Raw genomic sequence first — 56,153 nt, 5'->3', positions numbered from 1 at the left:
CCGCATCACCAAACCGGTGACAGAAACTGTCGTAATCTTCGGCATGGGTGATGTTGAGACCGGATTTTCCGGCCATCAGCAATTTGCGCGCCACGGTCGGCATCGCCTCGAACACCGTCACGGCATGGCCTGCCGCCGAGAGCATCTCCGCCGCCATCAGCCCCGCCGGTCCGCCGCCGATAATCGCGACCTGCCTCGCCTCGCCCAAAACCCTCTCCATTGCCATCTTCACCGTTGAAAGCCTTATAGCGATTTCCGCAGGCGAATATATGCGATATTGAAGCGCCCATGTTCACGCTCGACCGCCCCGTCACCTTTTCGCAGGATATAAAGAAAAGCCGCTTCATCGCCTTTGCCGCGCCGGTGACGGGTGAAGAGGATGCGAAAACATTCCTCGCGGCACATTCCGATCCCGATGCAAACCATAATTGCTGGGCCTGGCGAAGCGGTCAGAACTATCGTTTCAGCGATGACGGCGAACCCTCGGGAACGGCCGGTAAACCGATCCTTCAGGCTATCGACGGTCAGTCACTCGACAATGTCGCGGTTCTCGTCATCCGCTGGTTTGGCGGCATTCTGCTCGGCAGCGGCGGGCTGATGCGCGCTTACGGCGGCACGGCGGCCGCCTGTCTTCGCCTCGGCGAGACGTCACCGGTCATCGCTTATGTCAGCGCCACGCTGAGTTGCCCTTTCTCAGACCTGGCACTGGTGAAATCACGCCTTTCCGCCACGCTGAACCTGCGGCTTGAGAGGGAGGACTTTACCGGCACCGGCGCGGATATGCTGCTCTCGGTTCCGGCCGTGGAAGCCGAACGACTGACCCGGCTGCTTAGCGACCTGACCAGCGGACGCGTCAATCTCCATATTCCCGACTAGAGTTTTCGCTTTTCTTCGAATCGCGGAAACACTCTAACTCTTTATTTTGGCGCATTTCCGGTCGGAAAACCGGGGCCACCTTTCCTGGAAATGCTCTAGCGCCTGTCCGAATGCGCAATTCGTGCTAAGGAAGCGACATGTCATCCGAGCTTTCCAACCCTATCTATAATCCGCCACTCGACCCTTGGCTCACCATCGTGCACCGCGATGACGATCTGCTGGTGCTTGATAAGCCGAGCGGGCTGTTATCGGTGCCGGGGCGCGATCCGGCGCTTTCCGACAGCCTCATGACGCGTGTGCAGAAGCAGTTCCCGAAAGCGCTGATGATCAACCGGCTGGACAAGGACACCTCGGGCATCGTGCTGATGTCGCTGAACCGCAAGGCGCACGCCGCAATTGCGTCGCAGTTTGAAAACCGCCAGACGCGCAAATCCTATGTTGCCATTGTCTGGGGAGAGGTTGAGGGAGAGGCCGGAGAAGTGGACCTGCCGCTCGCCATCGATCCCGAGAACAAGCCCCGCCACCGGGTCGACCACGAAAATGGCAAGTCCGCGCAGAGCCTGTGGCAGGTGCTGCAACGACTGCCGCTTCCAGCGACGCGGCTGGCGCTCACTCCCCTCACCGGGCGCACCCATCAATTGCGGGTACATATGAAGGCGCTTGGCCATCCCATTCTCGGCGATGAATTTTATGCCGAAGGTGAGGCGCTCTCCGCCGCGCCCCGCCTGATGCTGCATGCGCAGGAAGTGGCATTCCGTCATCCGGACGGCCGGGATGTCATCTATACCGTGCCCTCTCCGTTCTGAGGTCGATATGAAGGAACAAAACGAAAGTTTCGTGGTGGATTTCGTCGGCGGCGCGGTTGGGCACCGTTTTCGTTCCGGCGAAGGGCGCGGACAGGCACTGCCCAAGGCCGCAGGTTTCACCAAGGGCCGCACGCCAAAAATCGTCGATGCCACGGCTGGCCTGGGGCGGGACGCCTTCCTGCTCGCATCGCTCGGGGCTGACGTCACCCTCATCGAGCGCTCGCCGGAGATGCACGCACACCTCGCTGACGGCATTCGTCGTGCACTGGAAGCCGGCGGCGCTTATGCCGACGCGGCAGCGCGCATGACTCTGCTCCACGGCGACTCCCGGCATTTGCTGAAAGAGCTGTCACCGGAGGTGGTGATTGTCGACCCCATGCATCCGCCGCGCCACAACACGGCGTTGGTAAAAAAAGAGATGCGGGTGCTGAGAGAACTGGTCGGCGCCGACCCGGACCAGGTTGAGCTGATGGAGGCTGCGCTGGAGAATGCGACGAAGCGGGTGGTTCTGAAGTGGCCGCTCCGCGCCGACCCGATGCCGGGTATTCGCAAGCCATCACATCAGATACTGGGTAAGAACACCCGCTATGATGTCTTCATGATCTTCGGAAAATCCCACGACGAGGATGAATGATCAGCGGAAGTTCGGCTTTCGCTGCGCGTTCATCAGAAGCTCATGCCGCGAGGCGAACTCACCGAACAGCTTTCTGAGCCTAACTTCCTCAGCCTTGTCGAGCCGATAACGGCGGCAGAACTCCGCCACGTTGAGGATCGGCTTGGTTCTGTTCGCGTCTATGGTCTTGTTGTCGATGATTTGCATGGCGCCCTCCGTATAACAGAGGCCAAACGCAGCGCACGGCTCACGGTTCCCTATGAATTCGCATGGATGAGAAAAGAGCGTGACGCCTGCACACGCAATGATCAAGTTTTCTTGAAACTGTCGAAGGAAACGAAATCCTCCCCAAATGGTTTCCTGCGTAACCTAAACGACGGAAGGGAGACCCATGTTCCACAACAACCGATTTCTGAATTCGACGATCCTGTGCGCGATGCTTGCCGTTCCTTTGGCCGGCGCAGCCAACGCACAGACCGCCCCGGCTGCCGAAACGAAACGGCCGAATGCGCCGGATCAGAAACCGGCTTTTGAGGGCCAGACGCGCGCGCCGCAGGCTGCTGCCCAGCCGAGCATCGAAAAAACCGTCGTCGCCGATGGTCTGCCGCATCTGTGGTCCATGGAATTCCTGCCCGATGGTCGCATGATCGTCGCTGCCAAGGAGGGCGCCATGCATATCGTCGCTGACGGCAAGGCCGGGCCGGCGATAGAAGGCGTGCCGGAGGTGGCTTCCGATGGACAGGGCGGGCTTCTCGACATAGCGCTGGCGCCCGATTTCGAAACCTCCCGTAAAATCTTCTTCTCCTTTTCCGAGCCGCGTGAGGGCGGTAACGGCACCTCCGTCGCATCGGCCAAACTGACAGAAGACGGTGGAGCGGCGAAACTGGAAGACGTCTCGGTGATCTTCCGCCAGATGCCGACCTATGATGGCGACAAGCATTTCGGATCACGGCTGGTTTTCGGACCGGACAACGAACTTTACGTCACCGTCGGGGAGCGTTCGGATGCCACGCCGCGCGTGCAGGCGCAGGATCTGTCGAGCGGTCTCGGAAAAGTCTTCCGGATTGATGCCGATGGCAAGGCCTTCGAGGGAAATCCCTTCGCCGGACAGCAGAATGCTCTTCCGGAAATCTGGAGCTACGGCCACCGCAATCTTCAAGCCGCGGCTTTGGATGGTCAGGGCCGGCTCTGGACGGTCGAGCATGGGCCGAAGGGCGGCGACGAGCTGAACCTGCCGAAAGCGGGCCTCAACTATGGCTGGCCGGTGATTACCTACGGGGTGGAATATAGCGGCCGGGCGGTTGGCGAGGGTGTAACAGCCAAGGAAGGCATGGAACAGCCGGTTTATTATTGGGACCCCGTCATCGGCCCGTCCGGCATGGCCTTTTACGACGGCGACCAGATTCCCGAGTGGAAAGGGGCCTTCATCGTCGGCGGTCTGGTGAGCCAGGGCCTCGTCATCCTGCACATTGACGGCGACAGGGTTGCGACGGAAAGCCGATTGCCGCTGGAAGCGCGCATTCGTGATGTGAAAGTGGGTCCGGATGGCGCTGTCTATGCCGTGACTGAAGAACGCGGCGGCGGCAACTCGCAAATTTTACGGATCGCCAAGGCCACCTGAGAAAGCGATGACAGGAACAACAGGCCGCCGGAACGAAGGCGGCCTGTTTTTCGTTTGCCGCAGCGTGAAACCTGCCGGGAAAAACAATGCCACAGCCGCCAACCCGCCTTCTTGCCAAAATCGGACTTGCCTATGTCAGTGATCAGGAACCGGGTATTTCCCGCGAAAAACGCGGACGCGGTTTCTGTTACCGGCTGCCGGGCGGCGAACTCCTCTGCGATAGTGATGAGCTGAAGCGCATCAAATCGCTCGGTGTACCGCCCGCGTATAAGGATGTCTGGATCTGCATCGACCCGTCGGGGCATCTGCAGGCCACCGGGTTTGATGCCCGCGGCCGAAAGCAATATCGTTATCATCCCGACTGGCATACGCTCAGGGGAGAAACGAAGTTCTTCCAGCTCAAAAGCTTCGGAAGGGCGCTCCCTGCCATCCGCCGTCGCGCCATGGCCGACGTCGGTAAACAGGACCATGGGCAGGAAATGACGCTTGCAGCCCTCACCCTGTTGCTTGATGCCGCCTATTTGCGCGTCGGAAATCGCTCCTATCTTGAGAGTAACGGCACCTATGGCGCAACGACATTGCTCAAGCGGCACGTTTCGTTCGGTGAAACCATCGAATTGCGCTTCGCCGCCAAAGGCGGGCAAAAGGTGAAACGGCAATTACGCCACCCCCGCCTCCAGAAAATTCTTGAAGAGATCGCCGATCTGCCCGGCAAGGAACTCTTCGTCTGGCAGGATAGTGAAAACCGGGTTCACTCCGTCGATTCCAGCGATCTCAACGCATATCTCTCACGCATCGGCGGCCAGGGCATTTCCGCCAAGACCTTCCGCACCTGGGGCGGAACGCTCGCGGCCTTCTGCAACGCCATGGAGCATGTGGCAGCCGGTGAAAAACCGAGCATAAAAGGCATGTGCCAGGCTGCGGCGACCGAGCTTTCCAATACGCCTGCCATCTGCCGCAAGAGCTATGTGCACCCCGCTGTTCTCGATATCGCCACGGAGGAAAAGGCCCAGAAAAAGCTCAGCCGCATCTTGAAGGTCGGGGCAAAACCCGTCTCCGGCCTCAGGGCGGACGAAAGACGCCTGCTGGCCTTTTTACCCTGACAGGTCAGCGGCCTCCCACCCATTCCGCCAGTTCGCGCTCGGCCTTTTCCAGCGCGCTGTAATTCAAAAGCTTGCGCAGGAAAGCGACGGTAACGGCGCGGGTTCTAAGATTATACCGGCCTTCCGCCTCGTCATCGCCGGCCGCCTGATGCACGTTCAGCTTCTCGTAGAGACTTTGCAAGCGGTTCTGCACGCTGCGCAGCGACAGGTTCCGCCGGCGCGCAATCGCCTTATCGGTAAGTCCAAGCGCGACATCGACAAGAATTTCATATTCGGAATCGGTAAAACCATGCGCCTTGCCGAGGCTCTTCTCCTGCAGGCCGCGCACTTCCCGGTCGATCACGCATTGCGCCTCGATGAAGATGCTGCGAAGGGCCAGCCGCAGTCGGTCATCGGAGGCGGATTTCAGCACATATCCATAGGCGGCACCCTCAGGCACGATGCGGGAAACGCCACGTACATAGGCCTCGTCGGAATAATTGGACCAGAACAGGATGCGGGTATCCGGCCTTTCCTTCCAGATGGTGCGGGCCGCCTCGATGCCGTTGCGCTCGTTCATCTGCAAGTCCATGACGATATGGGCGGCGCGATTTTCCCGCGCCAGCTTTTCGCCGGTTCTGCCGTTTGCCGCCTCCAGCACCTTGTCGCATTCCGGCAGGGCGGCTCTTACCGCCTCGTTCAGATAGGCCCGATGCAGGGCATCATCCTCAACGATGAGCACGTCCATGTCACATCTCCTCCCGGAAATTGAAAGCGCCCGCAGGCAGGGTGACGGTGATGCATGTACCCGCCCCATCACGGTTGCCGCCTCTGTCGAACCGGGCAGAGATCAGCCGCGCCCGCGTCTTCATGTTGCCCATGCCGAGACCGCCGGGGGCACCACTGTCACCGCCGCCATTGCCGTCATCGCTCACCGTCACCCGCAACCCGCCGTCGATTGCGGCGAGTCTCACGGCAATCGTTTCGGGCTGGGCATGGCGAATGGCATTGTTCACGGCCTCCTGCACGATGCGGAAGAGCGATATGGCCACCGTCTTGTCCAGCCTTTCAACCAGCCCCTCCGTCTCGTCCTTCACTGACCAGTCGATAGCGCATCCGCTGTCGCGCACGGAGCGGTCCACATAGGTCTCGATGGCTTCAACGACGCCGAACAATTGCAGGATCGAGGGTTTCGCCTCCTCGATAATCTCGCGCAGATCCTGCATGCAATGCTGCAGGCTGCGCACCACCGGCTCCAGCATCTCGCCGGAAATATCGGGAGTGTGGCTCATGCGCTCGATACGCCGCGCAAGCCGCGTCAGGTCGGCCAGAGTCTGGTCATGCAGGTCCATGCCGATGCGCTGCCGCTCGGCCTCCAGCGCTTCCGTCAATTGCAGCGCGCCGAGGCGCAGGCCTTCTTCGCGGGCATTGGCGCGCGCCTCCTCGATGGCCGAGCGCTTGGCCTGTTCAGCGGCACGAATGGCGTAGAAATAGGGCGCCAGCAAATCCGCAACGGCGCGGGCGTTAGTGACATCTTCCATCGTATAGGCGTTCGACTGGTGCGAGGAGCAACTGAGCGCACCGATGATGTCGCCATGCACCTTCATGGGGACATGCAGGCGGCTGTGCAGGCCAAGTTCGATGATGGGGCTGGAAAACGACCCTTCGAAATGAAAGCGCGGATCGGAACAGGCGTCGCCGCTTAAAAGATATTCGACCGAGCCCGACAACAGCGACCGGATCGGGCTTCCGGTGAGAAGTGCGGGCGGCTGTCGGCTCCAGGCGCTGACCAGACCGCTCTCATAGGCAATGTGATACTTGTCATCCAGCTGCTTGATGCAGACATCCATGTGATCATGCGGGATGATATGGCTGATCTCGGTTGCGACCGCCTGAATGATGGCATTAAACTCCAGCTGCCCGGCGAGCAGCCTCGAAATGCCCATATAGTGATGAAAAAGAGCGCTTTTCGGCGTATCCAGCATGTGCGGACGCCCTCCCAAGCGTCTGCCTCCAATCCCTGCGGCGAAGATTTAACCCATCGGGTCCGCATTCTTCATTCTGCGCCCGACAGTGACCTTTCGTCCTGCGGGTTCCCGCAAGCTTTCTGCGGAAACCCGCAGGAAGATTGCCGCGATCCGCCTATACAAGCCAAATCTTCTTGGTCATTCTCGCTTCTACTGGGGAAAGGAGCTCCAGTGCAAAGGAATTCCGCCTGCCGCCGAGGAGATTTGCGGCGTGCGAGAATTCCGGGCTCGAAAAGGGCAAGCCACGAGGGAGGAAATCAAATGGCTTTCAGGAAGATGCTTCTGGCATCGGCCGCTGTCGCATGTGCAGCGCTGCCGATCACCGCTCATGCCGATACGTCGGCAAAAAAGATTGCGCTTTCAAACAATTACGCAGGCAATTCCTGGCGTCAGGCGATGCTGACCAGCTGGGACAAGATCACCAAGCAGGCGGTTGCCGACAAGCAGGTGGCCGCAGCTGACGCCTTCACGACAGCCGAAAACCAGGCGACCGAACAGGCGGCGCAGATCCAGAACCTGATCCTGCAGGGTTATGACGCCATCGTCATCAACGCCGCTTCGCCGACTGCACTCAACGGCGCGGTGAAGGAAGCCTGCGATGCCGGCATCACCGTCGTATCCTTCGACGGCATCGTCACCGAGCCCTGCGCATGGCGCATCGCCGTCGACTTCAAGGCCATGGGCGCAAGCCAGATCGACTACCTTGCCAAAGCGATGCCGAAGGGCGGCAACCTGCTCGAAATTCGCGGCCTGGCCGGTGTTTCCGTGGATGACGAAATCCATGCTGGTATTGTCGACGCCGTCGCCAAGAACCCGCAGTTCAAGATCGTTGGTTCGGTCAATGGCGACTGGGCGCAGGATGTCGCCCAGCGCGCCGTTGCCGGCATTTTGCCAAGCCTTCCCGAGATCGCGGCTGTCGTAACGCAAGGTGGTGACGGTTACGGTGCGGCCCAGGCTTTTGCCGCCGCCAAGCGCCCGACGCCGACCATCGTCATGGGCAACCGCGAAGACGAGCTGCAATGGTGGAAACAGCAGAAGGATGCGAGCGGCTATGAGACCATGTCCGTCTCCATCGCACCCGGTGTTTCGACGCTGGCTTTCTGGGTGGCGCAGCAAATTCTCGACGGCAAGGATGTGAAGAAGGACCTGACGGTGCCCTTCCTGCGCATCGACCAGGCCAATCTCGAGGACAACCTCAAGAACACCCAGAAGGGTGGCGTGGCGAATGTGGAATATTCGCTTGAGGATGCCCAGAAGGTGATTTCCGCGGCGAAGTAACCCGCGGTTCCTACCTGATCCTGCGGCGCTTTCGAAGGAAGCGCCGCAGTGATCCCACATTCAATTTCAGATCACTGGCGTAATTGCTCATGAATGACATCATCGAGGCGGAAGAAGTCGTCGCCGCGCGCGGCGTGAAGGTCGTGTTCGGCGCGGTCAGGGCGCTGGATGGGGCCAATCTCGTCATCCGCGCCGGGGAATGCCTCGGGCTCGTTGGCCACAACGGCGCAGGCAAATCCACCATCGTCAATGTCATCAATGGCGGGCTCACACCGCATGAAGGCTCCATTTCCTATCGTGGGAACCAGAACCGCCACGGCATAGCCGCTGCGCGTGCGAGCGGCGTGCGCTGCGTCTTTCAGGAACTCTCGCTCTGCCCCAACCTGACAATCAGCGAAAACGTCCGCATCATGCATGCCGCCATGAACGGGCGGAACTGGCGCGGGCGCGCTCTTTCCATGATCCGCCAGACGCTCGACGAGATTTTTCCCGGCCACGGCATCGATTGCGAACTGACGATTGCCGAGCTTTCGATTGCAGAGAGGCAGATGGTGGAAATCGCCATCAATTTCTGCCGCACGCCTGAAGCCCCGAGGCTGGTCATTCTCGACGAGCCGACATCCTCGTTAGACGCGGGCCTTGCCGAACAGTTGATGGATTATGTCCGGCGTTTTGTGCGCACCGGCGGCTCTGTTCTGTTGATCTCGCATATTCTCGGTGAAATTCTTTCAACCGCCACCCGCATCGTTGTCATGAAGGATGGCCGCGTGGTGGCCAACCGGCCCGCCGCCGAATTCACCACGCGGACGCTGGTGGAGGCCATGGGCAGCGTCGTCAAGCCGCAGGACAGGCAAAAGGGTGAGAGCCGCAAGGCGGGCGAAAAGGTGCTTTCCATGCCGGCGCGCCGGGGCGAAGGCCTTGCCTTCGAGGCTTTCCGCGGAGAGATCATCGGCCTTGCCGGCCTCGGCGGACATGGCCAGACCGAAGCGCTTCTCGACCTCTATCTTGCCCGCAACAGCAGCTGGCTGCCGGTGCGCAAGACCGATATCGCTTTCGTCGCGGGCGACCGCAGCCTCAACGGCACCTTCCCGCTGTGGAGCATCCTGAAGAACCTCTCCATCGCGTCGCTGCGGGATATTTCATCCGCGGGCATTGTGGACAGGAGCAAGGAGAGCGAACTGGGCGCGCAGTGGAAAAAGCGCATCGAAATTCGCACGCCCGACATGGGCAACAGGATCCTGTCTCTCTCCGGCGGCAACCAGCAGAAAGTCCTTTTTGCCCGTGCGCTCGCCACCACCGCCAGCACCGTTTTGATGGACGATCCGATGCGCGGCGTCGATATCGGCACCAAACAGGAGGTCTACGATATCTTGAGAACTGAAGCCTCTCACGGCCGCACCTTCATCTGGTACTCGACCGAGATGGATGAAATCCGTCTCTGTGACCGGGTTTATGTCTTCCGCGACGGCGCCATCCAGGCGGAACTCGTCGGCGACGACGTTACCGAGCAGAATGTGCTGGCCGCTTCCTTTGCCGGAGAAGACCACGCATGAAACTTTCGGCAAACGCGCTCCGCCTCATCATTCCCGCCGCCTCGCTCGCCTTCCTGCTCGCCGCAGTCTTCTACATGCAGCCGCGTGCCATGAGCTACACCGGCTTGAACCTACTGTTCAATCTGGCAGTGCCGATTGCACTCGCCACCATTGCGCAGATGCTCATCATGTCGGTCAACGATCTCGACCTGTCGATGGGCACCTTCGTCAGTTTCTGCGCCTGCGTCACCGCGACCTTCCTGCAAACGACGCCATTGCTTGGTATTGCGATCTTTGCCGGGGCGATCGCGGTTTATGCACTGCTCGGCGCCATCATCCATATCCGCGCCCTGCCCTCCATCGTCGTCACACTGGGCATGAGTTTCGTCTGGGGCGGCCTCGCCGTGCTCATTCTCCCCTCGCCCGGCGGCCAGGCGCCTGCCTTCATCCGCACGTTGATGACGGCAAAACCGCCTTTCGTGCCGATCGCGATCGTCGCCAGTATCCTGATTGCGGTCATCGCCCATTATATCGTCATGCGCTCCTCGTTCGGCGTGTTGATGCGCGGCGTCGGCGGAAATTTCCGCTCTGTCGAGCGTTCCGGCTGGTCAGTCATCGGCATCCGCGCCGCCACCTTTGCGCTGGCCGGTTTCTTCGCGGTGCTGTCCGGTATCGCCCTCGTGGGCCTGACGACATCGGCCGACGCCAATATCGCGCTGCGCTACACGCTGCTGTCGATTGCCGGCGTCATCCTCGGCGGCGGCGAATTCGTCGGCGGAAGAGTATCGCCCATCGGTGCCGTCATCGGCGCGCTGACGCTGACGCTTGCAGGCTCCTTCCTCTCCTTCATGCGCATCTCGCCGGACTGGCAGATTGGCGCGCAAGGGGCAATCCTCATCATCGTGCTGGCATTGCGCATCCTGCTCAACCGTCTCGAAAAGCGGGAGAAAAACCAATGAACGGGCTCTCTTCCCTCACCAGAAAACCGTGGATCTGGTCCTTTGCCGCAACCATTGCGGTGTGGATCATCACCGTGCTCTTCACTGGCGGCGCAAGCTCATTCGGCCTGTCGCACGCAGCACTCACCTTCGCGGCCTTTTCTGTCATCGTCGGCATCGGCCAGATGTTCGTCATCACGCTCGGGCCCGGAAATATCGACCTCTGCGTTCCCGCGACGATGACGCTGTCGGGGACGCTTGCCTTGAAGTTCATGGATGTATCGGACAGCCTCATTCTGCCGGGATTGCTGATCGCCATCCTCATCGGTATCGCCATCGGCATCGGCAATTATGCCCTGATCAAGCTCCTGCGCATCCCGCCGATCATCGCGACGCTCTCCATGAGCTTCATCGTGCAGTCCATCGCCATCTGGTCGAACCGCGGCCTGCGCATCAAGCCGCCGGAAACATTGGCCACATTCGCCACATCGAGTTTTCTCGGCATTCCCAACGTCGCCCTGGTCGCCCTGCTGCTTTCCGTTATTGCATGGCTGCTGCTGGACCGCTCCTTCTACGGACGCTGGATTGCCGCCATCGGCCAGAGCACCTTCGCTGCCCGCATGACCGGCATTCCCGTGGATGGCGCACGCTTCGTCACCTACGTCCTCTGTGCGGTGCTGGCGGCAATTGCCGGTTATCTGCTCGCCAGCTTCTCCGGCGGTGCGGCGCTCAACATGGGCTCGGAATATCTGCTGATGTCCATCGCCGTCGTTGTCATCGGCGGCACAGCGGTGGCGGGAGGGGATTCCAACGTGCCCGGCATATGGGGCGCATCGCTCTTCATGTTCCTGGTGGTCTCGATGCTGAATACCTATGGTTTCGGCGCGGGCATCCGCCTCATCCTCACCGGTCTCATCATCGTCTCCGTCATTCTTCTGGCGAGTGGCCCGAAGGCCACGCGCTGACCCCGAACGACAAGCCAAAGCGGACCACGCTCATGACCACAGACAAGACTTCACCTTACGAAATTCACGACGACCGTTTCCGCCACCTGATCGTCGGCAATGCCGAGCTGGAAGAGCTTTATTCGGGCTGCCGCTGGGCAGAAGGACCGGTGTGGTTCGCCGACCTGAACTGCCTGCTTTTCAGCGATATCCCCAATGAGCGCATGCTTCGCTGGGTGCCGGATGGCGGAATCTCGGTTTATCGCCAGCCCTCCAACTTCACCAACGGCAACACCCGCGACCGGCAGGGACGTCTTGTGTCCTGCGAACATGGAGGCCGCCGCGTCACCCGCACCGAGGTCGACGGCTCGATCACCGTCCTTGCCGATAGCTACTACGGCAAGCGGCTGAACTCACCCAATGACGTGGTGGTGAAATCAGATGGCAGCGTCTGGTTCACCGACCCGACCTACGGCATTCTGTCCGATTACGAGGGCTACAAGGCCGAGCCGGAGCAGAAGACCCGCAATGTCTACCGGCTCGATCCCGCTACCGGAAAGATCGACATCGCCATCGACGACTTCGTGCAGCCGAACGGCCTCGCATTTTCGCCTGACGAAACGAAGCTCTACATTGCCGACAGTTCCTACAGCCACGATGTCACCCGACCCCGCCATATCCGCGTCTTCGACGTCGTGGATGGCGTAAAACTCGCCAACGGCCGGGAATTCTGCAATATCGACAATGGCCTGCCGGATGGCTTTCGCCTCGACACGGCCGGCAATCTGTGGACGAGCGCCGGTGACGGCGTGCACTGCTTTGCGCCTGACGGCACGCTCATCGGCAAGATCAAGGTGCCGCAGACAGTGGCGAACCTCACCTTCGGAGGGCCGAAAAAGAACCGCCTGTTCATCACCGCGACAAAATCGCTCTATTCGGTCTATGTCGCCGCAACCGGTGCACAGACACCCTGAAATCCGAAAACGCTGGTCTGGCAGGAAGTGGCAAGATCGCTTCAGAGCGCTATAATTGGCCGATGAGTGACGATTCCAACCTTTTCCTGACTGACGATATGGAGTTCGACGGCAAAGCCCCGGCCGTTGAACCAACCAGCCGCATGCTCTCCTGGGCACGCAATTCCGCTCTATACCGGCTGGAACAGCGCATGATGACGGAAAAGCAGCTGCGCGACGCCATCATGCGCAAGGCACGGAAAAAATTCGAGGATATCGGCGCCGCGCAGATAAAGGCGCTTGGCGATTTCGCGGTGCGTTTCGCTTATGAGATCAAGGCGCTTGACGATACAGCCTTTGCGGAAATCACCGTGCGAAGCGGGCAGCGCAGCGGCAAATCGAAACGGGGGCTGGCGCAAAAGCTTCAGCTTAAGGGGATAGACCGGGAGACCGCAGCCGTCGCCCTTCAGGAAACCGACGATCTGGTCGCAGCCATCAATTTTGCGCGAAAACGCGCTTTTGGCCCTTACCGTCGGGTCGAGCTTGATGAGAAGCGCAAGGCAAAGGAGTTTTCGGCATTTGCCCGCAATGGTTTTGGTTTCGAAATCGGGTCGAAGGTTATGTCGATGACGACGGAAGAAGCGGAAGATATTTTATCGGAAGCACCGCTCTGACGTTATTGTGGCAGCGGACGGGTTTTCAGATAAGCGATGAGATCGGCGATATCACTCTCGCTCCAGAGGCCGAAAAAGCGCATTGCATTTCCCGGGAGCGCCTTCTTCGGACTGGACAGAAATTTCTGCAACTCCTCCTCCGACCAAACCCTGCCTGCCGCTCCAGCATCCTTCAGCGCCTGTGAATAGTGGCTGTAGTCAGCGATAGATGCGATGGGTCTTCCGACCACGCCCATCAGATGCGGCCCCATGCGGGTGCGCGGCGCGTCGATGCTGTGGCAGGTGGAGCAGCGGCTGAAAACCTTCTCGCCATGCGCAGCATCGCCTTCGGAGAAAGCGCTCGACGCCGGGAGGAGGATGAATGCGACCGCGGCCGCGACTTTTTTGATCGGGGACATCATACCCCTGATAATACAACGCCCTCTGCGTCTGACAACGAAGAGGGCGTGTTTTGTCATGCGACCTAATGCCCGGCTCTAGCCTCCGGGCATCAGCCGGATCAGTTCATGGCCGTCAGCGTCACCGAGGTGCCGGTGGCGGCGAGGTTAAGGCCAACCTGGCCGGTCACGCTCACTGTCTGCAGCTGGATCGAGCCGGAAGTACCGCCGACGAGAACGTTCGTGCCAACGCCGAGACCGACGGTGACTTCAGCCGTTGCGCCCTGATAGAGGCCGCCGAGCGAACCCCGGTGGTAACCGGCGGTCGGGGCGAAAACGGCCCAGACCAGACGGCCCTGCGTGGTGAAACCGAGGTCAACGCCCATCTTGCGGATAGCGCCGCTATAGTGGTCGGTACGACGTGCGCCGATCGTGGACTGGAAGGTGCAATCCAGTTCCTTGGCCGAGCCGAGAACGTAACCGACGCCGCCGCCGATATCGCAGGTGAGGTAACCGATCTTGACGCCGTTGCGATCGTCCTGCTCCTGCGGAGCCGGCTCGTATCGTGCAAGGTCGGCAGCGAGTGCGGATGCGGTTCCGCCAAGGCCCATCGTCAATGCGGCAAAAGTTACGGCAACAGCCTTTTTCATCTGATTATCTCCTGTTTTATTCCTACCCGCAGCAGCCCTTCTTGCCCTCTCCGGATATTGAATTCCGCACTGTTAACGTTTGTTCCCTGAAATCGATCCAAAACAACTTAATTGGAGGCGATGAAAGCCGAACGGTTAACAATGTCTGATGGCGGTAGGATGCCATTAAGACATTGTTAGGGCGGGAAATGCGTGCGGAATCACCATCAACAGCAAGCGTTGGCGGGCGTGGTTCTGCAGCAACAACATCAGAGCGGCAGGGCCACGGGAAGGCCGGTGGCTGCGTGGGTCATCACGTCCATTCGCACGCCATAGATGCGCTCCAGCGTCTCCGGCGTCATGATCTCTTCCGGCGTTCCCCGGGCAATCAACCGGCCGGAATGCAGCGCGACGATCTCGTCGCAGAAGCGTGCCGCCATGTTGACGTCGTGCAGCACGACGATGACGCCAAGGCCTTTTTCACGCGACAGTCTCTGCACCAGCGAAAGCACCTCGATCTGGTGCGCCAGGTCAAGTGCGGAGATGGGTTCATCGAGAAGCAGGCTTTCGGCATTCTGGGCCACCAGCATGGCAAGCCAGACGCGCTGACGCTCGCCACCCGAAAGCGTATCCACCAGCCGGTCGCGGAAGGCAACGGTATCGGTAAGCTCGATCGCCTCGTCCACTTTTTCCTGATCCGCCTTCGTAAACTGGCCCAGCGCGCCGTGCCAGGGATAACGGCCAAGTGCAACCAGTTCTTTGGCCAGCATGCCGGAAGCGGCCGGCGTATATTGCGGCAGATAGGCGAGCTTTCGCGCAAATTCCCGATTGCCCCAGGCGGCAAGCGCCTTCCCTTCGAAGGACACCCGGCCCGCCGTCGGCTCCTGTATCCGTGCGAGAATCTTCAGCAGCGTGGATTTTCCCGAACCGTTATGGCCGATCAGGCCGATGGTCTTGCCGGTTGCAAAACTGGCCGTCAGCGGCTGCAGCAATGTCCTGCCCGGCAATTCCATGGTGACGCGATCCAGAGAAAAAAGCGGCATATCATCGTAACCGACTGCGGGCGCTGCCTGACCCATGCTTCTCATCTCCATACATCTTTCAAAAAATTCATCATCGCCTGCCTGAAAGCCAGATCAGATAGGGCGCGCCGGCAAGCGCCGCAAAAAATCCGAGCGGCAGTTCATAGGGAAAGGTCACCGTCCGCGCGCCAAGATCGGAAAGCGCCATCAGCACCGCGCCGAACAGGAAGGAGGCGAAGAGATGGTCACGTGGCGTTGTGAAACCGGAGCGCAGCGCAATATGGGGCGCCATCAACCCGACGAAACTCAAGGGACCAACCAGCAGCGAGGCGGCACCGGTGGCAATGCCGGCCACGGCGATGACGGCGGTTCGCGCAGCGCCGAGCGGCAGGCCGAGGGAGAGCGGCACATCCCGCCCAAGCGGCAGGATCGTCAGCCAGCGCGTGACCGATAACGCTCCCGCCAGAAGCACGATGGAAAGAACGGCGAGAAAGATCGCCGAAGCCGGCGTTGCCGTCGAACCCGAGCCGCTGAGCCAGGCGAGAATCTGCCATGCCCGCTGGTCGCCAATGGCAAGCAGCGCCGAAAGCACCGCCGAGCAGAGCGAACTGACGGCAATGCCCGCGAGCAGTATCTTTTCCGGCGGGAGGTGCCTGCGCACGGCGAAGAAGAGCACAAGGATCATGACGACCGCCGAGCCGATGCCGGCGCCGCAAAACAGTTCCAGCAGGCCTGCTGCCGGAAAAATGGTGATGGCGACGGCAAAACCGAGGCCCGCACCGCCGCTGACGCCGATCACCTCCGGGCTCGCCATCGGGTTGCCTGTCAGTCGCTGCAAAAGAGCACCCGCCATCGCGAGAAGACCGCCAGCGGCCATGGCGGCCAGTAGCCGGGGCCAGCGGAACGGCAACAGGCTTTGCAGATCGTCCGCCTTCAGCATTTCCCAGCCATCCGGTCCCTTGCCAACGGCGAGTGCGGCAAACACCAGCACCGCCATGATGGCCAGTGCAGGCAGCAGGGACGTGAGCCGGCGTCTTGTCGCAAGCTCGACGCCTTCACCGCGCTGCACGTCTGTCGGCCGGATTTTCGGCAGGAGCCACAGAAGCAGCGGACCGCCGATCAGGGCCGTCACCGCTCCCGTTGGAAAAACTTCCGCCGTCGTGCTTGCCAGAAGCTGGACCAGACTATCGCAGAACCATAGAAGCAGACCGCCGAGCAGCGGCGAAGCGAACAGAACGGAAGACGAGCGCCGCCCGCCCAGCGCCCGGGTGAGTGCCGGTGCGGCAAGACCGATAAAGCTAACGAGACCGACCGCAGAAGCAACGAAGGCGGCCAGCATGACCGCGACGGCCGCAACCGCGAGCCTGATCGAAAACAGCGATACGCCGAGCGATCGAGCACCAGAATCGCCGAGACCGAGAATCGTCAAAGGCCTTATCAGCAGGCCGGTCAGAACGAGCCCTGCCAGAAGCTGGCAGGTGAGAGACAGGGCGTTCGACCAGTCCTGCTGGCTAAGCGAGCCGCCGTTCCAGACCACCAGAGACATCAGATATTCGCCCTGCGCGAGCGTCAGCGCCGCGGAAACGGAAGCGGCGGTGATGCCGACCAGCAATCCTGACACCACCATGGTCACCGGCTCGAAGGAGCGCCGCCAGCCAAGCAGGAAGACAATACCCGCGGCCGCAGCGGCCCCGGCAAGCGCCACCAGGGCGCGGTTACCGTCCAGAACAGACGGAAAAAACAGGGTGGCGATGACGATGGCCAGTTGCGCGCCGGCCGAGATGCCGAGCGTCGAAGGATCGGCAATCGGATTGCGCAGCAATTGCTGGAAAAGCGCCCCGGACAGACCGAGCATCGCGCCCGCCAGAACGGAAACCGCCACGCGGGGCATCAGGCTGAAGGCGAAAATCACCTGATCCATCGACAGGTCGGCAGCATCGAACGGTGGACTGGGCCATGCGCTGAACGGCAGCCGGAGCAGCCCTGCATGCAGGGAGAGCCCGCAGGCGAGAGCGAACAGCAGCCCCAGGACAATCTGGAGAGGGCGCGCCGTCACAGGGCTTCCCCCCGCACCGAAAGCGCTTCGGTCAGAAGCCGCGCAAAACGCATGCCGGCGGTGATGCCGCCATAGGGGGCGACATTGGCAAGCGTCACAACGCGGTTTTCCCGAACGGCAGGCAGTGCCCGCCAGATTGCGCTGTTGCGCAACGTTTCCCGTGCCTCGACCGGAATATCGGAGACGACGACGATGCGGGCATCCGGCGAGGCCGCGAGGTTTTCAATCGGGACCGGAGCCGCGAAAGTGAATTGCGAACGATCCACCCAGGCATTGGCGAGCCCCAGCCGGCCAAGAACATCCCCGAACATGCTGTCCGCGCCGAAAGCGCGAAAATGTCGCGCGTCGCCGATATTGATCACATAGGTCGGCCGCGCCGCAAATCCGGCGAGGCGGGTCCGCATGGCGTGCAGCGCCGCTTCCGTTTCACCCAGAACCCTGCGCGCCTCTTCGGCCCGCCCGAGCTTTTCACCAAGCGCCGTGACTGCCGCCAGCGCCTTTGCGAAAGGCGGCTCGCCCTTTACGTAAAAGGGCAACGAGAAGACCGGCGCGATAGCTTCAAGCCTGCCGGTGTAGCGGGTGTAGAAGGGCGAGATCAGAATGAGATCGGGTCGGGTCAGTTGCAGGAGCTCGAAATTCGGAGCGCCGCGCAGGCCGAGATTGGCGACGGTTTCCGGGATTTCGGGCTCCAGCGCACCCGCCCGGAACTGGATAAGCTCGGTCGCCGCCACCGGCATGACGCCAAGGGCCACGGCTGTTTCGAGCATCGCCCAGTCAATGGCGGCAATGCGCGGGGTCGACTGTGCCCGCGTCGCGCCAGCAAAGGCCGCAGCAGCGAGCAGGGCCAAAAACTCCCGCCGTCCCCAAACGGGAGACATCCATCGATCCTTGCGCGTCATGCCCCTGCTGCTTCACTTAGATGTGGCGTTACCAACGATAGGTCAGCTTGCCCATGACCGTTCTTCCGTCACCGTAATAGCATCCGAAAGTGGAGCAACTAGAAATATATTCTTTATCAGTCAAGTTTTGCACCATAAGCGAGGCGCGGTAGCCGTTCTTCTCGTAATGCACGCCGAGATCGAGCAGGGCGAGCCCCTTCATCTCAAAGGTATTGGCGGCATCGCCATAACGTTTTCCAACGTAACGAACACCGCCGCCGATGCCGAAACCTTCGAGCGCGGTATCTTCCGGGAAGGTGTAATCGAGCCAAAGGCTGGCGGCGTGCCGGGGGGTGCTATCAAGCTCGTTCCCATTATTCACACGGCCGGAGACCTCGCTGTCCATGTAGGTATAGGCCGCGCGCAGGTCGAGCCCGTCGACAAGGCTTGCAACGCCTTCAAGCTCTAGGCCTTTCACGTGCGCCTCATCCATCTGCTGCGTCACGCCACCCACCGTCGTTGTGACGTTCTTCTGTTTCAGATCGTAGATCGCCGCCGAAAAGAAACCGTCGAAACCTTCCGGCTGGTATTTGACACCCGCTTCCCATTGTTCACCGGTGGTCGGTTTTGGCGCATCACCGACAGCCGGCTGCGGCACCGGCTCGAAGGAGGTTGCATAGCTGACATAGGGCGCGATCCCGCCATCAAACAGATAGCTGACGCCGACACGGCCGGTCAGCTTGTGGTCATCCTTGTCGAGCGTGCGATAGGTGGTGCCATTGAAGGTCGTGCCGCTGGTGCTTGCCCAGTCCTGCCGCAGGCCGGCAGTGATGCGCCAGTTCTCGATCGCCATCTCGTCCTGCGCATAAAGGCCGATCTGGGAAATATCGGTCTTCACATCGGCATAAAGCGTGCGCGAGGTAAGGCTGATCGGCCCGCCATAAACAGGATTGACGGGATTGAGCGGCGTTGCGGCCCAGAACTCGGTTTTGACGTTATTGTCGAAATAGCGGTAATCCAGCCCGACAAGCAGGGTATGATCGATCGGCCCCGTGGAAAAATCCGCCTGGAGGCTGTTGTCGATGTTGAAGGTGTTCAGCAGCTCGTCCTGGAACGTCGCATTGCGACGGATGAGATTGCCTATCATGCCACCGCTGGTCGAAGACATGCCGAGCGCGCGGTAGGACCAGTCGAAATTGGAATAACGCGCATTCTGACGGAAGGTGAAGGTCTCATCGAAGCGGTGTTCGAATTCATAACCGATATTGGTGAACTTGCGGTTTGATGTATCGAAGGACGGATCACCGACATAAAAGCTGCGGTCCAGCATATTGCCGGGTCTGAAATAGGTCAGCGCCGGCGGCAAACCGGAGGGCGAACTCGGATTGTCGTGCTGATAGGAGGCAAGAACAGTCAGCTTCGTATCCTCGTCCGGCTGCCATGTGAGAGCCGGCGCGATGAAATAACGGTCGTTCTGCAAATTGTCCGTTTGGGCATGGGCGTTGCGCGCAAGGCCGGTCAGGCGATAGGCGAAACTGTCGCTATCCGCCACCGGGCCGCCAATATCGAACATCGACTGATAATAATCGAAGCTGCCGATCTGCGCACCGACTTCACCGAACCGTTCGAAGGTCGGCCGTTTGCTGCTGAGATTGATAAGGCCGCCGGGATTGCCCTGCCCGTAGAGCACGGAAGCGGGCCCGCGAATGACCTCCACGCGCTCCAGACCGTAGACCTCAAAAGAAGGCGCACCGGCCGTCCGCATCAACCGCAGACCATTGAGGAACTGCAGCTGATTCCCCTGAAAGCCGCGAATGCGCGGCGCATCGAAACGCGGATCGGCGCCGAACGGCTGCGCAACCACCCCCGGGACGTAATTCAGCGCCTCGCCGAGATTGCGGACATCCTGCGCATCCATCTGATCTCTGGTGATGACGGATACCGATTGCGGCGTCTCGATCAGGGATCGCCCTGTCTTGGTGGCGCTGGCGCTGGTTTTTGCCACATAACCCTTCACGGGCGCCTTGGGGTCCTGATTTTTCGCGCCGTCGACGGTGATGGTCTGCAGCACCGTGGTTCCGGCGTCCTGTGCAAGGGCAGAAGCCGGGGCCAGGAACGCCACATAAGCAATGGCGGCGCAGCCACCAGCCAGAATGGAAATGTGTTTGGTTTTTCCCTGCACGCCAAAATCCCTCGTCACCCGCACCAGCCATAGGCAGTCATTTACTGGAGAATTAAAGTCATCTTATTACGCAAGGTGTGGATTTCGATCCAATAAGTGAAACTGGATTTTTTCATAATTTTTGATTATGAAATCTCTCTCCATAATAGTTTGGAATTATTCAAAACCTGCCAAAAAAGGCGCTGACAATGGGCAGAAAACCGGCGAACCGGGCTGACGCGTTCGAGCTGCGGCATCTGCGCTATTTCACCACGCTGGTGGACGAGCGCAACTTCGAGCGCGCCGCTGCCCGCCTCGGCATTGCCCAGCCGGGTTTGAGCCAGCAGATCATGGCGCTTGAACAGATCGTCGGCATGCCGTTGCTTGATCGCACAAGGCGGTCGGTGAAGCTCACCATGCCCGGCCAGCTTCTTTACGAGGATGCCCGGAAAATCCTTTCGAATGCCGAGGCGACGCTTGCAACGCTGAAGCGTGTCGGCCGCGGCGAAACCGGGCGCATCTCCATCGGTTATGTCGCCTCCGCCGCCTATTCCGGGTTGATGATACAGTCGATCGCCAGTTTCCGCGCCTCCCATCCCGATGTGGAGCTGCAATTGATCGAGATGGAAATGCGGCTGCAACTGGCCAGGATTGCCGACGGCAATCTGGATTTCGCCTTTATCCGCCCGCCCGCCCCTGTTCCGGAAGGTGTGACAACCCACGTGGTGTTGCGGGAGCCCTTGATGGCAGCGCTGCCGGAAAACCATCCTTTGGCTTTTGCCCCGCAGGTCGATCTGAAAAATCTTTCCGGTGAAACCTTCATCACGCCGCGACAGCCGCCGGATGTCGGCTTTCATTACAACACCATCGAGGCCTGCAACGAAGCCGGGTTCCAGCCGGCAATCAGCCCGGAAGGCAGGGACTACACGACCATTGTCAGCATGGTGGCCATTGGCCTTGGCGTTGCGCTGGTGCCGCGCTCGCTTGATTGCCTGCGGTTGCCCGGCGTGCGCTATGTGCCGCTTGCGGCAAGCGCCACGACGTCGGACCTCGCCATCGCCCACCGGAAAACCGAAGCCTCCCCCGCCGTCAGGGCCTTCATTCTCCACGCCCGCAATTGAGCCGCGTGGAGGGAAATATCCGTGTCGCACCTTGTTCGCCGGGGACGAAAAATCGGCCGCCCTCCGTCGCGCGGCATTGATCGAGCGACGACGGTGCGCCGCAACGCCCGGAATTGCCGGGCAGATGGCTGCCTGCCGGACGTCGTTCCGGCGACCGGGGTAAAAATCTCCTTCCCCGCATCTCCCCGCCGCCCCGGCCCACTGCATAATCGCGACAGATTTCGATTTATGGGAGACAGCAATGGCTGAGATTTACGACCACTACGCCGCCGGCCTCGAATCACCGGCTTCCCACGCTTTTGACGTCGTTCCGGACGATGCAAAGCCGCTTCCTTGCGCCACACGCGCGATCTATGTGGGCAATGGCGGACATCTTTGCCTGACTGTCCTTTCCGGGGCAACCGTGACCTTCCAGAACCTGCCCGCCGGCAGCCTGCTGCCGGTCCGCGCAACGCGGATATTTTCGACGCGCACCACCGCAACCGGCATTGTCGGGCTCAACTGATGGTCTTTCCGCGGCAACAGCGCCACACACACTATGGAGGCAATGCCATGCAACATGACACTTTCATGACAAGCTTTCAGGTTGATGTCAGCAAAATCCTGCATGCGCCATTGACCGGCCCATGCGGCAAACCGGAAAGGGGGCGTTTGCGCTCGCTTGTCATTGCCGCCGGCCTATCGAAAATTTGGTGGATCTGGCAGTGGCTCTTTTTACCGCGAAAGCGACGGGAACAACAACTTATCGTCCGGAAATCGGCAGCGTGGCGCTGAGCCTGCTGACGGCGGCTTATCTCCTGTTTTTCACGAACCGGACATTCTGGTCGAAGGTTTATACCTATCTTTCCGCCTATCCGGTCGCCATCGTCGCGCTCTATGTTGCCATGATCGCCTTTTTCGGCGCGCTCATCACGATTTTCTCCGCCAAATATCTCCTCAGGCCGTTTCTGATCGTCCTGATCTTCGCGGCGGCGGCGGCGTCCTGGTTCATGGATCGCTACGGTATCGTCATCGACAGCGACATGATCCGCAACGCCATGGAGACGACGCAGGCGGAAGCGGGCAATCTGATCACGCCCGGCTTTCTCTGGCATATGGCGATTTACGGGCTGGTGCCGTCTCTCGTCGTCGTCGCCGTCCGCATCCGGCACCGGCCGATCCTCGACAAGCTTCTGTGGAACACGATCAGCATCCTGGTCTGCCTTGCCATAACCGGCATCATCAGCTTCGCCAACTCCAAGACCTTCACCACCGCCATTCGCCAGCACAAGGATATCGTCAAGAGCGTCAATCCGTTGTCACCGATCATGTCGACGGTGCATTATTTCACGCAGGCCGGCAAGGAAGTCGATATTCAGGTCAGCCCAATCGGCAAGGACGCCAAAGTCCTGCCCGCATTGGGTAACGTGCATAAGCCACGCATTACCGTCATCGTTGCGGGCGAAACTGCCCGCGCGGCGAATTTTTCGCTGAATGGCTACGGGCGGGAAACCAATCCGGAGCTCAAGAAGCGCGATGTGGTCTATTTCCCCAGCACAACGAGCTGTGGCACCGCGACGGCGATTTCCATTCCCTGCATGTTCTCGCAATTCACACGCTCGCAATATAGCCACAAGAAGGCGCTTGCGAATGAAAATGTCATGGATGTCCTCGTCCATGCAGGGGTCAGCGCGACCTGGCTGGACAATAATACCGGTAGCAAGGACGTCGCCGACCGTATCCCCTATTTCGACCTGCCTTCCACCAATGACAGCCGCTTCTGCACCGGCGGGGAATGCCGCGACGACATCTTTTTCGACAAGCTCGACGCCTGGCTCGATAACGTCAAGAAGGATAGTGTCATCGTGCTGCACCAGATGGGCAGCCATGGTCCGACCTACTACCTGCGTTACACCGACGAGTTCCGCAAGTTCACGCCGGACTGCCGCACCGCCGAGCTTGGCAATTGCAGCGACGCCGAAATCGTCAACTCCTACGACAACACGCTTCTTTATACCGACCACTTCCTCTCGACCGTGATCGACAAGCTGAAGGCGCGTTCCGACAAGCTGGCAACAGGCATGATCTACGCCTCGGACCACGGCGAGTCGCTTGGCGAAAACGGCGTCTACCTGCATGGCGCGCCCTATCTCCTCGCGCCCGACCAGCAGACCCATGTGCCGTTTCTCGTGTGGTTCGATGACGATTTTGCCAAATCCATGGGACTGGACAAGGCCTGCCTTGCGAAAAGCGCGGCAGAGGGCGGGCGCTCGCACGACAATTATTTCCACAGCATCCTTGGAATGATGAACGTCTCCACCTCGGTCTACGATCCCTCGCTCGATGTCTTCAGCGGCTGTACCCAACGCCGGACGAGCTGAACAGACAGTGCTTGACGCTTATCCGGAGAACAAGATACGCAAGACGACGCGATAGAGGGAGCTGTCTTGCGGGTTCTGCTTGTTGAAGACGATCATGTGCTGGGGGAGGCGCTGCGGGACCATGTGGCCGCGGCGGGTCACGCTGTCGACTGGTTCAAGACGCTGGGCGACGCCATGGCGGCGACGCTGACGATGGGTTACGGCCTGATCCTGCTCGACATGCGACTGCCTGACGGCGAGGGCATCACCCTTCTGCAAAGCCTGCGCAAGCGCGACGACGCCACGCCGGTCATCATTCTGACGGCGCATGACCAGGTCTCCGACCGGATTGCCGGGCTCAATGCCGGCGCGGACGATTATCTGGTCAAGCCTTTCGATCTCAACGAACTTTCAGCACGCATGCTGGCGGTCTCGCGTCGTTACGAGGGGCGTTCCGCCCCCGTCATCCGCCTGCCCGGCATCGAGATCAACCAGGTAGCGCGCAACATCACGGTCGATGGCACGGCGCAGACGCTCAGCGCCCGCGAATGGGCCGTGCTGGAGAAACTGGTCGAGCATCCCGGCGCAGTCGTCTCGAAAGCGCAGCTGCACGATACCCTGTACGAATTCGGCGCGGAAATAGAGAGCAACACGGTCGAAGTCTATATCAGCCGGCTGCGCAAGAAAATCGGCCATGACCGCGTCGAGACGGTGCGTGGCGTTGGCTACACGATCAAATAGACGAACCCCAGGCAGATACAGATGGCCAGACCGACCAGCATGACCCGCAAACTCGTGATGGCGCTGACCAGCGTTGTCGCCATATCATGGCTTCTCGCCTGCGGTTTGGGCGTCATGGTGATGCAGGACGAGTTCGCTGAGATTTTCGATGCCGGTCTCGAGGAAACCGCGGAAAGACTGCTGCCGCTTCTGCTCGACGACCTGCGTGAGAACAATACCGCGCCGGCCTCGCAGAAGCTCAACCAGTCGGCGGAGGGAGCGGAATATCTGACCTATCAGGTTCGCGACCGAGAAGGCCAGGTCGTGCTGCATTCGCATGACAGTTCGACGGAGCCTTTCGAAGTCTCTCTCGACCCCGGTTTTTCAGAAACATCGTCGCAGCGCATCTTCACGGTCGCCTCACCCGACGGCAACTATTTCCTGCAGGTCGCCGATGCATTCGCAAATCGCCGCGAGGCAATCGTGGAGGCAGGCACCGCGCTGGTGTTGCCCGTGCTCATTCTCATTCCTGCCAGCATTTTTGCGGTCATCCTCGTCGTGCGGCGAACGCTTCAGCCGGTGCAAACCTTACGCGACGAAATCGGCAAGAAGGACGGCGGCAATCTCGCTCCGCTTGCAACTCAACCCTTCCCGCCCGAACTGCACCCCATTGCGCGATCGGTCAACCTGCTGCTTGGGCGGCTGCGCTCGACAATCGAGGCGGAGCGGGAATTCACCGCCAATAGCGCCCATGAATTGCGAACCCCGATTGCCGGTGCGCTGGCGCAGGCGCAGCGGCTGCACGCCGATATCCCCCCGGAGCTTGCGCCACGCGTTGAAAACATCGAAAAATCCCTGCAGCACCTCGCCCACCTCGCTGAGAAACTGCTTCAGATGTCCCGGGCTGAAGCCAGGATCGGGCTCACGGATAAGACAAGCGATCTCATCCCCGTGCTCGAACTCGTTATCGACGATATGAGCAGGACGGCGATAGGGGCGTCTCGCATCCGCTTCACCAATCGCTGTGAAGGCGCCCTGTCCGGCAGGATCGGTCCGGATGCCTTCGGTATCATCATCCGCAACCTTCTCGAAAATGCGTTGATTCACAGCCCGCCGAAAAGCCCCGTGCAGGTGATTGCGGAAACAGATGGCGCGATCCGCGTCGTAAATGCCGGGCCGACCGTCGATCCGGTGTTGTTGCCCAAGCTGACGACACGTTTCACCAGAGGCCATTCTACGGCTGACGGCACCGGGCTCGGTCTGGCTATCGTCAAAAGCCTGGTGGAACAGACCGGCGGAAAACTGGTGCTTTCCTCTCCCGCAGAAGGTCAGCAGGACGGTTTTGAAGCCCGCGTGATCATTCCCAGCGAAGCCGCCTGAACGCAAAAAAGAAAAAGCCCCGCCGGGAGGACGGGGCTTTGCTGGTTTTTGGTGTAAGCCGATCAGTCTTCGTGGATATGGCTGTGGTCGCGCGTGTCGCGCATCTTCACGTAAACCACCAGCGACAACGCGATCATGATCGTCACATACCAGAAGAACCAGTTCTCGTGGCCGATCTGCTTGAACTTCAAGGCTACGAATTCAGCCGTTCCGCCGAATATGGTGTTTGCCAGCGCATAAGGTAACGCCACGCCGAGCGCGCGAATATGGGCCGGGAACATTTCCGCCTTCACCACCGCATTGATCGAGGTATAGCCGGTGACGATCAGCAGGCCGATCAGCACGAGGCCGAAAGCCATGATCGGATCGGTTGTGGTCGAAAGCGTGCTGAAAATGACATAGGTGAACAGCGTTCCCAGGATGCCGAAGCCCACCATCAGCGGTTTACGGCCGATCTTGTCCGACAGCGCACCGGCAAGCGGCTGACACAGCATGAAGACAAAAAGCGCCGCCGTGGTAATTTCCGTGGCGCTTTCCTTGCTGAAGCCCGAGGTGTTGACGAGGAACTTCTGCAGATAGGTGGTGTAGGCGTAAAAGGCGAGCGTGCCGCCTGATGTGAGCGCCATGACCATCAGCGCTTCCCTTGGATAGTGCTTGAACAGCGCCCATCCGCTGGACTTCGGTTTGTCGGCAGCGCCGGTCTTGGCATTTTCGAAGGACTGCGTCTCGACAAGGCCGCGGCGGATATAAAACACCGCAATCGCCAGAAGGCCGCCAATGAAGAAGGGAATGCGCCAGCCCCAGGAGCCGAGCTGTTCCGGCGTCAGGACCCGCTGCAGCACCAGAAGCACCGCCAGCGCCAGAAGCTGGCCGGAAATCAGCGTCACATACTGGAAGCTGGAGAAGAAACCACGGCGGTTCTTGCCGGCCATTTCGCTGAGGTAAGTCGCGCTTGCGCCATATTCGCCGCCGACGCTGATGCCCTGCAGCAGCCTTGCAAATACCAGAATGGCGGGGGCGGCAATGCCAATCGTTTCGTGGCCGGGCGTAATCGCGATCAGCAGCGAACCGAGACACATCAAGGTGACGGACAGGGTCAGACCCGCCTTGCGGCCCTTGCGGTCTGCATAGGTGCCCATGAACCAGGCCCCGATGGGCCGCATCAGAAATCCGACGGCAAAAACGGCAGCGGCACTCAAGAGTTCAGCCGTCTGATTGCCCGAGGGGAAGAACACCGGCGCGAAATAAAGAGTGAAAGCCGAATAGACATACCAGTCGTACCATTCGACGAGATTACCCGCCGATCCGCCGATAATGGATTTCAAACGGGTTTTCTGGTCCGGCGCGGCGGCGGGACCATTTGCCATAATATTCACGGGTTGACTCCAATTCATCTTCGTCTGGAGATGGAAGGGCGAACGGAAGGTGTGATAATTTGTCGCTCCTGTCGAGGGTATATACCCGCCATGCTGCGATGCGCAAGTTTATACCGCGTTGCAATATTGCTGAAAAAGCAGCCGTGGCGTCTGAAAGACTTCCTCCTCCCCGGCATTTTCGCCACCCGTTTTTATCACGATTGCTGGGCAGAAACCATCGAAGGAAAACTGGACGACCTTGAACCGCCTTGTAAGCCGCGCCAGCTCAAACTAAAATATATCAATGATTTACGACATATCCGACATCCAGCTCGAAAAGCTCCTCATCGCCGCCGCCCGCGCGGGCGAAGCGCTGGCGCGGCTGGACGAGCGGATAAGCAGATCGCCGATGAAACAGGGCTTCATCGAAAGGCAGGATTTCACCGACGCCATCTCCTCCATGTGGGTGGACGGCGAACTCGTGCACATGGAAGACCTCGTGTTGCATGACGCCCATATGGATGTGCGTGCGCCAAGCCATGAAATGACGGCGGCACACCGAATCCTCCGCTCGCGGCGGCTGATCTTTGCCAATGCGGCCGGCTGGGCTTTCACTGCACCGGGTCTTTCCCGGCTGCGCGGCAGGGCGTCGCCCGCCGCCGAAGAGATGCTGCCCGCACGGCAGACCGCCGATCAGCCTGCGGGTGAGGAGGCACATGAGGCTGAGACATCGCTGGACGGCGCTTTTTCCGAACTCGACGCCCTTCTGGCGCGAAGCGCAGCCACGCTCGATGCGATCACCACGGGAAACGCGCTTCCGTCGATACACAGGGAGGAAAGCCATGCGCTCATCAACGAGCCTGACTGGGACGAAGACGAACGGCTGAAAGAATGGTGGGACGTGCAGTCGCGGACGGAGGAACTGCCGGCAATTCTGCGCACCGCCATCCTGCTTGATTCCTGGAACATGATAGAGGTGCTCCAGCGCAGCCCCTGGCTTGGGCGGCTTCTGGCCTCGGCTTTTCTGCGCGATGGCGCCATCACGCCCGATCACCTGCCGGCCCTGAGCGCCGGTCTTCGTGCCATCCCGAGGGAGCGGCGGCACGCCAGGAACCAGACACAGCGCATCCTCGCACTTCTCGACAGTTTTTATGAGGCGGCGCTGGCCAGCATGAAGGAACACGACCGGCTGAGCCATGCGCGGGAGCGGATGATGCGCAAGTTGGCCGGCCGCCGTTCCTCTTCGCGATTGCCCGAACTCGTCGAGCTGGTCGTCTCCCGCCCCGTGGTCTCGGCAGCCATGATCGTGAAGGAACTCGGCACCACGCCACAGGGCGCAATCGGCCTCGCCAACCAGCTGGAATTGCGGGAGGTTACCGGTCGTGGCCGTTTCCGCGCCTGGGGCATGCTGTAGCGGCCCCTTGCAGACGATCCGGAAGGTAAAAAGGACCGTTTCGCAGCCGCTTTCGCATGGAAACGTGCCTCGTCAATTCGGCGATCACGAATCTTAACAAAATTTAACTATTGCGTAGGTCAACGAAGCGGCTATGTTCCTCGCTGCGTTGCAACACCGATTTCTTCTCCGGCAACGCGGTCGCATTCGGCCCGGCAACTTTTCTCTGCCGCCCGCATTTAAGTGTCCATCATCAGGGAGATGCAATAATGACAATTTCAGTTTCACAACCCGATTCCGATCACGAAACCGATGCTCCTTTCGCCAAAAAGGTCCTGGCAGCGCGTAATCTTGCCGGCTATACGATCGAGCAGCTAGCCGTGACCTGTGGCCTCACCACGAGCGAAATACGTGCCCTGGAAGACGGCACGGACAGCGACCCCCTGCGCATCCGGCGTGTTGCCGCCGCGCTGCATATTCCGGTCGAAACCGTTATCTGATCTTTCCTATCGATCACGAAAAATCTCAGCGCCGCCGGGAAGATGTTCCCGGGAACATCGAGGCGGCGCACGCAGCCCGGAGGCTGCCGATTCTTTCGGAACATTTTCCGCATCCGCTCCCTTAACATTTTCGTTATCCGGCACCACATGCAATTCGCGAGCGGGGACGTTCAGCGACATTCGACATGTATCCCGCCCGCCGAGAGCAGCAACAACCTCCGGAATCCTGCCATGACATTTACGCTCGACACCGAAGAACGGGTTTCTTCAGCATTGGCTGAATTGTGGCCGGCGGAGAAAACCGAGACTCTCGACTGGCTGGTCACCGGCACCAAGGACGAACGCTTCATCGACGAAATCTTCGTGGAGCTTTGCAACCGCTTGCGGGCAAGCGGAATTTCGGTGGCGCGCGGCGTTCTGGCTTTCCGTATCCGCCATCCGCAATGGCTGGGCGCGCGGATTTTATGGAAAGCCGGCATGTCCGAAGCCGAGATCGTCACTTATGGCTACGGCTCGGAAAACACCCCCGAATATCTCAACAGCCCGATCAGGGACATTCACCAGGGCGCCAGCGAAATCCGGCATCGCCTGAACGTCGACGCCATCGACGAAACAGGTTACACGATCTATGAGGAGCTGCGGTCGGAAGGGCTGACGGATTATTGCGCCTGGCCTATTGAGCACACGTTTGGCAAACGCCACGTCGCATCATTTTCCAGCGATCGCCCCGGCGGCTTTTCCGACGAAGAGATCGTCGCGCTGAAAAACCTCCTGCCCGCGCTCGCGCTGGTGAGCGAGATACGCCTGAAGAACAGGATGACACGCACCCTTCTGGAAACCTATGTGGGACCACATGCGGGCGAAAAGATCCTGAACGGCGCCACGACACGCGGCAGCGGCATGACGGTGGGAGCAGCAATCCTGATCTGCGACCTGCGCAATTTTACCCATATTTCCGATCTATGGCCGCGTGACGATGTGATCGAGCTTCTGAACGGTTATTTCGACGCCATGTGTGATCCGATCGAGGAATTTGGCGGGGAAATCCTGAAATTCATGGGCGACGGGCTGCTGGCGATCTTCCCGCTCAGCAACCCGGATGCTTGCGGAAACCTCCTGAAGGCCATTGCCAGGGCGCAACGGAGCCTGATCGCACTCAATGAGATCAACCGGCAAAAAGGCCATGACCCCTTGGGTTATGGCATCGGCGTTCACGTCGGCGATGTCATGTACGGCAATATCGGCTCGAAAACCCGGCTCGATTTCACCGTCATCGGACCCGCCGTCAACATCGCATCGCGGCTTGAGACGCTGACCAAGGAAACAGGGCGCAACGTTCTCTTCTCCGAAGAATTCGTGCGCATGGCTGGCAACGAGACCGGGTTCGAAAGTCTGGGCCCTTGGCTGTTGCGCGGCCTCGAAACCCCGGTCGAAGTTTACGCTCTTCCGCAAAATCCCGCATCGGCGCCCGTCGCCGCCTGATGGGCTGCGCCTGCTGCCCAGCTTGTAACGGCCCATTTTAAGCCGAACGGCATCTCCCCGACACCCTCCGGAACCGTGATTTCGGCTACCCTGCGCGACGTCAAATCGCTTGACACGCCATGCCTGTCGATCTAGCAAAATGGAACATATATTCTATATCGAAACATTGTTTGCATTCATATTCTGCCTGTCCGGGAGTGACGGGCGGACGCGTGAAGGAACCGGAGGAAAAATGGTTACGAAATTGGCCCTGCTTGGCGCCGGACGGATCGGCAAGGTCCATGCAAAGGCGATCACCACCGACAGCCGCGCGCAGCTGGTGGCTGTCGTGGACGCCATGGCCGGCGCTGCGGAAGCAATCGCGCGGGAGGCCCACTGCATGGTCAGCACGATCGAGGAGGTTCTGGCCGACGAAACGATCGACGCGGTCATCATCTGCACGCCGACCAACACCCATGCGGATCTGATCGAGCGTTTCGCCCGCGCCGGCAAGGCGATCTTCTGCGAAAAGCCCGTTGATCTCGATGTTGCCCGCGCGGAAGCCTGCGCCAAGGTGGTGGAAGAGACCGGTGCGAAGGTCATGCTCGGTTTCAACCGGCGTTTCGACCCGCATTTTCAGGCTGTTCACAAGGCGATCGACGACGGCCGCATCGGCAAGGTCGAAATGGTGACAATCACCAGTCGCGATCCCGGCCCGCCCCCGGCCGAATATATCAAGGTTTCCGGCGGCATTTTCCGCGACATGACCATTCATGATTTCGACATGGCCCGTTTCCTGCTCGGTGAGGAAGTGGAAAGCGTGTTCGCCACCGGTTCCGTTCTGGTCAATCCGGAGATCGGCGCACTCGGTGATTTCGACAGCGCCAGCATCGTTCTGACGACGAAAAGCGGCAGGCAGGCGATTATTTCAAACTCTCGCCGCGCGACCTATGGTTACGACCAGCGCATCGAGGTACACGGTTCGCTCGGTTCGGCAGCGGCCGAAAACCAGCGCCCGGTTTCCATCGAAATCGCCAATGCGGATGGCTACACCCGGCCACCGCTGCATGATTTCTTCATGACGCGTTACACGGCAGCCTATGCTGCGGAAATCACTGCTTTCATTGACAGCATTGAAAATAACACCGCGCCCTCTCCATCCATCAAGGACGGTTTGATCGCGCTGAAGCTCGCCGATGCGGCGCTGAAATCCGCAACGTCGAAAACGGTCGTGACGATCGCCTGAGGTAGCGGCCGTAGCGCCGCGCGTCCTGCCGAACTCTCTGTCCGCCGCGCAATTGTCGACGGCGGACAGCCGTGCCTTTCCCAAGGCCTCGCCAGCGGGCATATCGGGCACATCGTCCAGATCCACATTGATCCGCGGCGCTCAAATCCACAACAGGCTGCTTCCGGGCTTGCATGGCTGCTATTCGGAAAATAAGGTTGTCTGACAAGGTGCGGCCATAACATATGGCCATATCCATCTCATTCACGCCGAATCCTTTTTTTGCCGGCAAACTCCGGACAGCGGTTTTTCCATGCCATCAGCCAAGACCGGTTTTCTTTATGCGCTTGTCGCCTTCACGATCTTTGCGGCGCAGGATGGCATATCGAAACATCTGGGCAGCGCCTACCCACCGGTCTTCGTCGCCATGTTGCGCTATTGGGCCTTTGCCGTTTTCGTTCTGCTGATGGCGGCAAAGTCTTCAGGCGGCATTCGCGGTGCCGCCATCGCCAATCGCCCCTGGCTGCAGATCAGCCGTGGTGTCCTCCTTGCCATACAGATCGTCTTTTCGATTTTCTCCTTCGCAATCGTCGGCCTTGCCCACAGCCATTCCATCATCGCTTCCGCCCCGCTCATCGTCGCGGCGCTTTCCGTGCCGCTGCTGGGAGAAAAAGTGGGCTGGCGGCGCTGGTGCGCTATTTTTGTCGGTTTCATCGGCGTTCTCGTTATTCTCAAACCCGATGGCGAAGGTTTCGACAAGAGCCTGCTGATCACCTTCGTCGCCGCATTCATGCTGGCGCTTTATGGTGTGCTGACGCGGCTCGGCAGCCGGAGCGATACGGCCATGACAAGCTTCTTTTATACCGGCGTGGCGGGCGCGGCCGCCCTGACGCTGGTTGGCCCGTTTTATTGGGTCAGTCTGGCGCCCCATGACTGGGGATGGATGCTGGCCCTGTGCATTACCGGCATGAGCGGCCATTACTGCCTGATTAAAGCCTTCGAACTGGCGGATGCGGCTTCCGTGCAGCCTTTTTCCTATTACCAGCTCGTGCTCGTCTCCATCATCGGCGTCACCATCTATGGCGAGGTCGTGACTTCCAATATGGTGATCGGCGCGGCCATCGTCATAGCAGCCGGTCTTTTCACCATCTGGCGGGAACACATGACCGCACGGAAGGGTCGCCGGCAAGGCTGATATGCTTGCCGGCCGGAGCCGGCCTAGACGAGAGCCGCCTCGCAGCGCAGCAGCATGCCGAAAAGATCCCGCGGCTCATCCGGATCCGCCAGCAGGTCCAACTCCGTATAGAGCCCGGTGGACGGCAGTTTTGAGCGTACATAACGCAGCGCCGAAAAATCTTCAGTCGCGAAACCCACGCTGTCGAACAGTGTGATCTGCCTGTCGTTTGCCCGGCCTTGCTGTTCACCCGTTATGACCCGCCACAGCTCGGTAACGGGGTAATCCGGAGGCAATTGCTGAATTTCGCCCTCAATACGCGTCTGCGGCGGATATTCGACAAAAATGTCGGATCGCAACAGAATATCCCGGTGCAATTCCGTCTTGCCGGGACAATCCCCGCCAACAGCGTTGATGTGGATGCCGGGGCCGACCATGTTGTCAGTCAGGATCGTCGCATATTGCTTGTCGGCAGTGACCGTCGTGACGATATCCGCGCCTTCCACCACTTCTTCCGCACTGTCGCAGATCTTGATGGCAAAGCCCTGCCCGGCGAGATTGCGGGCGCATTTCTCGCTGGCGGAGCGGTCGATGTCAAACAGCCGCAACGTATCGATGCCGAGAATGGCCTTGAACGCCCGCGCCTGGAATTCGCTCTGTGCGCCATTGCCGATAATGGCCATGGAACGGGCGTTTTGGCGGGCGAGATATTTCGCCGCGACGGCGGAGGTGGCGGCAGTGCGCAGCGCGGTCAGGATCGTCATTTCGGTCAGAAGCAGCGGATAACCATTGCCGACATCGGAAAGCACGCCGAAGGCCGTCACGGTCTGGCGGCCTTCCTTCATGTTCTTCGGGTGGCCGTTGACATATTTGAAGCCGTAAAGCGTGCCATCGCTGGTCGGCATCAGCTCGATGACACCCTCCGTCGAATGGGAGGCGATGCGCGGGGTCTTGTCGAAGCTTTGCCAGCGACGGAAATCCTCCTCCACCACATCGGCGAGCTCACGCAGGAACGTGTCGATGCCCACCTTGAGCACCAGCTTCATCATGTGATCGACGCTGACGAAAGGCACGATATTGAGGTTTGGTATCACGGTCATCACATCACCCCTTTCAGCCGGCCCGCGTCGGACGGTCCATGACCCGCTTGCCCATCAGGCTGGTGGCAAGATCCACCATCAGCGTCGCGGTCCTGCCGCGCTCATCGAGAAACGGATTGAGTTCCACGAGATCGAGGCTGCAGACCAGCCCGCTGTCATGCAGCATCTCCATGACAAGATGGGCTTCGCGGAATGTCGCGCCGCCCGGCACCGTGGTGCCGACAGCCGGTGCGATGGACGGCTCCAGAAAATCGACATCGAGGCTGACATGCAAAAGCCCGTTTGCCGCCTGAACCCGCGCTAGGAATTCACGCAGCAGCACGGCAACGCCATGCTCGTCAATCGAACGCATGTCGTGAACGGTGATGCCGCTTTTTTCCAGAGCGGCCCTCTCGGCAGGGTCGACGCTGCGGATGCCGATCATGCCGATATTCTCTTCCGGAACAGCATGGGAAAGCGGCGGGAAATAACCGGAAAAACCGTCACGCCCGCTGAAATAGGCGACCGGCGTGCCATGCAGATTGCCGCTGCGTGTGGTTTCAAGGGTGTGATAATCTGTATGAGCATCGAGCCAGAGGACGAAGAATGGCCGACCCGTCTCAGCCACGCGGCGCGCCATGCCGGCAACCGTCCCCGCCGAAATCGCATGGTCGCCGCCGAGGAAGATCGGCACGGCGTCCGCGCTTCCGCGATAGGCCGCTTCCGTCAGCGCCTCTGTCCAGGCCACTGTCTCGGAAAGATGGTGTACGGCAGGATTCGGATGGCAAAATTCCCGAAGCGGCGCGGGCATCACATTGCCCGTATCCACCACCCGATGCCCCAGCTCTTCGAGGGCATGGGCAAGCCCCGCGACGCGATAGGCGCTCGGCCCCATTTCGCATCCCAATTGCCCGGCCCCGATCTGCAACGGCGCACCAACAAGCCTGATATCCATTCCCGTCCTCATTTTCCCGACCGATAACTCCACTAGACCACGGAAACATGGCAGAACGAACATCAAAGATTGGCAATATTATCGAAATAAGCTACCGTTTTGGTAAAATCATTTTATCGAAATGGCAGGTATGGACAAACTCGACGAACGCCTCATCACCCTTCTTCGGCATAATGGCCGGCGCAGCATCTCCGACCTGGCCGTGGAGACTGAAACCTCGCGCGCGACGGTTCGCTCGCGCGTCGAAAGAATGGAAAATGACGGTACGATCATCGGTTATACCGTTATCCTGCGCGCCGACGCCGTTGAAGCCGCAATCCGCGGCATCATGATGATCGAGATCGAAGGCCATGTGACGGACCGCGTCATCCGCACGCTCGGCGGCTTTCCGGAAATCTCCGAAATCCACACCACCAACGGCCGCTGGGATCTGATCGTGGAACTGAATGCCGCGACACTTAGCGATTTCGACGCCGTGCTCCGCCGCATCCGCCTCGTGCCCGGGATTACCGGCAGCGAGACCAGCCTGCTGCTCTCCACCCCGCGTTCCACCCGCGCAAGGCTCTGACACAGAGACGAAGCAGGATAAAACGCATTTTTCGATTTTTTCGACTTGCGCCCCGGAATAAATCATCTATATGACGACCCACCAAAGCGAACGCGACAACGCGTTTCAGGCTTTTGGGGAATAGTTCAATGGTAGAACAGCGGACTCTGACTCCGTCGATCTTGGTTCGAATCCAGGTTCCCCAGCCAACACCTTAACTCCCTTTACATCCTCGATTTTTGTCTCGTAGCAGATATCATTCCGACGCTACTCACCCGCGGCCGATATCGCGGCGGCGAGCGCCCTGATGGCTGAGGCGTGGGCCGGTGTACGCGCGCGGGAAAGAAGCACGATGTCAGAGATTGGCAACGGTGGCAGGCCCAGCTCGGGACCGCGATCCGGCAAGCCTCGCGCGCTGATCTCGCCGAGGGCTGCGATGCCTGCGCCGGCAAGCACTCCTTCCAGAAGCGCAGAACAGCTTCCAGCGGTGAATGCATCGCGCCAGGCGACGCCAGCCTTTCCGAGCTCGGCTATCGCAATATCCCGGACACCACACCCCGCCCCAAGAGAGACAAGCGGAACGGCGCTGTTGGTGCGCGGTCGCCAGTCCGGGGCCACACGCCATCCCAGCCTGTCAGTGCGCAGCACTTCGCCATCGGACCCGCCGCCATTGCGACGGATGATTGCGGCATCGGCCAGTCCGGAAGCGAAGTTTTCCTTCACCTGCCGGGAAAAACCCAAGGTCACATCAATCACAGCATTAGCCGGCAGCGACGCGCGCATTGCTCTTATCGCCGCCGAAAGGCGGGTCCCGATCGCGTGATCGCTGGCCGCCAGTGCAAAGTGCAACGGTGGCTCGTCACTGAAGTTCAGCGCATCCTCATGTTTGGCCAGCAGCTCGCGGGCCTTCGGCAGAAACACCTGCCCATCCTCCGTCAGCCGAAGGTGGCGTGGCGAGCGGTCGATCAACCGTCTGCCGAGACGCTGCTCCAGCATCTTCAGCTTCTGGCTGACGACGGGCTGCACGGTTCCCGCAGCCTCGGCCGCCCTAGTCAGGCTGCCCAGTTCAACGGCGAAAATGAAGAGGCGGACGCTTTCAAGGTCAATCATATAAAATCGCTATGAATAGAATATTATTCATTATCTTCTCATTATGATGAAATTTACGCAAGGTGGTTTTCGGCAACAAGGAGAAACACCATGCCCATGATCAAAACCCGCTACACCAAACCTCAAGACGCTGACGATCCGAAGCTGGAAATCGCCGCTCTCCTGTCCCGGTTGACTGCGGACATCCTGCACAAAGACCCGGCGGTTACCGCCGTTCTCGTCGAAAGTGCCGATCCCGCCGACTGGATCATCGCCGGATCGAGCGTCGCCGAACAGAAGGTCGGCACATTTTATGTCGAGGTTTCGATTACCGATCACACAAACATCAAGGACGAGACGACCGAATGGGTACGCCGTGTTTATGAAGAGATGAACAGGCTGCTTGGCCCCGTGCACGAAGCAAGCTATGTGCTGGTTCACGCCGTGGATGGCGACACCTATGGTTATGGCGGGCAAACGCAGAACCTGCGGTGGGCGCGCAAGCACGCATGATGGGGGCGGGTTAATAAGAAAAGCCCGCGGAGCAGTGGAACGAGATGGTACTCTATGAACTGGCCGCCGTGGGCGCTGCAACCTGCTGGGCGATAACGGGACTGCTCGCCGCCCGCCCGGCGGGGCATCTTGGTGCGCTTGCCTTCAACAGGACAAGGCAGCTTTTTGTCGCCTCGGTGCTCGGTCTTTACGTCCTCGCTTCAGGAACCTGGCGGGACCTGCAACCGGATGCGCTGTGGGCGCTGTTGCTTTCCGGCTTCATCGGCATCTTCGTTGGCGACACGCTGCTTTTCACCTGCCTCAACCGGCTGGGGCCACGCCGCTCCGGAATCCTGTTTGCGCTCAACGCTCCCATCTCCGCCGTGCTTGGCTGGGCTGTTCTCGGGGAACAGCTTTCCGTGACAGCCATAGCCGGTATAGGCCTCACCCTTGCGGGCGTTCTGCTGGCCATCCTTTTCGGCAAGCGCAAGTCGCAGCTGCACGCATGGGAAAGCGTGAAGGGACCGCTCTGGCTCGGCGTCCTCGTCGGCCTTCTCGCAGCTCTCAGCCAAGCCGTTGGCTCGCTGATCGCGAGGCCTGTGATGGCAGCAGGTATCGATCCCATCGCCGCATCCATGCTGCGGGTGGGCGTCGCCGCAATCTGCCTTACGATGTTGACAATGCTCCCCATCAAGGCCGTAAAACCCAAGGGGCCATTGACGGGCAGCATTTTCCTCCAGACGGCGCTGACCGGCACGATCGCGCTCGGCTTCGGCATGACGCTGCTGCTGTTTGCGCTTTCTGGCGGAAAGGTCGGCATTGTCTCCACACTTTCGGCCACCACGCCGGTCATCATCCTGCCATTGCTCTGGCTTAGAACCGGGGAGCGGCCCGCATCTGGTGCGTGGGTGGGAGCCGCTCTTGTCGTTATCGGCATGGCGCTCGTGTTCTGGCGCTGAAGGCCGCCGCGGGGTTAGATGCGATAAACAACCGCTCCGCCCGTCATGCCCGCGCCGGCTGCCGTCAGAAGCAGATTTTCGCCGCTCGCGAAAGGTCGTCCGCTGTTGGTCATGGACAGCGAAAGCGGGATGGTGGCGGCGGACGAATTGCCGAAGCTTTCTATGGTGCGAACCGTCTTTCCCCGCTCGATACCAAGATTGCCACAGACGGCATCAAACATGCGGGCATTGGCCTGATGCGGTACGAAACGGCCGATATCGGCTGCGGTCAGTTCCGCCTCTTCCAGCACGCGCTGTGAGGTCTCGCTCATCAGCGCCACGGCGCGGGAGAAAACCTCCCGGCCATCGCGCATCGTCATCAGGGCATCTTCGGCGGACATATCAGCGCAAAAGGGCCGGCTGCTGCCGCCTGCCGCAATCTGGATGAGATCGTAACCGCTTCCATCGGCAACGAGATCGGCCGACAACAGCCCGCGTTTCGCCTCAGGGCAAGGGGTGAGCACCACAGCGCCGGCGGCATCGGCAAACAGGACGGCGCTCGCCCTTTCCGCCGGATTGATGCGACGGCTGAGAATATTGGCCGCGACAACAAGGACGGCGCGGCCATGGGTACGGACAAAACCATCCGCGAGGGTGAGCGCATAAAGAAAACCGGAACAGGCGCCAGCAAGATCGATCGCACCGGAGCGCGTCAAACCGAGCCTGCGTGCCAGCAGCGGCGCGGAAGGCGGCAGAAGATGGTCCGGCGTGGAGGTCGCAAGCAGCGTAAGCGCAATGTTATCGGGATCGATCTTGGCATCCGCCAGCGCCATCCGGCCCGCCTTTTCCGCAAGGCCACTCAGCGTGTCGTCCTTCTCTGCCCAATAACGGGAGCGAATGCCGGTGCGCCGTTCGATCCAGCCGGCCTCCAACCCGAGGTTGGCCTCTATTTCGGCATTGCCGACGCAACGGGCAGGAACGGCATGGCCGAAACCAGCCATACGGGAAGAGCGTGTCTGCATTGTCATGACTTTCGCAACGGTCCTGGCATCTCCATTTCTAGCTCCCGGCGGCGCGCGAATTTACCGGTGCAGCCTGAGTAACGATCCCGGCAACCTCACCGATGACGTCAAAGGCGCGTGTCAGGTCGTCAGGCGTCGAACAATACGGCGGCATCAGGTAAAGTACGTTGCCGAGCGGGCGGATGAGGAAACCGCGCTCGCGGAACAACTGGCGCATGCGTGGCCCCGCTGCGGAAAGATACCCCCCAGCAGGCACCACAAGATCGAGCGCGGCGATGGTGCCCGCCTGCCGGATATTGGCGAAACGGCCATCATCTGCAAATCGCCCGATATTATCGCCCAGCGCCTGTTGCACCTGCCCGATGCGCTGGAGAACCGGTTCATCCCGCCAGACCTGAAGATTGGCGACGGCAGCGGCGCAGGCGATCGGATTGGCCGTATAGGAGCTCGAATGGAAAAAGGTTTTGCGACGGTCGGTCGAAAAATGCGCATCGAAAATCTCTGCGCTGCACAGCGTTGCCGCCAGCGGCAGGGAACCGCCTGTGAGCCCTTTGGAGGTGCAGAGAATATCCGGCGAAATTGCCGCCTGCTCGCAGGCAAACAGGGTTCCGGTCCTGCCCCAACCGGTCATCACCTCATCGGCGATGACGAGGCAGCCGTGGCGTTCGGCTATCTGTTTCAGCCCGGCAAGAACATGGGCGCCATAGATCTTCATGCCGCCGGCTCCGAGCACCAGGGGTTCGATCAGCAGGGCGGCAATGCGGCCCGAGCGGCAATAGACCTCGAACATATCCAGTGTGCGCTGCTCGCTGTCCGCCTCCGGGAAGGCCAGACGGTCGACGCCGAAAAGCAGCGGCTCATAGGCGGCATTGAACACACCGCGCTCGCCTGTCGACATGGTGCCGATCGTATCGCCATGATAGCCATGCTCCATCACCACGATACGGTCGCGCTTTTCACCGCGATTGTGGAAATAACCGAGCGCCATTTTCAGCGCCACCTCCACCGCCGTCGAGCCGCTGTCGGAATAAAACACATGGTTTAAGCCTGCGGGAGCAAGCTCAATCAGCCCTCGGGCGAGCGTCTCAGCGGACTCATGGGAAAATTCGGCAAAAATAACCTGGTCCAATGTCTCGGTGGCGGCGCGGATGGCCGCCATGATTGCCGGATGCCGGTGCCCGTGGGTGGTGACCCACCAGGATGAAATGGCGTCGAACAGGCGATTGCCATCCTCATCCACCAGAAACGCCCCTTGCGCCGAGACCACATGTTTCATCGGCGGTTCCAGCCCATGCTGGGTGAAGGGATGCCAGACCGGGGAACGGCTCATTCCGGTGCCTCCAGAAAATCAGCGAGATTGAAGTGTTGGGCGAAGGCCTGATGCAGCGCGTCGCTGGTCAGATCCGCCAGGCGTGGCAACCGGCCGAGCGGACGCACCGCGCCTATATTCGAAATGACGCGCTGGTTTTCCCTGTCTTCCTCACCGATGAAAACCACGCCCTGCACCGGAATGGCGCGTTGCCGCAACGCCTCGAGCGACAGCAGCGTGTGGTTGATGGTGCCGAGCGCGGTTCTGGCGCACAGAATGAGCGGAATTTGCCAGCGGGCGAAGATATCGACGAAGAGCACGCTCTCAGTCAGCGGTACCAGAAGCCCGCCTGCGCCTTCGATGACAAGCGGTCCATCCAGCCGCGGCGGCTGTAAAAATGCGGGATCGATCGTGGAATTGTCGAGACGAGCCGAAAGATGCGGCGAGGCAGGCGTCTTCAACCGATAGGCTTCCGGCAGGATGCGCGTAGGCGCGACGCCGGCAAGCCTTGCCACCGTCTCGCTGTCGGTTTCTTCCTCAAGCCCTGACTGCACGGGCTTCCAGTAATGAGCCTTGAGGGCATGGGTAAGCGCTGCGGCAAAAACCGTCTTGCCGATGCCGGTATCGGTGCCAGAGATGACAAAACGGAGACTCACGCCGCGTCCTCCCGCAACGAGAGGGCAAGCAACCCGATCATAGCGGCAATCTGGCTTTCCTCCACATTGAGCGTGATGGCGATGCGCAGCCGCGCCGTGCCTTCCGGCACCGTCGGCGGGCGGATCGCCCGCACATCGAAGCCCCCTTGCCGCAGCCGCGCGGCAATCTTCAGCGAGCGTGCATTGTCGCCGATCATCACCGGAAGGATCTGTGAACCGCTTGGCGCCACGCCGAGTTGGCGCTGTAACTCCTCGCCGGTAAAACTGACCAGTTCTGCCAGTCGCGACCGCCGCCAGGGCTCGTCCGCGACGACGCGCAGGGCTTCCCGCACCGCCGCCGCCATCAGCGGCGAAGGGGCGGTGGAATAGATGAACCCGCGGGCGCGGTTGACGAGATAATCGGCAAGAACCGCAGGCAGGCTCAAAAGCGCGCCGGAGGCCCCGAGCGCCTTGCCGCAGGTGTGAAGCGCCACCACATTGCCACGGCCTTCCAGTGCCGCAGCAAGTCCACGCCCACCGGGGCCGAAGACGCCGGTGGCATGAGCTTCATCGACAACCAGAAAACCACCATGCCGTTCGGCAAGATCGGCAAGCGCCGCGAGCGGCGCGCAATCGCCATCCATGGAATAAAAGCTTTCGACAGCGATCCATGGTCGCCCCTTACCGCCCGCCTGCCGCCAGCGGATTATTTCCCGCTCGAATGCCTCGACCTCATTATGCGGCTCAGCCACCGCCTTGGCCTTTCCCGCCGCAATGCCATCATGCACGCTGGCATGGATCAGGGCATCATGTAGGACAAGATCGTCCCGCATTGGCAGGGTGGAAAAAAGTGCGACATTGGCGGCAAAACCACTGCTGAAATAGATCGCTTTTTCGGCCCCGAAGAACGCCGCCGCTTCCGCTTCCAACGCCTCGTGTTCGGGGTGATTGCCACGCAGCAATCGCGAGCCACCGGCGCCCACCGGCACGCCTCTTGCCATGGCATCAACGATTGCCGCCTTCAGGCGCGGCGCTTCGGCAAGGCCGAGATAATCGTTCGAAGTGAAATCGACCCCCTCGCGCGGTGCAAGCGCACGAAGCCGCGATTTGCGGCTGAGGCCAGCAAGCTTCGCCTCATAGGGGGAGAGCGCCGCGAGGTTCACCGGCAGCCTCCTGCTTCCACAGGCGGCAATTCCATTGGCTTGAGGCCGAGTCGGCGGAAGAGCGCCGTATCGTGATCTTCCCCCGGATTATCCGCCGTCAGCAGCGTTTCGCCGATGAAGATGGAATTGGCGCCGGCCAGGAAACAGAGCGCCTGCGTCTCATCGCTCATCTCGGTACGCCCGGCAGAAAGCCTTACATGCGAACGCGGCATCAGGATGCGGGCAAGCGCGATGGTGCGGACGAATTCGATCGGATCGACAGGATCGGCATTGGCCAGTTTCGAGCCGGGGATCGGGATCAGCATGTTGATCGGAACGCTTTCCGGCGGAGCCGGAAGGTTGGCGAGCGTCACCAGCATCGAAATCCGGTCTTCGACCGTCTCCCCCATGCCGAGAATGCCGCCGGCACAGACTTTGATGCCGGCATCGCGGACATTGGCGAGCGTCGCCAGCCGGTCCTCGAAGGTGCGGGTCGTAATGATCTCGGAATAAAACCGCTCTGACGTATCAACGTTGTGATTATAATAATCCAGCCCGGCATCGGCCAGCCGCTCGGATTGCTCCGGCGTCAGCATGCCAAGCGTCATGCAGGTTTCCATGCCAAGCGCCTTCACGCCTTCGACCATGGCGACAACAGCCTCCATGTCGCGCTCCTTGGGATTACGCCAGGCCGCGCCCATGCAATAACGCGTCGCCCCACCCTCTTTTGCCTTGCGCGCCTCCGCCAGTACCCGCTCGACTTCCATGAGTTTGGAAGCCTTCAGACCGGTCGGATTTCGGGCGGACTGACTGCAGTAACTGCAATCTTCGGGGCAGCCGCCCGTTTTGATCGAAATAAGCCGGCTCATCTGGATTGTATTGGCATCGAAATGACGCCGGTGCACCTGCTGCGCTCGAAACAACAGATCGTTGAAGGGTAAATTATAGATAATTTTCGCCTCTTCGTTGGCGGAATTCGGCTCAGCATCGCTCAAAGCAACCGGTTTTTCGTCAGTCCGCAGCGCCATCTGATCCATACGTCACTCCCAATCCTTTAAATAAATAGATAGAACTTGTTTTTATCTATTTTTTTCCGATGGCATTTTGCAAGCACTTTTTTCTTGAGAGTTTTTTCGACGCGAAATGCAGACACGACCGAGCGGGACAGACAGGCCGCATTTCGAGGGTGGCAATTCCCCACATATTTGCGCACGAAAAGATCGAGCAGGCCCATGGCGCGAAACCGTCCGAATTGCTAAAGCTCGGGAATGATATCACTTCGCACCTCCACCAATGGCGACGCGGCGCGCATCCTCGACATATGGAGCAGGGCCGTTGACGCAACCCATGGCTTTCTACTTCGGCAGGATCGCGTTGCGATCGGCGACGAAGTCAGGGCATTTTTGCCGCAGGCGCCGTTGACGCTTGCCGTCGACGAAACAGACCGCGCCCTGGGTTTCATGTTTCTGCATGAAGGCCATCTGGAGGCGCTGTTCATCGATCCGGACCATCACGGCAAAGGCATCGGCAAGGCCCTGGTGGAAAGTGCGCTTGCGCTTCACCCGGCACTGACAACCGACGTTAACGAGCAAAACGGCGAAGCACTGGGCTTTTATCGCCGGCTGGGCTTCAAGCCGACGGGACGCTCCGATCTCGACGGACAGGGGCGGCCCTATCCGCTCATCCATCTTCGATTTCGCCCGACGGAAGAATAGACCGCCGGCGGCGCGGGGGATGACAGTGCCATGCACACCATCATCCATTTCTGAGCCCGCATTTTCTGCGACGGAGCCGCTTTGCGCTGCCTCCTCCCGAATTCATCGCCGAGGCCGATATTACCTGCATCGTCGGCGAAAGGGCCGCATCAGGCTGTGGTCTTTCGCATGAAATCGGATGGGCGATCAGCTTCACGTCAAGGTTTTCATCAATGGTTATGAACCATATCCATTGACAAATCACGGGACAGCGGCTTTTCTAAAGGCCATGCGTGAAACGTTGCGAGCATCGAAATTGCTGGCCCTTATGTTTAGACTGGTGATGATCCTATCACTGGCTGGCTACAGCGTTTCCACCGTGAATGCCGCAATGCATGGTCCCGACGCCGGCGGAATGCAACACGCTCAATCCGCCACGATGGATCACGGCAAGATGATGGATCATGGCGGCTCGGCGATGATGTCCGACACTCATGGTCGCCACGGCGTCCAGGACCTGCAGGGAATGTCCGACGAGGACGGTGGTGTCAAAAAAACCGCGAAGCCACAATGCTGCGGCGATTTCTGTCTCGGCATGGCGGTTCTGATCGATCACGGCACAGTCGGCACGCCCGTCGTCAGCGGCATCCGCTCCTTCCTCGACGACAGCAAGGCGCTGGGGCAGACCCCGCTTCTTCACCGCCCCCCGAATATCTGAACAGGCAAAGCCCGCCTTTGGGCAATGACCGTGCGTGAGCGGCTGTAACGCCGCTACGCCGTTACATCTCCTGTTCGGAAACGACCCATGAACCCAATTTATATTGTGGTTGCGGCGCCCCTGCTTCTGGGCGGCTGCACAGCCACATCGATGATGAATGACGCCGCCTCCTATGACGACGCGGCAAACCCGACGCTTGCCGTCGCCCCCCTCAGCTACCAAAGCCCGGTCTCGGCTTACACGGCCCGCATGCCGGTCGATCCCAAACCCTGGCGTGACCAGAACGATGCGCAGGCTCCAAAAGGAGACGCATCATGACACCACGTGCATTCAAACTCGGCGCAAAACTGGCAGCCGTTCTATCCATGCCGCTTTTTCTCAGTGGCTGTGTCTCGGCCGCACAATATGCGGCGTCAGATGCTGGGTTCATCAATGTTTCGGCAAAGACATCGGAAGCGACCGGAAAACAGGCCATCTGGGTGCAGAACCGGGTCGAAGCGCAGGCAACACAAGCCCGCGTCAAAACGCTGATGGCGGCCAGCAAGGTCCTTGATGCCGAAACCGCCGTACAGGTTGCGCTGCTGAACAACAAGGGCCTGCAGGCGGCCTATGCCGATGTGGGGGAAGCCGCTGCCACCGCCTGGCAATCGACCATGCTGGTCAATCCGCGGGTCGGCATCGGGCTCACGGGGATCGGCACCCCCGGCCTCAGGGCCTATAAGTCAATCGAGGGTGTGGTCGTCACCAATATCCTGGCACTCGCCACCCTCAAGCAGAATGTGGCGATTGCCGATACCAACTTCCGCAAGGCGCAGCTTGCCGCCGCGCTGAAAACGCTGCAACTGGCGGCAGATACGCGCCGGGCGTGGATCAACGCCGTTGCCGCCCTCGAAAATGTCGGCCAACTGGCGCAGGCGCAGACCGCGGCGGACGCCGCCTCTGAACTCGCTAAGAAGCTTGGCGAGGCGGGCTCGCTCAATAAGGAAGGCCAGGCCCGCGAGCAGGTGTTTTATGCCGAGTTGACAGGCCAGATCGCCAGGGCGCGGCTTGAAGCCCGCCTTGCCAAGGAAGAACTGACGCGGCTGATGGGTCTATGGGGAGCGGATATTGAATACGCCATTCCCAACCGCCTGCCGCAGCTTCCAAAAACACTCGCCAAGCGTGACATGATCGAGGCGGAGGCGCTGCAACGCCGCGTCGATCTGCAGACGGCAAAACTCGATCTTGAGGCGACTGCGCGCTCCTTCAAGCTCACGGAAGCCACCCGCTATGTCACCGATCTCGAGTTGCGCTCCGGTTTCGAGACCGAGCGCGAGCTGGAAGACGGCGAAAAGCACAAACAGACGACCGGCAACGCGGAACTGGAATTCGTCATTCCGATCTTCGATTCCGGCCAGGCGCGCATGCGGGAATCCGAGCTCGCTTATATGCGTGCAGCCAATCTGCTGGCGGAAAAGGCGGTCAATATCCGCTCGGAGGCCCGCTCGGCCTATCAGGCCTATCGCTCGAATTACGATATCGCCCGGCATTACCGCAACAGCGTGGTGCCCCTGCGCACCAAGATCGAGGAAGAGTCGCTGCTGACCTATAACGGCATGCTCACCAACACCTTCGAGCTGCTGGCCGACAGCCGCGAGAAGGTCAATTCAAACCTGCTGGCCATCAATGCCAAACGCGACTTCTGGCTCGCCGAAGCCGGCCTCGCCCCTGCCATTTATGGCGGCGGCGCAGGCGCGTCTGGCGGAGAGACCGAGGTTGCCGCCGCTTCCGGCGGCGGTGGTGGCGGACATTGAGAAAGGGAAAGACCATGTTCAATAGAAGACAACTTCTGGGCGTCAGCGCCGCTATGGTCTCCTCGGCGGCCTGGGCGAAAACCTCGAACAGCAGCCTGCCGGAAGCGGCAGTGATGGAAACGGCGGCAACGCAGGCGCCGGTAAAGCCCACCGCCGGTCCCGATTATAATCCGGTCGTCACCTTGAATGGCTGGACCCTGCCCTTCCGGATGAACAATGGCGTCAAGGAATTCCACCTTGTCGCCGAGCCGGTGGAACGCGAAATGGCCGAGGGCATGACTGCCCGTCTATGGGGTTACAACGGCCAGTCACCGGGCCCCACCATCGAGGTCGTGGAAGGCGACCGGGTGCGCATTTTTGTTACCAACAAGCTGCCGGAACATACGACGATCCACTGGCACGGCATGATCCTGCCATCGGGCATGGACGGGGTGGGTGGACTGTCGCAGCCGCATATCCCCGTCGGCAAGACCTTCGTCTACGAGTTCGACCTCTTGAAGTCGGGCACCTTCATGTACCACCCGCATTCGGACGAGATGGTGCAGATGGCGATGGGCATGATGGGCTTCTTCGTTGTCCATCCGAAGGACCCCACCTTCATGCCGGTGGACCGCGATTTTGTGTTCCTGCTCAACGCCTTCGACATCAATCCCGGCACCTCCGTCCCCAAAATCATGACGATGACGGATTTCAATCTTTGGGCATGGAACAGCCGGGTGTTTCCGGGCATCGATCCGCTGGTGGTTTCCAGGGACGACCGGGTGCGCGTGCGTGTCGGTAACCTGACCATGACCAACCATCCGATCCACATGCACGGTTACGATTTCGAGGTGACCTGCACGGATGGCGGCTGGGTGCGGCCGGAGGCGCGCTGGCCGGAGGTCAGCATCGATATTCCCGTCGGCGCCATGCGGGCTTATGAATTCGACGCCAAATATGTCGGCGACTGGGCGATCCATTGCCACAAGTCACACCATACGATGAACGCCATGGGACATGACGTCCCCACCTTCATCGGCGTCGACAAAAAAAGCGTCACCGAAAAGATCCGCAAGGTCCGGCCGGAATATATGCCGATGGGCACCGCCGGCATGGCGGATATGGGCGCGATGGAAATGGAAATCCCCGAAAATACCGTTCCGATGATGACGGGGTGGGGCCCGCACGGCCCGATCGAAATGGGCGGAATGTTCTCTGTCGTGAAGGTTCGCGAAGGCATTTCCGCGGGCGATTACGCAGACCCCGGCTGGTACGAAAATCCGCCCGGCACGCAGGCCTGGGAGTGGACCGGCGAATTGCCGGACAGCCAAAAAAACACCGACCCCAAAACGCAGATCACGCCGCATCCGATGAAACACGGCTGAATATGACCCACCCTTACAAACCAAGGAACAATGACATGACCAGACTGAAAATTGCACTGCTTCTCACCACTCTTGCCACGCCAGCGCTCGCATCCGGCACCCACGGCGGCGGCCATGAAGCGATGGCGGTGGGCGAACCGGGCGACAAGGCAAAGGTGACCCAGACCATTCAGGTGACGATGAAAGAGACACCCGATGGCAAGATGCTGTTCACGCCCGCCAAATTCGAATTCAGGAAGGGCAAGACGGTTCGCTTCGCTGTCAAGAATGCCGGCGAGCTGGACCATGAATTCATCATGGACGAGCAGAAAGCCAATCTGGAGCACAAGGCTGCAATGGCCAAGGTGCCGGAGATGGAACACGACAACCCGAATGCTATCACCCTCGCGCCGGGAGAAAGCGGCGAAATCATCTGGAAATTCACCAATGACGGCATGTTCGAATTCGCCTGCCTGAAACCCGGACATTACGAGGCCGGCATGCGCGGCGATCTCAAAGTATCCGCCAAGTAACCCACGACCGAAGGAATCTCACCATGAAGACCGTCATTAAGATCACCGTCGCAGCCGCACTTCTACTCACCGCTCCATTCAGCGCATTTGCAGAGGAATTCACCAAGGGAACAGTCAAGAAAGTCGATGCTGCCGCCAAGAAGGTCACGATCATCCATGAAGAACTGAAGAACCTCGACATGCCAGCCATGACCATGGTGTTCCGCGTCAAGGACGATGCGATGCTCGGCAAGCTCAAGGAAGGCGCCAATATCGAGTTCATCGCCGAACGCGCCGACGGCAAGCTTGTCGTCGCAAAGGTGAAATAAGGCTGCCATCATCTGCGCAGAAGAAACGGAAGGGGCAGCGGTTTCCGCTGCCCTTTTGATATTAGCGGTCGGATGCCCGACGGGCGTTATTGTTCGGCAAACGGTCTTGTTTCGGCGGAGCGCCGCGCACCATCGCTCTTGCGCGAAAAAGTCGCGTCGATCGCACGCCGATTGTTGATGAACGGCCGATGGAGCAGAAGAAATACCGCAAACATCAAAGGCCATGCAATCAGGACATCCGAGAGGAAATGAGCTCCCATCGCCACCCTGTTCAGGGAGAAAATCACGATGAACGGCGTCAATATCGCGGTGCCGATCAGGCGAAATTTCCCTGGCAGGAGAATGATGAAGGCCAGAAGGGCGATTGCGGAAGCGCTTTCACCGGAAGGAAAAGAGCAGTTTCGGGTGCAGCTGCCACCGAGGGAAAGAACCGGTGTAAAAACCAGCTCTCCCCCGAACTCTGCGAGATGCCGCGGCCTTGCCCTGCCGAACAGGTTTTTCAGGGCATGCACCGCAGCGCCCGGTCCCAGAGCAAAAAAGACGATAATAAGCAGCAGCCTGTGTGGTGGAAAAAGCCGTGGCAAGCCGCGCGAGAAGGGCATTACGACAAGCATGCACACAAGTCCGGACAGCAAGACCCAGGGAAGCCTGCGGTTCAGATCGCGAACGGAAATCAGGAACTCGTCCTCGCCGAGTGTGAAACCTTCCGCCCAGAATTGCCGGCTTACTTCAAGATCGATATCCGGCCTGATCGTAAAGACAATCATCATCGCAAGGGCGACCAGAAGAGCCAGCACAAAGGGACTGCCGGAGGCACGCGCAAATGCCTGACGAACGACAGAAATAAAGTTGACACGAAATTTCGACCGTTGGGTCAAACGCCGCTTTTTGGGGTGGGTTTTATGGGTGAGAGACTGGTGCATGGCCAGTTCTCTCCCGCAGAAATGTCAAGGCTCTGCGGAGAAAGACACAAGAGCGTATGGAAAGGAGTGCCGGTGGCATCCATTCGGGCACAGCGGCTCTTGCCCGATGTTCCGCATCCGCTTAGCGTCCCGGCGCTGCCACGGCCGACACCAGTACATTTGCGGATTGAGTATGGACAAAGGACTAATTCTAATCGTCGAAGACGACCCCGATATTATTCAGATCCTGGACGCCTATCTCGTTCGCGAAGGATACAGAACCGTCAGAGCCAGCGACGGAGAAACGGCGCTGACCCATTTCTCCATGTTGAGACCTGATCTGGTTCTCCTCGACATTCGCCTGCCGAAATTCGACGGCATCGAGGTTTTGAACCGCATCCGGCGGGAACGGGAGACGCCTGTCATCATGGTCACATCTCTCGCCGAGGACATGGACAAGCTGACGGGCCTTCGCCTCGGCGCTGACGACTACATCGTCAAACCTTTCAATCCGCATGAATTGATCGCGCGGGTGAATGCCGTGCTGAAACGCACGCGGCAACCGGGCTCTGGCGGGGTTTTACGCTTCGGGCCCATTGAGGTAGACACCGAAGCCTATGTCGCAGCCGTCTGCAACGACGGTCAGCGGGCCGTTCTGCCGCTCACGCTGAGCGAGTTCAGGATCCTCGCCCATATGGCGCGTCGTCCCACCCACGCCTTTCAGCGTGCCGATATTCTTGACGCCTGCCTGCCGGAAAGCGATGCGCTGGCGCGCACCATCGACACACACATTGCCAATCTGCGCAAAAAACTGACGGACCATGGCGCCTGCGGTTATCTCGTCTCGGTGCGCAGCATCGGTTATCGGCTGGCAGGGGAGCAAAAACCATGAAGCCTTGGCGGCTCCGCCTGCGGACGATGACGGCGATCACGATCACTACAATGCTCATCTTTGCGGTTGCGTTGGTCTATTTCGGCGTTTCCTGGTATGCGGACAATATTCAGGAGCGCATGATCGCCCAGCTATCGCCGGATGCCTCCAAGGCCTTCTCGGATATAGACCGGGGTGTGATGCCAGACCAGCGTCAGCTTGAGGCCCTTGTCAGGGTTTTGCCGGGCCTCGAGGACGAGGCCGATAACGAGCTTATCAAATCCGTGTTCATTTTCGGATTGCTCGGTGTCTTTCTCTGCAGCTTGCTTGGTTACTTCATCTCTCGGCGCATTGCGGCACCTCTAGGCGAACTTGCCGATGCAGCGCGGCGCATGGCGACCGGCAACTTCAGCGGAGGAGCAGAGATCAGGGGGAGCCACATCGCAGAGGTCGCATTTCTCGTCGACAGTTTCGAGAGCTTGATCCGGGAACTTCAGATGATGGAGCACCGGTTGAAGTTCAACACGATGGCGGTAGCCCATGAACTGCGCACCCCGCTCACGATCCTGCAGGGCCGTTTGCACGGCATTGCCGATGATCTCTTTCCCCTCGACAAGGAAGCCATTCGCCACCTCATCGTCCATGTGGAGGGGCTGGCACGTCTCGTGGATGATTTGCGCACGCTTTCTCTGGCCGAAACCAACAGCCTCGTCAAAGACACCGAGCCACTTGATCTTGCCGCCGAATGCGCGGCCGTGGCGGAGGCGGCACGGCCGCTCATGAACGAAGCAGGCATTGATCTCGAGATGTCGCTGGAGGCAGCATCAGTTTGCGGCGACCGTCAACGCCTTCGGCAGCTGCTGCTGATCCTGATGGACAATGTGCGCCGCTACGCGGCGAGCGGCGGATTTATGCGTTGTTCGACCGGGCTTCAGGACGGGCGCGCCTTCGTCTCGATCGAGGATAAAGGGCCGGGCTTCCCCGCCGGCGTCGAGGCGCACGGCATCGAACTCTTCTGGCGGATGGAACCGTCACGCGCGCGTAAGACCGGCGGGACAGGTCTCGGCCTGTCCATTGCCCGCGCAATCGCACAGGCGCATGACAGCGATCTGCAGATAAAGGCGCGCCCGGACGGCGGAACGATCGTGACCGTCATTTTCCGGGAGGCATCCTGAACTCCAGCCTAGTCATGGGCAGGCTTTCGCGCCGGCCCGAAGATCATGAAGCTGATGGCGGCGAGTAGCCATACACTGATGCCGGCATAAAGCATGACCAGGCCGAACCCATCCGCAAGCGCCCGGTGGACAAGCTCTTCCGAAACGCCCTGCGCCGAGGCGCCAGCAGTTCCCGCGGCGATCTTTTCCGCCAGCGACTGCACATGAGACACATCCGCCCCGATCGGCAGGTTCGCCCGAAGCGAAGCCCCCACGCCCTCGACCAGAATAAAGCCCATGATCGGAATGTTGATGGCAAGCGAGATCATGCGTGCGCTCATGTCGATGCCCGAAGCCATGCCCGAACGGGCGGGCGAAACCGCGCCCGTGGTCGTGTTGGTAACGGGGGTATTGGTAAGTCCGAGCCCCATTCCGGCGAGGATGCAGCCGGGCAGCATTGTAAGCCAGTTCGCCTCTTCGATACCGCTTCCCAGCTTCATCAGCATGAAGCCGAGGCCGATGGTGAACAGTCCTGCCGGAATGACGAGGCGGGGTTGGTAGCGCAGCGACAGGCGTTCCGCCAGAGGCGGGACCACCAAGGCTGGCAGCGTATAGGCAAGCAGGCCGAGCCCGGCGGTGACGCTGTCATAACCGAGGCCAGCCTGAAACCAGATCGGCAGATAGATCATGAACGGCCAGAAGCTGATATTCATCGCGGCCGAACCGATGATCGCCCCGGAAAAAGGCCGGATGCGGAACACTGAGAAGTCGAACATCGGTCTTGAACTAAGCTTTTCGGCAATCAGGAAGGCGATGAAGCTCGCAGCCGAGGCGCCAAGGATCAGAAGCGCCGCCGGGCTCGCAAAACCAAGCTCGGGTCCCTGTGTGATGAAAAAGGCAAGGCAAAAAACGGACAGCGAAAGCGTGGCCATGCCGGCGATATCCAGACGTGCCGCCTCCGGGTCACGCGATTCTCTCACACCGCCCGAAGCAAGCAGCCACGTCACGATGGCGAGCGCTACGTGAACGAGGAAAACCCATTCCCAGCTCCACAGCGCAACAATGGCACCACCGATGATCGGGCCGAAACCGAGCCCAACGCCAGAGATGATTCCCCACCAGCCGAAGGCCATGCCGCGCTCCCGCGCCGTACGGAACTGGTGCGACAGAATGGCGATCTGGCACACCAGCATCGCTCCTCCGCTCAAGCCCTGAAAGAAGCGCGCGCCGATCAGCACCGGAACATTCTGCGTCATTCCGCAGGCAAGAGAAGACAGGGCAAAGGCAGCAATACTGGCAATAAAGACACGTTTGCGGCCGAAGCGGTCGGCCAGCGCACCGGTTGCCATCAGCACCATGGTCACGCCGATGGTATAGGCATTCATGATCCACTGGAGTTGCCGGAAATCCGCGTGCAGTACCTGTTCCAGTGTCGGCAGGATCGCAGGAACGCTGGAGATTTCCAGTCCGAACATAAGAGCGGAGAGACAAACGGCAGCGAGCGCCATGGCGCTTCTGCTGCCCGTTTGTTCGGTAATAACAAGGGTCATTCTTCAGCCTTTCTTGGCTCGGCTCGCAACTGTGAAACCGATCTACGAGGCGACAGGCTAGACAAAGCTTGACCATAACTGAATTGGATGATTGGCTATTTCAGAGACAACAAATTGGAATAGTCGACATGAGCACGCTGGATGTGGAGGCCGTCGAAGCCTTCGTTACCATCGCCGATATGCAGAGCTTCACCCGCGCGGCCGAAGCGCTCGGCACCACCCAGGGCGCGATCAGCGTCAAGCTCAAGCGATTGGAAGACAGGCTGGGCCAGCGGCTGCTCGAACGCACACCGCGTTCGGTGCGGCTATCCGCGCAGGGTGCAGTGTTTTTGGCGCCCGCCCGCGAGTTTCTCGCCGCACACGATCGCGCATTGGCAGGCCTTTCCTCACCGCGCCGTCGTTTTGGCCTCGGCATTGCCGCCCACGTGGCAGGACCGGAGGTGCCAACCCTTCTGGCCCGCCTCAACGACCATGATCCGGGCCTGACGATTGAAGTGCGGATGGACCATTCGCGCTCCCTGCTCGACGCGTTCGACCGTGGGGAAATCGATGCGGCCATCATCAGACGCGAGGACGACCGGCGCGACGGCGAGGTTCTCGGACCGGAGCATTTCGGCTGGTATGCAACCCCGCAATTCGAACATCGTCAGGGTGAACCGTTGCGGCTTGCGGCACTGTCTCCCGCCTGTGGCGTGCGTGATATAGCCACCCGCGCCCTGGACGGGGCTGGCATAGCCTGGACGGAGGTTTTCCTCGGCGGCACATCGTCCATGGTAACCGCGGCCGTTTCGGCGGGACTTGCGATTTCCGCCTTCTCCTCCCGTCTTGCCCCACCCGGCACCGTGGAGGTGAGCCAGCGTTTTGGGCTGCCTTCCCTGCCTTCCACCGAAATCATCATGTTCTCGACCCTGACGGACAGCAGATCGCGTGAGGCGTTGCGAACGCTCGCTGCCGCTTTTCGCGAGCATCGGCCGACCTAAGTGCCGTGGCGTCACAGATGGCCCGACCGCCTGTCGACATTTACCGGTGGAAAATCTAGCATCGCGCCAAACTGGAAGGACCGACCATCTCTCGATCCAGCCGCCACAGTGGAGTATTCATGTCCCTGCCCCAAAAAATCGGTTTTATCGGAACAGGCGCCATCACCGACGCGATGGTACGCGGCCTGCTTGCCAGACCCGCCGCCGTACCACATGTCATGGTGTCCCAGCGCAGCGCGGATGTTTCGGCTGAACTGGCTGCCGATTTTTCGCAGGTGATCGTCTCAAGCGACAATCAGGCGATCGTCGATGGCTGCGATACCGTCATGCTGGCAATCCGTCCCCAGATCGCCGAGGAGGTCATCCGGCCGCTACGGTTCAGGGACGAACAGAAAGTCATCAGCGTCGTGGCTGCGACCAGCCGGGAAGCCCTTCTCGACTGGATCGATGCGGATGTACATCTCACCCAGGCGATCCCGTTGCCCTTCGTCGCCCGCCGCAAAGGCGTCACCGCCATTTATCCCGCCGATAGGGACACGACAGCAATCTTCAACGTGCTCGGTAATGCGGTGGAATGCGAGACCAAGGCCGAATACGACCTTCTGGCCGCCGGAAGCGCTCTGATGGCTACTTATTTCGGCATCATGCAGACGGCAACGGAATGGTTGGCCGAAAACGGACTGCCGGAAGAAAAGGCGCGCGCCTATCTTGCACCCCTCTTTGGCGGCCTCTCCGAGGTGGCGGTGTTGGCCGGAAGCAAGGCGGATTTTAACGAGATCAGCCGCGAATTCGCCACCAAAGGCGGCCTCAACGAACAGGTGCTAAAAGACTTCGATGGCAAAGGCGGTTCAAAGGCCTTGAAAGATGCATTGAGCCGCGTGCTCGAGCGGATTGCGCGATAGCAGCCGGTGCAACGGTAGGAACAAAAGGGGCCTTTCGGCCCCTTTTGTTTATGCCTTGCCCGGACGGTTGATCGTCAGGAAGTGGCGCACGACAGGCTTTTCCAGCCCGGAATGATAAGCCAGCACCTTGCCCTGCAAATCTGCATCGGCATTGGAGACCCGCTTGTGCTGGCGAAGATGTTCCGCCCAGGATTCCACCATGAACCATTCGACGAGCTTCTGCGGATCGGCGGAGTCTTCCGTGACACCCCAGCCATAGGCGCCATCGCGGCGACGTTCCTGGGAAAGCTCGTCGAGTGCATGCAGGAAAGCGGAGCGGTGATGCTTTTCGACATTATATTCGATCAGGATCAGAACCGGGCCGCGATCATGGGCCACCGGCTCGGCAACGAGCGGTTCCGGCCAATGGTTTGATGGCACCATATCCGCATCACCCGCAGGCAGTTTCAGGCGGTGCATGACAAGGCCCGCAACCAGCAGTCCCGCAGCACCGATCAGCAATGCACCCGGCACACCTGTGGCTTCACCAACAGCACCCCAGCCAAGGCTGCCGGCTGTCATCGCGCCGTTGAAGACGGTGAGATAGACAGCAAGGCCACGGCCACGCACCCAGTTTGGCAGAACTGCCTGGGCGGCCCCGTTCAGCGTCGTTAGAGCGGTGATCCATGCGCCGCCGAGGAACAGCAGGACGATGATGGCAAGCCACTTCGGCGGTGCGAGTGAAAGCGCGGCCATGACGAGTGCGGTAATGACGGCAGCACCGAGAAGCAGGGCGTCTGCATCGAAACGTTCGCGCAGCTTCGGCATGACCAGCGCGCCGCCGATGGCGCCAGCGCCGACAGCACCGAGCAGGATACCGTAGAAGCTGGCGTCTCCGCCGAGCAATTGCCGGGCAACCAGGGGCAGCAGCGCCCAGACGGCGCTGGCGAAAGCGAAGAAGATCGCGGCCCGTAGCAGCACGACATGAAGCGGCTTGCTGGCACGGGTGTAACGAAGGCCCGCCCGGAAAGCGCCGAGGAAACCTTCGGCCAGCGCATCGTCAGCGTTCTTTACCCGTGGCCA

At 60.1% G+C, this 56,153-nt stretch carries 57 protein-coding genes and 1 tRNA gene (2 of these 58 running past the window's edge); 36 read left to right on the top strand and 22 right to left on the bottom strand.

The window, feature by feature from the left end; translation table 11 throughout:
- Positions 1-220 carry the beginning of a TIGR03862 family flavoprotein gene (locus tag EYD00_RS19510; protein ID WP_034500204.1) on the bottom strand. 1,010 nt of this gene lie to the left of the window's left edge, so 220 of the gene's 1,230 nt are visible here — the first part of the coding sequence; its start codon is at positions 218-220; the stop codon falls past the left edge of the window.
- Between the two features lie 68 nt (positions 221-288).
- On the opposite strand from EYD00_RS19510, the gene EYD00_RS19505 reads away from it, so the two are divergent.
- The 3 genes from EYD00_RS19505 (at position 289) to EYD00_RS19495 (ending at position 2,316) form a co-directional block, all read left to right on the top strand.
- On the top strand, positions 289-876 hold the full coding sequence (locus tag EYD00_RS19505; protein WP_022563421.1) for an IMPACT family protein: 588 nt from the start codon (positions 289-291) through the stop codon (positions 874-876).
- A 137-nt stretch (positions 877-1,013) separates the two neighbouring features.
- A complete protein-coding gene (locus tag EYD00_RS19500; RefSeq protein ID WP_022563420.1) occupies positions 1,014-1,682 on the top strand; it encodes a pseudouridine synthase in 669 nt (222 codons plus the stop codon).
- A 7-nt stretch (positions 1,683-1,689) separates the two neighbouring features.
- Positions 1,690-2,316: a class I SAM-dependent methyltransferase gene (locus EYD00_RS19495; RefSeq protein WP_022563419.1), complete on the top strand. Its 627-nt coding sequence runs from the start codon at positions 1,690-1,692 to the stop codon at positions 2,314-2,316.
- On the opposite strand, the gene EYD00_RS25980 is transcribed toward EYD00_RS19495, so the two are convergent.
- Positions 2,317-2,502, bottom strand: a complete 186-nt coding sequence (locus EYD00_RS25980) for a hypothetical protein (RefSeq protein ID WP_004437649.1) — start codon at positions 2,500-2,502, stop codon at positions 2,317-2,319. It abuts the gene before it with no gap.
- Positions 2,503-2,686: 184 nt separating this feature from the next.
- On the opposite strand from EYD00_RS25980, the gene EYD00_RS19485 reads away from it, so the two are divergent.
- Both EYD00_RS19485 and EYD00_RS19480 read left to right on the top strand, forming a co-directional pair.
- On the top strand, positions 2,687-3,916 hold the full coding sequence (locus tag EYD00_RS19485) for a PQQ-dependent sugar dehydrogenase (RefSeq protein ID WP_022563417.1): 1,230 nt from the start codon (positions 2,687-2,689) through the stop codon (positions 3,914-3,916).
- A gap of 86 nt (positions 3,917-4,002) precedes the next feature.
- On the top strand, positions 4,003-5,019 hold the full coding sequence (locus tag EYD00_RS19480; RefSeq protein ID WP_004437641.1) for a DNA topoisomerase IB: 1,017 nt from the start codon (positions 4,003-4,005) through the stop codon (positions 5,017-5,019).
- A gap of 4 nt (positions 5,020-5,023) precedes the next feature.
- On the opposite strand, the gene EYD00_RS19475 is transcribed toward EYD00_RS19480, so the two are convergent.
- Complete coding sequence (locus tag EYD00_RS19475) at positions 5,024-5,746, bottom strand: response regulator transcription factor (RefSeq protein WP_004437639.1); 723 nt, start codon at positions 5,744-5,746, stop codon at positions 5,024-5,026.
- Between the two features lies 1 nt (position 5,747).
- Positions 5,748-6,983: a GAF domain-containing sensor histidine kinase gene (locus EYD00_RS19470; RefSeq protein ID WP_004437637.1), complete on the bottom strand. Its 1,236-nt coding sequence runs from the start codon at positions 6,981-6,983 to the stop codon at positions 5,748-5,750.
- A gap of 303 nt (positions 6,984-7,286) precedes the next feature.
- Between EYD00_RS19470 and EYD00_RS19460 the strand changes: the two genes are divergently transcribed.
- From EYD00_RS19460 to recX, 6 genes are all read left to right on the top strand, one after another.
- Positions 7,287-8,303, top strand: coding sequence for an ABC transporter substrate-binding protein (locus tag EYD00_RS19460; RefSeq protein ID WP_004437634.1), 1,017 nt, complete (start codon positions 7,287-7,289; stop codon positions 8,301-8,303).
- Positions 8,304-8,392: 89 nt separating this feature from the next.
- A complete protein-coding gene (locus tag EYD00_RS19455) occupies positions 8,393-9,856 on the top strand; it encodes an ATP-binding cassette domain-containing protein (protein ID WP_034500202.1) in 1,464 nt (487 codons plus the stop codon).
- On the top strand, positions 9,853-10,794 hold the full coding sequence (locus EYD00_RS19450; RefSeq protein ID WP_004437626.1) for an ABC transporter permease: 942 nt from the start codon (positions 9,853-9,855) through the stop codon (positions 10,792-10,794). The genes EYD00_RS19455 and EYD00_RS19450 overlap by 4 nt, the downstream gene beginning before the upstream one ends.
- Positions 10,791-11,738: an ABC transporter permease gene (locus tag EYD00_RS19445; RefSeq protein WP_034500199.1), complete on the top strand. Its 948-nt coding sequence runs from the start codon at positions 10,791-10,793 to the stop codon at positions 11,736-11,738. Before EYD00_RS19450 ends, EYD00_RS19445 begins: the two co-directional genes overlap by 4 nt.
- A gap of 32 nt (positions 11,739-11,770) precedes the next feature.
- Positions 11,771-12,691, top strand: coding sequence for an SMP-30/gluconolactonase/LRE family protein (locus tag EYD00_RS19440; protein WP_022563414.1), 921 nt, complete (start codon positions 11,771-11,773; stop codon positions 12,689-12,691).
- Between the two features lie 62 nt (positions 12,692-12,753).
- On the top strand, positions 12,754-13,344 hold the full coding sequence (gene recX / locus EYD00_RS19435; RefSeq protein ID WP_034500197.1) for a recombination regulator RecX: 591 nt from the start codon (positions 12,754-12,756) through the stop codon (positions 13,342-13,344).
- A gap of 2 nt (positions 13,345-13,346) precedes the next feature.
- Here the strand turns inward: recX and EYD00_RS19430 are convergent, their stop codons facing one another.
- From EYD00_RS19430 to EYD00_RS19405, 6 genes are all read right to left on the bottom strand, one after another.
- The gene (locus EYD00_RS19430) at positions 13,347-13,745 is read right to left on the bottom strand and encodes a c-type cytochrome (protein ID WP_006698130.1); all 399 of its coding nucleotides are present in this window, start codon (positions 13,743-13,745) and stop codon (positions 13,347-13,349) included.
- A 98-nt stretch (positions 13,746-13,843) separates the two neighbouring features.
- Complete coding sequence (locus tag EYD00_RS19425) at positions 13,844-14,371, bottom strand: DUF992 domain-containing protein (protein WP_004437608.1); 528 nt, start codon at positions 14,369-14,371, stop codon at positions 13,844-13,846.
- 248 nt (positions 14,372-14,619) lie between these two features.
- Positions 14,620-15,429 carry an ATP-binding cassette domain-containing protein gene (locus EYD00_RS19420; protein ID WP_034500257.1) on the bottom strand — a complete coding sequence of 270 codons (810 nt, stop codon included), beginning with the start codon at positions 15,427-15,429 and terminating at the stop codon, positions 14,620-14,622.
- Between the two features lie 34 nt (positions 15,430-15,463).
- On the bottom strand, positions 15,464-17,428 hold the full coding sequence (gene fhuB, locus EYD00_RS19415; RefSeq protein ID WP_034500194.1) for a Fe(3+)-hydroxamate ABC transporter permease FhuB: 1,965 nt from the start codon (positions 17,426-17,428) through the stop codon (positions 15,464-15,466).
- On the bottom strand, positions 17,425-18,327 hold the full coding sequence (locus EYD00_RS19410; protein WP_034500191.1) for an iron-siderophore ABC transporter substrate-binding protein: 903 nt from the start codon (positions 18,325-18,327) through the stop codon (positions 17,425-17,427). The genes fhuB and EYD00_RS19410 overlap by 4 nt, the downstream gene beginning before the upstream one ends.
- A gap of 28 nt (positions 18,328-18,355) precedes the next feature.
- Positions 18,356-20,488: a TonB-dependent siderophore receptor gene (locus tag EYD00_RS19405; RefSeq protein ID WP_022563409.1), complete on the bottom strand. Its 2,133-nt coding sequence runs from the start codon at positions 20,486-20,488 to the stop codon at positions 18,356-18,358.
- Between the two features lie 188 nt (positions 20,489-20,676).
- On the opposite strand from EYD00_RS19405, the gene EYD00_RS19400 reads away from it, so the two are divergent.
- The 5 genes from EYD00_RS19400 to EYD00_RS19380 all read left to right on the top strand — a co-directional run bounded on the left by EYD00_RS19400 (position 20,677) and on the right by EYD00_RS19380 (position 26,027).
- The gene (locus tag EYD00_RS19400) at positions 20,677-21,588 is read left to right on the top strand and encodes a LysR family transcriptional regulator (RefSeq protein ID WP_004437596.1); all 912 of its coding nucleotides are present in this window, start codon (positions 20,677-20,679) and stop codon (positions 21,586-21,588) included.
- A gap of 241 nt (positions 21,589-21,829) precedes the next feature.
- Entirely contained in the window at positions 21,830-22,093 is a 264-nt protein-coding gene (locus EYD00_RS19395) for a spike base protein, RCAP_Rcc01079 family (RefSeq protein WP_022563408.1), read from the top strand.
- 187 nt (positions 22,094-22,280) lie between these two features.
- Positions 22,281-23,948, top strand: coding sequence for a phosphoethanolamine transferase (locus EYD00_RS19390; RefSeq protein WP_034500189.1), 1,668 nt, complete (start codon positions 22,281-22,283; stop codon positions 23,946-23,948).
- A gap of 66 nt (positions 23,949-24,014) precedes the next feature.
- Positions 24,015-24,668, top strand: coding sequence for a response regulator transcription factor (locus EYD00_RS19385; protein WP_004437591.1), 654 nt, complete (start codon positions 24,015-24,017; stop codon positions 24,666-24,668).
- A 21-nt stretch (positions 24,669-24,689) separates the two neighbouring features.
- Positions 24,690-26,027: a sensor histidine kinase gene (locus EYD00_RS19380; RefSeq protein WP_022563406.1), complete on the top strand. Its 1,338-nt coding sequence runs from the start codon at positions 24,690-24,692 to the stop codon at positions 26,025-26,027.
- Between the two features lie 62 nt (positions 26,028-26,089).
- Here the strand turns inward: EYD00_RS19380 and EYD00_RS19375 are convergent, their stop codons facing one another.
- Positions 26,090-27,394 carry an MFS transporter gene (locus tag EYD00_RS19375; protein ID WP_006698138.1) on the bottom strand — a complete coding sequence of 435 codons (1,305 nt, stop codon included), beginning with the start codon at positions 27,392-27,394 and terminating at the stop codon, positions 26,090-26,092.
- Between the two features lie 292 nt (positions 27,395-27,686).
- On the opposite strand from EYD00_RS19375, the gene EYD00_RS19370 reads away from it, so the two are divergent.
- From EYD00_RS19370 to EYD00_RS19345, 5 genes are all read left to right on the top strand, one after another.
- Positions 27,687-28,796 carry an RHE_PE00001 family protein gene (locus tag EYD00_RS19370; protein WP_022563405.1) on the top strand — a complete coding sequence of 370 codons (1,110 nt, stop codon included), beginning with the start codon at positions 27,687-27,689 and terminating at the stop codon, positions 28,794-28,796.
- Positions 28,797-29,044: 248 nt separating this feature from the next.
- The gene (locus EYD00_RS19365; RefSeq protein ID WP_004437583.1) at positions 29,045-29,275 is read left to right on the top strand and encodes a helix-turn-helix domain-containing protein; all 231 of its coding nucleotides are present in this window, start codon (positions 29,045-29,047) and stop codon (positions 29,273-29,275) included.
- Positions 29,276-29,506: 231 nt separating this feature from the next.
- Positions 29,507-30,757, top strand: coding sequence for an adenylate/guanylate cyclase domain-containing protein (locus EYD00_RS19360; RefSeq protein WP_022563403.1), 1,251 nt, complete (start codon positions 29,507-29,509; stop codon positions 30,755-30,757).
- Positions 30,758-30,989: 232 nt separating this feature from the next.
- Positions 30,990-31,982, top strand: coding sequence for an inositol 2-dehydrogenase (iolG, locus tag EYD00_RS19350; protein ID WP_022563402.1), 993 nt, complete (start codon positions 30,990-30,992; stop codon positions 31,980-31,982).
- Between the two features lie 292 nt (positions 31,983-32,274).
- Positions 32,275-33,156, top strand: coding sequence for a DMT family transporter (locus EYD00_RS19345; RefSeq protein ID WP_022563401.1), 882 nt, complete (start codon positions 32,275-32,277; stop codon positions 33,154-33,156).
- A 23-nt stretch (positions 33,157-33,179) separates the two neighbouring features.
- Here EYD00_RS19345 and ocd read toward each other — a convergent pair whose 3' ends face one another.
- Positions 33,180-34,235 carry an ornithine cyclodeaminase gene (ocd, locus tag EYD00_RS19340; RefSeq protein WP_034500187.1) on the bottom strand — a complete coding sequence of 352 codons (1,056 nt, stop codon included), beginning with the start codon at positions 34,233-34,235 and terminating at the stop codon, positions 33,180-33,182.
- Between the two features lie 13 nt (positions 34,236-34,248).
- Complete coding sequence (gene rocF, locus EYD00_RS19335) at positions 34,249-35,169, bottom strand: arginase (RefSeq protein WP_022563399.1); 921 nt, start codon at positions 35,167-35,169, stop codon at positions 34,249-34,251.
- Positions 35,170-35,299: 130 nt separating this feature from the next.
- Here rocF and EYD00_RS19330 point away from each other — a divergent pair, with 130 nt between their 5' ends.
- Both EYD00_RS19330 and EYD00_RS19325 read left to right on the top strand, forming a co-directional pair.
- Positions 35,300-35,737 carry an Lrp/AsnC family transcriptional regulator gene (locus EYD00_RS19330; RefSeq protein WP_006698144.1) on the top strand — a complete coding sequence of 146 codons (438 nt, stop codon included), beginning with the start codon at positions 35,300-35,302 and terminating at the stop codon, positions 35,735-35,737.
- Between the two features lie 114 nt (positions 35,738-35,851).
- Positions 35,852-35,925, top strand: a tRNA-Gln gene (locus EYD00_RS19325).
- Positions 35,926-35,983: 58 nt separating this feature from the next.
- Here the strand turns inward: EYD00_RS19325 and EYD00_RS19320 are convergent.
- Positions 35,984-36,826: a LysR family transcriptional regulator gene (locus EYD00_RS19320; RefSeq protein ID WP_022563397.1), complete on the bottom strand. Its 843-nt coding sequence runs from the start codon at positions 36,824-36,826 to the stop codon at positions 35,984-35,986.
- Between the two features lie 90 nt (positions 36,827-36,916).
- On the opposite strand from EYD00_RS19320, the gene EYD00_RS19315 reads away from it, so the two are divergent.
- Both EYD00_RS19315 and EYD00_RS19310 read left to right on the top strand, forming a co-directional pair.
- Positions 36,917-37,318 carry a tautomerase family protein gene (locus EYD00_RS19315; RefSeq protein WP_034500184.1) on the top strand — a complete coding sequence of 134 codons (402 nt, stop codon included), beginning with the start codon at positions 36,917-36,919 and terminating at the stop codon, positions 37,316-37,318.
- A 44-nt stretch (positions 37,319-37,362) separates the two neighbouring features.
- On the top strand, positions 37,363-38,256 hold the full coding sequence (locus tag EYD00_RS19310) for a DMT family transporter (RefSeq protein WP_022563395.1): 894 nt from the start codon (positions 37,363-37,365) through the stop codon (positions 38,254-38,256).
- A 14-nt stretch (positions 38,257-38,270) separates the two neighbouring features.
- Here EYD00_RS19310 and bioZ read toward each other — a convergent pair whose 3' ends face one another.
- The 5 genes from bioZ to bioB are packed head-to-tail and all read right to left on the bottom strand — an operon-like array spanning position 38,271 to position 43,371.
- The gene (gene bioZ, locus EYD00_RS19305; protein WP_034500254.1) at positions 38,271-39,257 is read right to left on the bottom strand and encodes a 3-oxopimeloyl-[acyl-carrier-protein] synthase BioZ; all 987 of its coding nucleotides are present in this window, start codon (positions 39,255-39,257) and stop codon (positions 38,271-38,273) included.
- Positions 39,258-39,294: 37 nt separating this feature from the next.
- The gene (locus EYD00_RS19300; RefSeq protein ID WP_022563393.1) at positions 39,295-40,587 is read right to left on the bottom strand and encodes an adenosylmethionine--8-amino-7-oxononanoate transaminase; all 1,293 of its coding nucleotides are present in this window, start codon (positions 40,585-40,587) and stop codon (positions 39,295-39,297) included.
- Positions 40,584-41,222, bottom strand: a complete 639-nt coding sequence (gene bioD / locus EYD00_RS19295; protein ID WP_022563392.1) for a dethiobiotin synthase — start codon at positions 41,220-41,222, stop codon at positions 40,584-40,586. Before bioD ends, EYD00_RS19300 begins: the two co-directional genes overlap by 4 nt.
- Positions 41,219-42,364, bottom strand: coding sequence for an 8-amino-7-oxononanoate synthase (locus tag EYD00_RS19290; RefSeq protein ID WP_022563391.1), 1,146 nt, complete (start codon positions 42,362-42,364; stop codon positions 41,219-41,221). Before EYD00_RS19290 ends, bioD begins: the two co-directional genes overlap by 4 nt.
- Entirely contained in the window at positions 42,361-43,371 is a 1,011-nt protein-coding gene (gene bioB, locus EYD00_RS19285; protein WP_374709508.1) for a biotin synthase BioB, read from the bottom strand. The genes EYD00_RS19290 and bioB overlap by 4 nt, the downstream gene beginning before the upstream one ends.
- 240 nt (positions 43,372-43,611) lie before the next feature.
- Between bioB and EYD00_RS19280 the strand changes: the two genes are divergently transcribed.
- From EYD00_RS19280 to EYD00_RS19250, 7 genes are all read left to right on the top strand, one after another.
- Positions 43,612-44,058 (top strand): acetyltransferase, encoded by a 447-nt coding sequence (locus EYD00_RS19280; protein WP_022563388.1) that lies wholly within the window; start codon positions 43,612-43,614, stop codon positions 44,056-44,058.
- Between the two features lie 268 nt (positions 44,059-44,326).
- Positions 44,327-44,755, top strand: a complete 429-nt coding sequence (locus tag EYD00_RS19275) for a hypothetical protein (RefSeq protein WP_034500252.1) — start codon at positions 44,327-44,329, stop codon at positions 44,753-44,755.
- An 87-nt stretch (positions 44,756-44,842) separates the two neighbouring features.
- Positions 44,843-45,073, top strand: coding sequence for a hypothetical protein (locus tag EYD00_RS19270; protein WP_022563386.1), 231 nt, complete (start codon positions 44,843-44,845; stop codon positions 45,071-45,073).
- The gene (locus EYD00_RS19265) at positions 45,070-46,548 is read left to right on the top strand and encodes a TolC family protein (protein WP_022563385.1); all 1,479 of its coding nucleotides are present in this window, start codon (positions 45,070-45,072) and stop codon (positions 46,546-46,548) included. Before EYD00_RS19270 ends, EYD00_RS19265 begins: the two co-directional genes overlap by 4 nt.
- A 14-nt stretch (positions 46,549-46,562) precedes the next feature.
- A complete protein-coding gene (locus EYD00_RS19260) occupies positions 46,563-47,912 on the top strand; it encodes a multicopper oxidase family protein (RefSeq protein WP_022563384.1) in 1,350 nt (449 codons plus the stop codon).
- A gap of 35 nt (positions 47,913-47,947) precedes the next feature.
- The gene (locus tag EYD00_RS19255) at positions 47,948-48,424 is read left to right on the top strand and encodes a cupredoxin domain-containing protein (RefSeq protein ID WP_022563383.1); all 477 of its coding nucleotides are present in this window, start codon (positions 47,948-47,950) and stop codon (positions 48,422-48,424) included.
- 23 nt (positions 48,425-48,447) lie between these two features.
- The gene (locus EYD00_RS19250) at positions 48,448-48,732 is read left to right on the top strand and encodes a copper-binding protein (protein ID WP_022563382.1); all 285 of its coding nucleotides are present in this window, start codon (positions 48,448-48,450) and stop codon (positions 48,730-48,732) included.
- 86 nt (positions 48,733-48,818) lie between these two features.
- On the opposite strand, the gene EYD00_RS19245 is transcribed toward EYD00_RS19250, so the two are convergent.
- Positions 48,819-49,529: a phosphatase PAP2 family protein gene (locus EYD00_RS19245; RefSeq protein WP_234704085.1), complete on the bottom strand. Its 711-nt coding sequence runs from the start codon at positions 49,527-49,529 to the stop codon at positions 48,819-48,821.
- Positions 49,530-49,827: 298 nt separating this feature from the next.
- Here EYD00_RS19245 and EYD00_RS19240 point away from each other — a divergent pair, with 298 nt between their 5' ends.
- Positions 49,828-50,526, top strand: a complete 699-nt coding sequence (locus EYD00_RS19240) for a response regulator (RefSeq protein WP_004437520.1) — start codon at positions 49,828-49,830, stop codon at positions 50,524-50,526.
- A complete protein-coding gene (locus EYD00_RS19235; RefSeq protein WP_022563380.1) occupies positions 50,523-51,680 on the top strand; it encodes an ATP-binding protein in 1,158 nt (385 codons plus the stop codon). Before EYD00_RS19240 ends, EYD00_RS19235 begins: the two co-directional genes overlap by 4 nt.
- 8 nt (positions 51,681-51,688) lie before the next feature.
- Here the strand turns inward: EYD00_RS19235 and EYD00_RS19230 are convergent, their stop codons facing one another.
- Entirely contained in the window at positions 51,689-53,167 is a 1,479-nt protein-coding gene (locus EYD00_RS19230; protein WP_374709507.1) for an MFS transporter, read from the bottom strand.
- A gap of 170 nt (positions 53,168-53,337) precedes the next feature.
- On the opposite strand from EYD00_RS19230, the gene EYD00_RS19225 reads away from it, so the two are divergent.
- Together EYD00_RS19225 and EYD00_RS19220 are read left to right on the top strand one after the other, a co-directional pair.
- The gene (locus tag EYD00_RS19225) at positions 53,338-54,189 is read left to right on the top strand and encodes a LysR family transcriptional regulator (protein WP_004437510.1); all 852 of its coding nucleotides are present in this window, start codon (positions 53,338-53,340) and stop codon (positions 54,187-54,189) included.
- Between the two features lie 119 nt (positions 54,190-54,308).
- Entirely contained in the window at positions 54,309-55,091 is a 783-nt protein-coding gene (locus EYD00_RS19220; RefSeq protein WP_022563378.1) for a pyrroline-5-carboxylate reductase, read from the top strand.
- A gap of 48 nt (positions 55,092-55,139) precedes the next feature.
- Here the strand turns inward: EYD00_RS19220 and EYD00_RS19215 are convergent, their stop codons facing one another.
- Positions 55,140-56,153, bottom strand: partial view of an MFS transporter gene (locus EYD00_RS19215; protein WP_022563377.1) — the 3' portion only. It continues 585 nt past the right edge of the window; the window shows 1,014 of its 1,599 coding nt (coding positions 586-1,599); the start codon falls outside the window, past its right edge — the gene reads right to left on this strand; the stop codon is at positions 55,140-55,142.

It is taken from the genome of Agrobacterium sp. 33MFTa1.1 (assembly GCF_004328495.1).
Classification (GTDB): domain Bacteria; phylum Pseudomonadota; class Alphaproteobacteria; order Rhizobiales; family Rhizobiaceae; genus Agrobacterium; species Agrobacterium pusense.
The sequence above is the reverse complement of the archived record's forward strand: the minus strand, read 5'-3'. Positions and strand labels throughout refer to the sequence as shown.

Bases quoted from the DNA above. Each gene is read 5' to 3' on its own strand.
- EYD00_RS19505 (WP_022563421.1), top strand. From the start codon at position 289: ATGTTCACGCTCGACCGCCCCGTCACCTTTTCGCAGGATATAAAGAAA.
- EYD00_RS19500 (WP_022563420.1), top strand. From the start codon at position 1,014: ATGTCATCCGAGCTTTCCAACCCTATCTATAATCCGCCACTCGACCCT.
- EYD00_RS19495 (WP_022563419.1), top strand. From the start codon at position 1,690: ATGAAGGAACAAAACGAAAGTTTCGTGGTGGATTTCGTCGGCGGCGCG.
- EYD00_RS25980 (WP_004437649.1), bottom strand. From the start codon at position 2,502: ATGCAAATCATCGACAACAAGACCATAGACGCGAACAGAACCAAGCCG.
- EYD00_RS19485 (WP_022563417.1), top strand. From the start codon at position 2,687: ATGTTCCACAACAACCGATTTCTGAATTCGACGATCCTGTGCGCGATG.
- EYD00_RS19480 (WP_004437641.1), top strand. From the start codon at position 4,003: ATGCCACAGCCGCCAACCCGCCTTCTTGCCAAAATCGGACTTGCCTAT.
- EYD00_RS19475 (WP_004437639.1), bottom strand. From the start codon at position 5,746: ATGGACGTGCTCATCGTTGAGGATGATGCCCTGCATCGGGCCTATCTG.
- EYD00_RS19470 (WP_004437637.1), bottom strand. From the start codon at position 6,983: ATGCTGGATACGCCGAAAAGCGCTCTTTTTCATCACTATATGGGCATT.
- EYD00_RS19460 (WP_004437634.1), top strand. From the start codon at position 7,287: ATGGCTTTCAGGAAGATGCTTCTGGCATCGGCCGCTGTCGCATGTGCA.
- EYD00_RS19455 (WP_034500202.1), top strand. From the start codon at position 8,393: ATGAATGACATCATCGAGGCGGAAGAAGTCGTCGCCGCGCGCGGCGTG.
- EYD00_RS19450 (WP_004437626.1), top strand. From the start codon at position 9,853: ATGAAACTTTCGGCAAACGCGCTCCGCCTCATCATTCCCGCCGCCTCG.
- EYD00_RS19445 (WP_034500199.1), top strand. From the start codon at position 10,791: ATGAACGGGCTCTCTTCCCTCACCAGAAAACCGTGGATCTGGTCCTTT.
- EYD00_RS19440 (WP_022563414.1), top strand. From the start codon at position 11,771: ATGACCACAGACAAGACTTCACCTTACGAAATTCACGACGACCGTTTC.
- recX (WP_034500197.1), top strand. From the start codon at position 12,754: ATGAGTGACGATTCCAACCTTTTCCTGACTGACGATATGGAGTTCGAC.
- EYD00_RS19430 (WP_006698130.1), bottom strand. From the start codon at position 13,745: ATGATGTCCCCGATCAAAAAAGTCGCGGCCGCGGTCGCATTCATCCTC.
- EYD00_RS19425 (WP_004437608.1), bottom strand. From the start codon at position 14,371: ATGAAAAAGGCTGTTGCCGTAACTTTTGCCGCATTGACGATGGGCCTT.
- EYD00_RS19420 (WP_034500257.1), bottom strand. From the start codon at position 15,429: ATGGGTCAGGCAGCGCCCGCAGTCGGTTACGATGATATGCCGCTTTTT.
- EYD00_RS19410 (WP_034500191.1), bottom strand. From the start codon at position 18,327: ATGACGCGCAAGGATCGATGGATGTCTCCCGTTTGGGGACGGCGGGAG.
- EYD00_RS19400 (WP_004437596.1), top strand. From the start codon at position 20,677: ATGGGCAGAAAACCGGCGAACCGGGCTGACGCGTTCGAGCTGCGGCAT.
- EYD00_RS19395 (WP_022563408.1), top strand. From the start codon at position 21,830: ATGGCTGAGATTTACGACCACTACGCCGCCGGCCTCGAATCACCGGCT.
- EYD00_RS19380 (WP_022563406.1), top strand. From the start codon at position 24,690: ATGGCCAGACCGACCAGCATGACCCGCAAACTCGTGATGGCGCTGACC.
- EYD00_RS19375 (WP_006698138.1), bottom strand. From the start codon at position 27,394: ATGGCAAATGGTCCCGCCGCCGCGCCGGACCAGAAAACCCGTTTGAAA.
- EYD00_RS19370 (WP_022563405.1), top strand. From the start codon at position 27,687: ATGATTTACGACATATCCGACATCCAGCTCGAAAAGCTCCTCATCGCC.
- EYD00_RS19365 (WP_004437583.1), top strand. From the start codon at position 29,045: ATGACAATTTCAGTTTCACAACCCGATTCCGATCACGAAACCGATGCT.
- EYD00_RS19360 (WP_022563403.1), top strand. From the start codon at position 29,507: ATGACATTTACGCTCGACACCGAAGAACGGGTTTCTTCAGCATTGGCT.
- iolG (WP_022563402.1), top strand. From the start codon at position 30,990: ATGGTTACGAAATTGGCCCTGCTTGGCGCCGGACGGATCGGCAAGGTC.
- EYD00_RS19345 (WP_022563401.1), top strand. From the start codon at position 32,275: ATGCCATCAGCCAAGACCGGTTTTCTTTATGCGCTTGTCGCCTTCACG.
- ocd (WP_034500187.1), bottom strand. From the start codon at position 34,235: ATGACCGTGATACCAAACCTCAATATCGTGCCTTTCGTCAGCGTCGAT.
- rocF (WP_022563399.1), bottom strand. From the start codon at position 35,169: ATGGATATCAGGCTTGTTGGTGCGCCGTTGCAGATCGGGGCCGGGCAA.
- EYD00_RS19330 (WP_006698144.1), top strand. From the start codon at position 35,300: ATGGACAAACTCGACGAACGCCTCATCACCCTTCTTCGGCATAATGGC.
- EYD00_RS19320 (WP_022563397.1), bottom strand. From the start codon at position 36,826: ATGATTGACCTTGAAAGCGTCCGCCTCTTCATTTTCGCCGTTGAACTG.
- EYD00_RS19315 (WP_034500184.1), top strand. From the start codon at position 36,917: ATGCCCATGATCAAAACCCGCTACACCAAACCTCAAGACGCTGACGAT.
- EYD00_RS19310 (WP_022563395.1), top strand. From the start codon at position 37,363: ATGGTACTCTATGAACTGGCCGCCGTGGGCGCTGCAACCTGCTGGGCG.
- bioZ (WP_034500254.1), bottom strand. From the start codon at position 39,257: ATGCAGACACGCTCTTCCCGTATGGCTGGTTTCGGCCATGCCGTTCCT.
- EYD00_RS19300 (WP_022563393.1), bottom strand. From the start codon at position 40,587: ATGAGCCGTTCCCCGGTCTGGCATCCCTTCACCCAGCATGGGCTGGAA.
- bioB (WP_374709508.1), bottom strand. From the start codon at position 43,371: ATGGCGCTGCGGACTGACGAAAAACCGGTTGCTTTGAGCGATGCTGAG.
- EYD00_RS19280 (WP_022563388.1), top strand. From the start codon at position 43,612: ATGATATCACTTCGCACCTCCACCAATGGCGACGCGGCGCGCATCCTC.
- EYD00_RS19275 (WP_034500252.1), top strand. From the start codon at position 44,327: ATGCGTGAAACGTTGCGAGCATCGAAATTGCTGGCCCTTATGTTTAGA.
- EYD00_RS19270 (WP_022563386.1), top strand. From the start codon at position 44,843: ATGAACCCAATTTATATTGTGGTTGCGGCGCCCCTGCTTCTGGGCGGC.
- EYD00_RS19265 (WP_022563385.1), top strand. From the start codon at position 45,070: ATGACACCACGTGCATTCAAACTCGGCGCAAAACTGGCAGCCGTTCTA.
- EYD00_RS19260 (WP_022563384.1), top strand. From the start codon at position 46,563: ATGTTCAATAGAAGACAACTTCTGGGCGTCAGCGCCGCTATGGTCTCC.
- EYD00_RS19255 (WP_022563383.1), top strand. From the start codon at position 47,948: ATGACCAGACTGAAAATTGCACTGCTTCTCACCACTCTTGCCACGCCA.
- EYD00_RS19250 (WP_022563382.1), top strand. From the start codon at position 48,448: ATGAAGACCGTCATTAAGATCACCGTCGCAGCCGCACTTCTACTCACC.
- EYD00_RS19240 (WP_004437520.1), top strand. From the start codon at position 49,828: ATGGACAAAGGACTAATTCTAATCGTCGAAGACGACCCCGATATTATT.
- EYD00_RS19235 (WP_022563380.1), top strand. From the start codon at position 50,523: ATGAAGCCTTGGCGGCTCCGCCTGCGGACGATGACGGCGATCACGATC.
- EYD00_RS19230 (WP_374709507.1), bottom strand. From the start codon at position 53,167: ATGGCGCTCGCTGCCGTTTGTCTCTCCGCTCTTATGTTCGGACTGGAA.
- EYD00_RS19225 (WP_004437510.1), top strand. From the start codon at position 53,338: ATGAGCACGCTGGATGTGGAGGCCGTCGAAGCCTTCGTTACCATCGCC.
- EYD00_RS19220 (WP_022563378.1), top strand. From the start codon at position 54,309: ATGTCCCTGCCCCAAAAAATCGGTTTTATCGGAACAGGCGCCATCACC.